We start from the raw sequence: 55,863 nt of genomic DNA, 5'->3' as shown, positions 1-55,863 counted from the left end.
GCGGCCGTAGAGCGTCGGGAGGACGACGGGCGCGCCGTCGCGGACGAAACCGAGGTGGCAGACGTACGCCTCGTCGAGTATCGAGTGGACCAGGGCCTTGTCGTACGAGGCACGCTCCCGGGAACGGGTGGGGACGGTCCGGTCGGTCGGCGCGTAGGTGTCGGTGTCGGCGGCGGTCATTGCGTACTCCATTGCACTAGTGCATAATGTTGTTTGTGCTAGGAGAGTATCGGATCGAAGGTCGCCGCGCATCGGACATCGCCGCCAGCGTCGAGCGAGGGGTCGGCACGGGCGCCCTGGAGCCCGGACAACTGCTCCCGCCCATGCGGGAATTGGCGCAGACGCTCGGCGTGAACGCGAACACGGTCGCCGCCGCCTACCGCACCCTGCGCGAGCGCGGGGTCATCGAGACGGACGGCCGGCGCGGCAGCCGGGTGCGGCCACGGCCCGCCACCACGGCGCGCGGCTCGATCCGGGTCGACGCCCCCGTCGGCGTCCGGGACGTGAGCAACGGAAGCCCCGACCCCGCACTGCTGCCCCCGCTCGGCGAGGCCTTCGCCGAGGTCGCGCGGCGGTACGCCGAGCGGCCCGGGATGTACGGGGAGGCCCCCGTCGACGAGGAGTTCGGGCGGCTCGCGCGGGCCGCCTTCGACGCGGACGGCGTGCCCGCCGGGCCCGTGGGCGTCGCCTCGGGCTCCCTCGACGCCGTCGAGCGGGTGCTCGCCGCACACCTCAGGCCCGGTGACGCCGTCGCCGTCGAGGACCCGGGCTGGGGCAGTCTGCTCGACCTCGTGCCGGCGGTCGGGCTGCGGCCGGTCCCCGTCGCCGTCGACGACGAGGGCCCGCTGCCCGAGGAGGTCGAGCGGGCGATCCGGCGGGACGGGGCGCGGGCCGTGATCGTGACCGACCGCGCGCAGAACCCGACCGGCGCGTGCGTGACCGGACGGCGGGCCGAGGAGCTGCGCCGCGTCCTCGCCGCACACCCCGACGTCCTGCTCGTGGAGGACGACCACGGGCACGGCATCGTCGCGCAGCCCCTCCACCCCCTCGCCGGGGTCACCGAACGCTGGGTGTTCGTGCGCTCGGTCGCGAAGGCGTACGGGCCGGATCTGCGGATCGCGGCCTTCACCGGGGACCCGGAGACCGTCGACCGGGTCCTCGGGCGCCAGCGGCTCGGCCCCGGCTGGGTCAGCAAGCTGCTCCAGCGGACGGTCGCCCACCTCTGGGCCGGCGAGGCGGTCGACCCGGTCCTCGTCGCCCGGTCGTACGGGAAACGCCGCGACGGGCTGGTGCGGGCGCTCGCCCGACGGGGCGTCGAGGCCCACGGGCGCAGCGGCATGAACGTCTGGGTGCCGGTCGCGGACGAGACGGGCGCCGTGGCGCGCCTCGTGGCCGAGGGCTGGGCCGTGGCGCCGGGCGCGCGCTTCCGGATGAGCGCGGGGCCCGCCGTCCGGGTCACCGTCTCCGGCCTCGCCGTCGGGGACGTCGAGGCCCTCGCGGAGGCCGTCGCCCGGGCGGCGGGGCCGGCGCCCGCGCGGAGTTACGGGTAGGCGGGGACTCGGGCGGGCCCGGGATGCGGGCCCTGCTCAGGAGTGGGTCACGGGTCGGCGTGGGGCGGCCGCCGGGGTCGGGCCCTGCGTCCGGGGTGTGGTGGTGGCGTCGGTCGCCTTCGCGGGTGCGGCCGTGGTCCCGGGCGGGGGCGTACGGCGGGAAGCCCGGGTCTGCGTGAGGGCGGCTCCCGCCAGGACGACGACCGCGCCGACCGGGGTGTTCCACGTGAGCTGCTCGCCCAGGACCGCCACGCCCGCCGCCGTCGCGATGACCGGGATGAAGTACGTGACCATCGAGGCCGTCGTCGGGCCGACCTCCGCCACCACGCCGTACTGCAGCAGCATCGCGTACCCCGTGCCGAGCGCGCCGAGCGCGATCACGGCGAGCAGCGGCACGACCTCCACCGACTCCGGCATCGACGTGAACAGCGGCGTGACAACGGCCAGTTGGAGGGTCGCCAGGCCCACCTGCGAACCGGCGAGCGAGAGGTTCGAGACACCGGTGCCGCTCAGCGTCCTGCGGACGTAGATCCAGCCCACCGCGTAACTGAAGGAGGCCAGCAGGGCCAGCGCCGTGCCCGTCACGTCGAGCCCGGAGAAGCCCTGCCAGGCGCCGAGGACGGTGAGCACTCCGATGAAGCCGATGCCCAGGCCGGCCGCGCGGACCCGGGTCGGGCGGTCCTCGGAGAGGGCGACGAGCGAGAGCAGCATGCCCCACAGCGGGGTCGTCGCGTTGCAGATGCCCGCCAGGGTCGACGGGATCGTCAGCTCCGCGTAGGCGAAGAGCGAGAACGGCAGAGCGTTGAGCAGGAACGCCGCCACCGTCAGATGGCCCCAGACGCGGGCGCCGCGCGGCAGCCGGTCGCGCTTCACGGCCATCGCGACGGCGAGCACCGCCGTACCGAACAGCAGCCGCCCGAACGTCACCTGGAAGGGGGCGAAGCCCTCCGTGCCGACCTTGATGAAGAGGAAGCTGAACCCCCAGATGAGGGCCAGGGCGCCGAAGCGGACGCGCCAGTCGAGGAGACGCGCGGTGCGGGCGGGGCGCGAGGGGGCGGAGGAGGCCGAAGGGGGCGGGGAAGGCGGGGCTGCGGGGCTCATGCACTCAGGGTGACGGGCCCGACCTCGTAGAACAAGCGAGAATTGGTCGACCCCTTCCCTTAGTATCGCTTACATGTTGAATCTGGAGCGCCTGCGCACCCTCGACGCCGTCGCCCGGCACGGCTCGGTCAGCGGCGCGGCCGACGGGCTGCACGTCACCACCTCGGCGGTCTCCCAGCAGCTCTCCAAGCTGGAGCGCGAGGTGGGGCAGCAGCTGCTCGCCAAGAACGGGCGGGGAGTGCGGCTCACCGACGCCGGGCTGCTCCTCGCCGAGCACGCCGCCCGCATCCTGTCCCAGGTCCAGATGGCCCAGGCCGACATCGAGGCCCAGCGCGGCCAGGTCGTGGGCGAGGTGCGGGTCGCCGCCTTCCCGACGGCCGCCCGGGGGCTCTTCCCGGCCGCACTCGCCGCCCTGCGGGACGGACACCCCGACCTGCGCGTCCGCACGACCGAGCTGGAGCCCGAGCAGGGCGTGCGCGCGGTGCTGCGCGGCGACGCCGACCTCGCGCTCGTCCTGGACTGGAGCAACAAGCGGGCGCCGGTGCCGGGCGGTCTGGAGCGGGCCCATCTCCTGGACGACTCGGCGGACGTGGCGCTGCCCGCCGGTCACCGCCTGGCCGGGCGGGAGGCGGCCGACCTGGAGGACTTCGCCGACGAGGAGTGGGTGTCCTGGCCGGAGGGCGAGTTCTGCCACGACTGGCTCATGTTCACGCTGCGCTCGCAGGGCATCGAGCCGCGCATCGGACACCTGGCGGGGGAGCACCACACACAGCTGGCGCTCGTCGCCGCCGGCCTCGGGGTGTGCGTCACGCCCCGGCTCGGCCGCCCCGTGCCGGACGGGGTCGTCTTCGTGCCCGTCCGGCAGCAGGTCCGCCGCCACATCTACGCCACGTGGCGCGCCGACGCGGGCCGCCGGCCGTCCGTCCGGGCGGTCGTCGCGGCACTGCGGGCGGCGGCCGAGCCGCTCGGGAGCTGACGGGCGCCATGCCGGGCGGGCGCCCGTCGCCGGGGTGTGCCGCGAACGTCCCGTGCGGCTCGCGACGCCTCGCAGGGCCCGGCCCCCGCGAGCCCGGCGTGATCCGAAGGGCAACACGCCCTAGATCTTGCGGAAGTCCCAGGAGGCGATGGCGTCCGGGGCGAGCTTCGCCCAGGCGTGGCGGCCGTCGTGCGGCATCGCGTCCAGGCCGAAGTTCTTGGCGGCGAAGAGCTGTTCGGGCGCTTCGAGCTCGGGGAGCGGTTCACCGGTACGGGGGGCCTCGCCGACGAACTCGACCGTGCCCGACAGCTCGACGCCCCGCAGCTCTCCGTACTCCTCGCCGTCGTCCACGACCACCGCGATCCTCGGATCGGCGCGCATCTCCGACCAGCGGCGGCTGCGCGTCAGCGAGTACAGCCACAGCGCCCGGCCGTCCCAGGCGAACCAGAGCGCGCTCACGTGCGGACGGCCGTCGGCGGACACCGTCGCCACCCGGCAGGTGCGCTGTTCGGCGAGGAAGGAGTCGAGCTCGGCCGGGGTCATCATGATCCGGCGTCCATGGCGCTGTGCGACGGTCATCGTCCGCACCCTTCTGGATTTCTGATGAGACGTCAGAAAGCATGGGGGGCCATCGGCGCGCAGGCAAGGGGAGACCATGAGCGAGAGTGCGAGAGAGCGGCTCGGGGAGTGGATCCGTCCGGACGGCGAGGTCGTGCTGCTCACCGTCGAGTGCCAGCGGGGGGTCGTCGGCGCGGAGAGCGCGCTGCCCGAACTCGCCGCCGTGGCGCGCGCGTCGGGCGCCCTGCGGAACGTGGCGCGGCTCGTGGCCGCCGCGCACGAGGCCGACGTGCAGGTGATCCACGCCGTCGCCGAACGGCGCCCCGACGGGCGGGGCGCCAACACGAACGCGCGGCTCTTCCGGGCCGCCGCCCGGCTGCCGGTGCAGCAGCACAGCGGCAGCACGGCCGTGCGGATCGCCGAACCGATCGAGGTCGCGGACGAGGACATCGTGGTCCGGCGCCTGCACGGGCTCTCGCCGCTCGCGGGCACGGACGTCGACGCGCTCCTACGCAACCTCGGCTGCCGGACGCTCATCGTGACCGGGGTGTCCGCGAACGTGGCCGTGCCCAACGCGGTCTTCGACGCCGTGAACCTCGGCTACACGGTCGTCGTGCCCGGGGACGCGATCGCGGGGGTGCCGGCCGACTACACCCCCGCGATGATCCGGAACACCCTCGCGCTCGTCGCCACGATCACGACGACGGACGAGGTGCTGGGCTGCTGGAAGGCCCCCAGGCGCGCCGGACGGGCCGACGGCACGTCCCGCGGGTCCGCCGGGGGCGCCGTCAGCCGAGGCTGATCTCGTCGCCCACCACCTGGATCGGTGTCGGCGGCAGCGGGGAGGGCGCCGGGCCGGACTTCACGCTGCCGTCCGACATGTCGAAGTGGCTCTGGTGGCACGGGCACACGATGACGCCGTCCTTGACCCCGCTCACGGCGCAGCCCGCGTGCGTGCACTTGGACGAGAAGGCCTTGAACTCGCCGGCCCGCGGCTGGGTGATCACCAGGCCCTGACCGGCGATGACCTTGCCGCCGCCGACCGGGATGTCCCCGGTCCGCGCGAGGGTGGCGCCCGCCTGCTCCTCCGTGCCCTTGTCCTCGGTGCCCCCGCCGCCGCAGGCCGCGAGCGCCGCCGCCAGGCCCGCCGCACCCGCCGCCGAGACCACGGTCCTGCGTGCCACTCCGCTCATGTGCTGCCCCTCTTTCCTTCACGCACTGGTGTGTTGGCACCCGACGGTACGGGTGTGACCTGTGCCCCGTTCACAGGTTGGCCCCTTCGGTAGCCTTACAGTTCTTAGTAGAGTGTCGGAACATGGACACCCTGCGGTGAAAGTGTCAACGGTCAGCGCCCACCACGTACGGGCCGTACTGCTGGGAGGCGAGCGGCGAGGGGTCGCCCCCGCGCCGCTCCTCGCCAGGGCCGGACTGCCCTCCGAACTGCTCGCGGACGCCCGGGCCAGGGTCCCGGCGGAACAGTTCGGGCACCTCGTGAGGATGCTGTGGGCCATCCTCGACGACGAGCTCATCGGCTTCGGCGACGCGCCCAGCAAGCTCGGGACCTTCGCGATGATGGGCCACGCCGTGGTCCACGGCAGCCGTGATCTGCGCGAGGCGCTCCGGCGCAGCCAGGACTTCTACGCCCTCTTCCCGTCCGGTCCGCGCTTCCGGCTCGTCGAGCCCGACGGACACGACGAGGCCCGGATGGAGTTCGACGTCGCCGCGTACGACGACCCCCTCCACTTCGGCGCGGAGTCCACGGTCCTCGTCGCCCACCGCTTCGCGAGCTGGCTCATCCGCCGCCGGATCGGCCTGCGGCGCGTCGAGTTCGCCTATCCCGAGCCCCGGCACGCCCAGGAGTACGCCCTCCTGTTCGGCGCGCCCTGCGTCTTCGGAGCCCGCCGGACGGCGGCAGTCTTCGACCGGGCGGACCTCGACGAGCCCGTCCTGCGGGACGCCGCCGCGCTGCGGGCCTTCCTCCGCCGGACCCCCGTCGAGGTGTTCGTCTGCGCCGAGTACGGCAGTACGGTGACCGGCCGCGTACGCCACCTGATGGGGAGGGCCCTGCCAGCGGGGCCGGTGCCGACGCCCGAGGAGCTCGCCGACCGCCTGTCCGTCAGTCCGCAGACCCTCCGCCGGCGACTGGCCGCCGAGGGGACCACGTACCAGCGGCTGCGCGACCAGGTGCGCCGCGACCACGCCATCGCCGAGCTCTCCGGGGGCCGGGTCTCCATCGAGCTGCTCTCACGGCGGCTCGGCTTCTCCGAACCCAGCGCGTTCCACCGGGCGTTCCGGCGCTGGACCGGCGAGACGCCCCGGGCCTACCGGGCCCGCGGTGGGTGAAGGCGGTCGGGTCTGCCGGCCCGCGGTGGGTGAAGACGGTCAACAACCGTGAGCGGTACGGTCACAGCCGCCGTCCGCCGTCGGGCCTACCGTCCCGCCATGACCGAAATCGACCGGTCCGGTGCCGCCCGGCCCCCGGACCCCACCGGCCACCGGTGAACGTGCGCCGGGCGGCCGGCGCCGTCCTCGGCACCGCCGTCCTCCTCTGTCTCCTCGCGGCACTGGCCGTCACGTCCCTGAGCGTCCGCGTCGACGGCACCAGCATGGCCCCCACGCTCAAGGAGGGGGACCGGGTGCTCGTCGCGCCGGGTTCGGCGGGCGAGGCCGGCCGCTTCGACGTCGTCCTGCTCCGGGCCACCGGCCGGGACGCGCTGCTCGTCAAACGGGTGATCGGGCTGCCGGGCGACCGGATCGCCATCGTCTCCACCCCGGACCGGCCCTTCGAGGTCCTCCTGCAGGAACGCGGCCGGGGTCCGGTCCACCGGGTGGTGGCCCCGCAGTGGACCACACAGGTCCACCGCACGGGCGCCTGCTGTGCGCCGGACGGCACGCGGTCGGCCCGGCCGGAGCTGCGGACCGTGCCCGAGGGCGCGTTCTTCTACCTGGGGGACAACCCCGACCTGTCGGACGACTCCCGGGCGTACGGCTGGGGGCGACTCGGCCGCGTCGAGGGGCGGGTGGGTCTGCGGGCCTTCCCCGTCTCGGCCTCGCCGGGCCTCGGCAACCGGCCCGTACTCGAACCGCGGCAGGAGGTGGGGCCGGGGCCGGGGTCGTGAGGTGCCGTACCGGGTGGTGGGTGCTGGGCCCTCCCGGGTGGTGGGTGGCGAGGTGCGCTACCGGGTGGTGGGCGCCAGGCTCTCCTGGCCGGTGCTCAGCGCCACCCGTACCACCGTGTCGGCCACGCGACGGGCCGACTCCTCGGGCGAGGCCGTCGACTGGACGATGTGGCTGGCCGTCAGCCGGACCGCCGCGTCCACGGCAAGCTCGCGCGCGACCGGGTCCACGCCGGGCCAGGCCTCCGCGACGTACGCGTCGGCCATCGTCGTCGCCGTCTCGAACGCGGCCGCCGAGCGCGTCGTGAGGTAGGGGAGGAGTCCGTCCTCGCCGGTGCTCGTCAGGACCGCCTTGACCAGGGGGTTCCGTCCGGCAAGCGTGAGCGTGAAGCCGACGGCCGCCTCGACGGCGGCGCGCAGGTCGTCCCGGTGCGCGTCCAGGCCCTGCTGGATGCCGAGGAGGCAGCGCTCCAGTTCGCGCTGGAACAGGGCCTCGCCGACCGCCTCCTTGGAGGGGAACTCCGAGTACAGCGTCTGTCGGCTGATGCCCACGGCCCCGGCGAGGTGTGCCATCCGGAGCTTGTCGAAACCGCGCTCCGCGACCGCCTCGTACGCGGCGTCCAGGAGGCGTTCGCGCAGCAGTGTCCGGACCGTCTCCCTGAACCGTGCCATCCGGTCAGCCTAGTCCAGACGGATTTCGCCCCGGGGTTGTCCAGACTGTTGACACTTCTTCTAAGACTGTCCAATCCTCGAACAGGTAGCCGCGAAATGTCAGGCGTCTTCGGTCTTCCGGCCGTGGGGCGCGCGGCTGCCGGGTTCACATCCCCCGCGCCGAACGCGCGGGACGACGGTGGGAGATCACATGAAGGAAGAGATCGGACGGGCCGAAAGCAGAGGCGTCACCCGTTGGCGCAGATCGGTGTTCCTGGCCCTGCCCGCGACCGCGGCCGTGGCGGCCATGGCCACGGCGATGGTGCAGGGCGCGCTCGCCGCGAACCTCTCGCTGACGAGCGTCCCCTTCACCCTCAGCTCGAAGACCGTCGCCGCTCCGCAGGGCATCGGCGCCGTCATGCACACCATCGACGCCGGCGGGGCCAAGGGCGCCGCCGAGGTCGGCATCGCCAAGGCGGGCCTCGACGGCATCTGCGTCCACGCCGTCCAGTCCGTCAACCTCCCGGTCATCGGCAGCCTCGGCACCTGGTCGCTCAACATCTCCTCACCGGCGGCGGCGACCCCGCTCACGAGCGACCAGCTCGTCGCCGGGGCCGGGCTCCAGGCGAACAAGCTGGTCCTCGACGCCCAGTCGCTCAAGGCGGCCACCGCCACGCTCAACGCGAGCGACGCCACCCCGAACGTGATCGGCGCCGCCGCCGACGGCGCCGGGATCAAGGGCACCGGCATCAACGACGGCACCCCGGGCCAGTTCGGCCTGGACGCCACCGGCGGCCGGACCGACATCAAGAACCTCAACGCCGACGCCAACGGCGCGACGATCTCCGGCGCGATCACCCTGCCGGACCTCGCCATCGCGGTCGCCCACGGCGACAAGCCCTGCTGAGCCAGGTCCGACACCGCCGGGGATCCGCGCTCCTCGCCGGCGCGGATCCCCGGCACCCTCCCCTTCCTCCCACCCGACCCGACTGCGAGGGCCCATGACCGCCGATCCACCGCCCGGGCCGACCGAAGCCCTGTCTCCCGTGCCCGTCCCCGCCGCCGGACCCGCACCGCGCGGCGCGCGCCCGGCCTTCCGCCGCTGGCGGCGGACCCGCCCCTTCTGGGCGGCCCTCTGGACCGGGGCCGGCGGCTTCGTCATCTTCTTCCTGCCGATGGCACCGCTCGGCAAGATCCTCCAGGTCGGGGTCGGCGGCATCGCGGGCATGGCCGGAGGCATCGTCCTCATGGCGATGGCCCTGCTGATCCTGCTGCTCCCCGGTCAGCGCCACACCGCCGGCGTCATCGCGGTGATCGCGGGAGTCGCCTCCTTCCCGCTGTCGAACCTCGGCGGGCTCTTCGTCGGCATGTTCCTGTCCGTCCTCGGCGGCTCCATGGCCTTCGCCTGGCTGCCCGAGAAGCCCGCCGGGAAGCGTGGCGGACTCCTCCGCCGTACGCGGCCGGGCACCGGGACGCCCGTACCCTCACCCGCCGAATCCGTTGGGAGCGGATCCGTATGAATCACCTGACGACCCGTCTCGGTCCGTCCGTCGGCCGGGCGCGCGCGAGAGGCACCCGCGCCGTCACGGAGTGGAACGCCCGGATGCTCGCCGAGGCCGCCGACGGCACCCGGCGCGGCACCCGCTGGGGCCGCGGCGCCCTCGCCCTCGTGCCCTCGGCGCTCGCCGTCGGAATCCTCGGCACGGCACTGGCGCAGGGCGCGCTCGCCGCCAACTTCAGCGTCACCGGGCAGCCCTTCACCCTGACCTCCAACGGGGTCGAGGGCTCCGGCTTCGGGGCCATCGTCAACACCCCCGCCGTCGGACGCCCGGACGGCAGCACGACCACCGACACGGCGATGGCACGCGTCGGTTTCGCCAGCGCCGGGCTCGCCGGACTGTGCGGCATCGTCCACCAGTCGATCGCGGGAGTCCCGTACTCGCTGCTGCTGACCGGCGGCCAGAAGGTGACGGCCGCACCGCCCGGCACGTTCACCACCGACATCGACGCGTCGAACCTCTACATCCAGGCCACCGAGCTCCAGGCGTACGGGCCGACCACCCTCCAGAACGCGGTGCTCGGCCAGTCCGCCGACCAGGTCACCGTGGCCGGGAAGCCGCTCACGGGCGCGCTGCCCGGCGGGTTCGGACTCGGTTCGGCGGGCGGCGAGGGAGGCAGCTCGATCACCCTGCACGGGCTGAACGCCACCGCGTACGACGCCGAGATGGCGGGGGCGCTCGTACTGCCGGACCTGAAGATCAGGGTCGTCACGGGATCGGCCACGTCGTGCTGAGCGGCAGGACGGAGGCGACCGGGGCGGATCGCGCGGGCCGCGAGCAGCGGGCGGTCCGGATGCCTCGGACGGCACGGATGCCTCGGACGGCACGGATGCCTCGGACGGCCCGGGTGGCCCGCGGGCTCCGGGAGCGGTGGCGCCACGGCGTCCGGTGGTTCCGGGCCTTTCGCCGGACCCGGCCCTTCTGGGGCGGGCTGTGGCTGATCGCCGGCGGGTGGACCGTCCTCAAGTTCTCCCTCAGCTCCCTCCAGCTGATCGTGAGCACGGGCTTCGGCGGAGTGGCCGGCTACCTCGTCGGCGGCGGCATGATCCTCTGCGGTCTGATCCCGATGGCCCTGCCCGCCCAGCGCTACACCTTCGGGCTCATCGGCGCGGTCCTCGCGGTCGTGTCCCTCGTCGTCTCCAACCTCGGAGGCTTCCTCCTCGGGACGGCCCTCGGTGTCCTCGGCGGTTCGATGACGGTCGGCTGGGGCGCCAAGCGCCCGCGTCGCGGGGCGGTGGAAGGATGACGCGCCGCGTTCCGTCCGGGCTCCTCGCCGTGACGACCGCCCTGCTCCTCGCCGTGGTGACGGCCCTCTGGTCCGGGCAGCCGAGCAGCGCCGCCGGCCGGACCGCCGCCGCGCCCGCACCGCTCGGCGTGCCCTTCCTGCCCGCGCCGGACCCGCTGCACGTCACCATCGCGAGCATGGTGGCGGTCTCGATGACCGTCGACAAGAACGTCACCATCCGGCTCTCCGACGGGACGACCAGGACGACGACCCAGTACACCTTCACCAAGCTCAAGATCCGCTCGCACATGAACGTGACCCAGCGGGCCGGCGGGCACACCGTCACCATCGACGTGCCGAACGAGGGCTCCCTCGGCGGTTACGACAGCGCCGGGAAGCCCGAGACGACCACGATGTGGGGCAACATCACCAACGTCTGCGTCCGGGTCCTCGTCAAGATCTGCGGAGTGCAGGGCCTGCTCGACTTCTTCGGCTCCCTCATCCCCCTGACCGCCGGGGCCGAGGACTTCGTCGGCGACATCTACGCCATCCGTACGGTCGACGACCACGCCGCCCTCGACTCCACCGACAACCCCGTCCACCTCCCCGGGACCATCACGGTGACCGTCCCGTGAGCTCCGACGACCGCCGTCGGCCCCTTCCGGAAGGGCGCACCCACTGGCGCCGCTCCCTCGCCGTCGCCGTGCCCGCGCTCCTGGCGGCGGCCGGACTCGGGTCCGCGATGGCGGGCGGCGCGCTCGCCGTCGGCCTGCGGATCCAGGACCGGCCCGTCGACTTCACGACCAGCAGCCTGTACGGGACGCAGTACGGGGCCGCGGTCGTCGACCAGGCCGTCGTCCGGCCCGACGGCACCACCGGCACGGTCCGCGTCCTCCGCATGGGCTTCGCGGACGGCGTGATCAACGGCCTGTGCATCAGCCAGCGCCGGCAGATCGCGGGAGCCACGTACACGCTGATGCTCAAGCTGGGCGACGACAACCCCGGCTCCTGGGAGATCCGGACCAAGAACACCGTCCTCGACCTGCGCGGCGCCACCGGCGTCCTCGACATGGACGGCATCGTCGACCTCAACGTCAACGGCGCCGACGTGAAGACGGTCAAGGACGCCACCGGGGCGTACGTCACCAACCCGCTCGACAGCCCGCAGCACCGCTTCGGCATCCAGGCCCGCTACGCCAAGTTCGACCGGATCGTCGGCACCGCCCAGGACTTCCAGATCCCGGGCCTCCTCACCACGCCGAAACTCACCCTCAGCGTCCGGCCGGGCACGGTCGCCTGCCCCGCCCCACCAGGGCCCGTCGGGACACCCGGGACGCCCTGATGGCAGACTGCGGCCCACGATCGACTCCTGGAGGTACCCCATGGCGTGGCGGCGGTCCGGACACGCGGCGCACTCGAACAGCGCGAGCGGTACGGTTTCCCGGTGACCCCGGGAACCGGCTGCCGCGCGAGGCCTTCCGAGCCCGGCACCCTGCTCGTCCGCAGTGCGCCGGCGGTGCCCGCCGCGGCGGTCCTGCTCCTCCACGGCGGCCGTGCCGACGGGCCGGAGCCGCCGCCCGCGCTCAACCTGCCCGCGCTGCGCATGCGGCCCTTCGTCGGCGCCGTGACCCGCGCGGTCCGGGGCCGGGACGTGCTGGTCGCCGAGGTGCGGTACCGCCACCGCGGCTGGAACGGCGAGCGGGCCGACGCCGCCCGGGACGCCGAGGCCGCCCTCGTCCGGCTCCGGGAGCGTGTCGGGTCCGTGCCCGTGGTGCTCCTGGGCCACTCCATGGGGGGCCGCGCCGCGCTCGCCGCCGCCGGCGACCCGGCCGTCCGGGGTGTCGTCGCCCTCGCGCCCTGGTGCCCCACCGGCGAACCCGTCGACCACCTCGGCGGCCGCCGGCTCTACCTCCTGCACGACGAGACCGACCGGGTCACCTCGGCCCGCGAGTCCTGGGACTTCGTCCGCAGGGCCCGCGCGGCGGGCGCGGACGCGGCGGGCATCCCGATGCCGACGGGCGGCCACTCCATGCTCCGGGGAGCCGGCTTCTGGCACCGCCGCGCGGCGGAACTCACGGCGGCTCTGCTCTCGCACGGCTGACACCGCCGTCCGGCGTTCCGTCTAAGGAACCAGCAGGCCCACGCAGGCGTCGTACGTCGCCCGGTGCACCGCCCGCGCCAGCCGCGCGCCCCAGAGCGAGCGCGGCCCCGCGAAGGCCTCGGCGGGCGCGTCAGGGCCGCTTCCGGCGGGCGAGGGCGCGGCCACGCAGACGGCGTCCGTCGGTGTGCCCGAGGCGTCCGCGCCGAGTTCGACGAGGGCCTGCACCTTCGCCTCGGTGGCGGTGGCGACCGCGTTGACCAGGGCGGCGTCCGTGAGCGGCACGGGCAGCGACACGATGATGTTGATCGTCCCCGGGCGCGGGGCAGCGACGCCGCCGGCCTCCGGTGCGGCCGCCCAGCCCCGTACCCCGATCCCGGCCGTCACCACGGCCTCGGCGCCGCCGTCCGCCGCGTACCGCCGGTCCTCGACCGAGGCCGCCGTCATGAGCCCCACCCCGGGCCCCGCGAGTCCGGCCCCCGCGGCCAGCGCGCGGAGGTGGTCGACGGGGTCGAGCCGGTCGTAGCCGGGCGGGACCTGTGCGTTCAGGACCCAGGCCCGCTCCCCGATGCCCCCGCCGAGGACGGCGCTCGACACCATCCGCACGCCGGGCCCCGGGGCCCACACGAGGAGGGGCCACGCGCGGCCCTGCTCGGTGTGGCCGAGCAGGGCGGCGTCGGTCAGTGACGGGCTCGCGAGCAGGGTTCGGGGAAGCACCCCCACACCCTAGGTCCTGTCGTCGAACTCCCGTCGTCCGCCCGAAGGGCGGGCCCTGCGGCGAGAGTGCGTGCATGTCGTCGCGGGGCAGGCGGGAGTTCGACGACAGGACCTAGGGGGCGCCCCGTGCGTCACTGCGACAGGGCCGCCAGCACCTCCCCGGCCAGGGCGACGGGGTCTCCGGTCGGTGTCGTCGGGTACTTCTCGTGGCCGCGGGCCCAGGCGTCGTCCCGTGCGAACCAGTCGATGGGCCGGGGATCCGTGCGGTTCGTCAGCGCCGTGTCGAGACTCGCGAAGTACGCGGCCCAGCGCGGCGCGTACACGTCCCGTACGAGACCGGCCCATTCACGGTTGGCGTAGTCGTGCAGTCCGCCCGACTCGCTCGGCACCCGGTCGCCCCAGGTCGTGAGGATCGAGCGCGCGTCGTACTCCAGGCGGTCGCGTTCGGCGGGGTCGGTGGACCAGGCGCGGGCGTCGGCGAGCCACGGACCGAGGAGGAACCGCCGGTCGGAGGCGACCAGCCGCCCGAGCAGCTCCAGTTGGGCGTTCCACTCGGCCACCAGCTCCCGGAACCGCTCCGTGTCCTTGGCCTCGTACGCGGTCCTGATGCGCGGCAGCAGGACGCGCCCGCGATTGCTGAGCGCCTGCCGGGCCACGTCCACGACGTCGAAGCGGTAGGCGTCCGTCGCCCGCAGCCGGGGCGCCACCCGGAGCAGTTCGGCGAGCGCGCGCTCCACGGTGGCGGCGTCGTACCGCATGGCGGTCGGGCTCCAGCGGGCCGCCCTGGCCGCCGTCAGGCTCGGCCGTGCGGCGAGGAGGCCGTCCTGCGGCTCGCTCCACGTCCCGGACGGCATGCTGTACGGGCCGAGGCGCAACTGCTCCCACGCGGCCGCGGCGTGCGGGTCGGCGCCGCCGTACCGCCGGGCGGCGTACGCCGCGAACCACTCCCGGTGGTCGACCGGTCCCGGCTCCCAGGCGAGTTCGGTGAACAGGTCGAACGCCGCCGGGTTCCCGCCGGTGCCCTCCGGGAGGTAGGCGATGCCGCGCAGCGCGCTGCCGGGCGCGGTCAGCCACGCGTGGAAACGACCCGCCCACACAGCGGTGTTGGCACCCAGGCTGGTGTGGCCGCCGAAGTTGCCGATCGAGCCGAAGGCGTACGGCGTACCGCCCCACTGGGCGTCCCGGTCGAGCCCCTCGTACCGGTCGGAGAGGCCGTCGACGACGAGCACCCGGCGGCGGTCCACGCCGCTCAGCAGCGTCTCGGAGGGGTTGCGCTGCCAGCCGAGCATGACCCAGGTGGCGCCGGGGTGCGCCGTCTCCAGGGCCTGCTGGACGGCCCCCGCCGCGCCCGCCACGTCGACGGGCCCCGGGGTGCCGCCCTCGTGCAGGAGGTCCATCTTGAACATGTCGGTGTCACCGAACCGCCGCTGCTGGACCCGGTAGTACGCCGCGGCCAGCTGCGCGAAGACGGGCCCGGTCGGGTCCAGCCAGTCCGGCCGCGCGAAACCCACCCACCTGCCCTGCGGGACCGTGACCGCGCCCGGGTTCCGGGCGGCGAAGTCCGGCGGGACCGTACCGAAGAAGCCCGGCAGCACCGGCGTCATCCCCAGCGAACGCAGGTGCCCCGCGATCCTGCTGCCCAGCGCCGCGCGGGCGTCGATCAGCTGCTCGGAGACCGGTCCCGCGAAGCCCGACATGTTCTGCAGCAGCCACCAGGCCTGGTGGGCCGGGGCCGGGATCCAGGCGCGCAGCTCGGCCGCGGTGTAGCCGAACCTCTGGAGGGCGTGGTGGTAGGCGTACTCGGCCCCCGTCGGCACGAAGACCTCGTTCACGCCGTGCAGCGCCATCAGGTCGATGTCGTGCCGGTACGAGGCGAAGCCGCGGTATGCGCCCGAGTACCCCTCGTCGGTGTCGTTGAGGGCGTAGCGGTGCGGCACGGCCGCGCTGCGGGTGACCGTGCCGGTGACCTTGGGGAGCCTGCCGGGCAGACGGCCGAGGCTGTCGCCGGGCCACCCGATGTCGACACCGGCGACCCGCTCCAGGTACCAGCCGACCCCGGTGAGGAGGGTGGCGGGCGAGGTGCCGCGGACCCGGATGGCGCCGGCCGTCCCGGAGAGGGAGAAGTAGTCGCCGGAGCCGGGCTCCTCGACGGCTTCCAGCTCGAACTGCCCGGCCACGGACGGCATCAGCCGCTCCAGCGCGGCCCGGGCGGGCTCGGTGTCGAAGGGGGGACCGGGCGGCGGACCGGCGGCCGGGGCGGGTACGGGGGCGGGGCCCGGCGCGGCTGTCGTGGCGGCGGGGGAGACCGCGGTCAGGAGGGCGAGCGCCGTGACGACGAGCGCAGGCCGGCATCGAAGGTACAGACGACTGGCCATCCGGCTCCTGATCGAGGAGGGCCTCCTGGAGACCGAGGAGGACGAAAGGGGCGAGGAGGAAGGAAACGTGGATCATTGTGGGGTGGTCCGTGCCCACCGGGAGGTAGGCGGAGCCGTGCACCGCAGGCCGGTCATCCTGCCGGGTGTGCGCCGAACGTATGTGCCGAACGTGGGGGCCGGACCACGTCCGGCGGTGTCACAGGGTTCGCGGCGGGATGCGCGGGGTGGCCCGTCGGGCGAGCCGATCCCGGACGGTCTCTCCCGCGGGGCCGCAAGGAAGGGATGCCCCGGGACGGCCGCCGGCACTCCGATGACGGGTGCGACTTCCCGGGCGGGACCTCGCGGTGGGTCCGGTGCCTCGGAGTGCCGGGGTGTGACGTGGCGGGCCCGGGCACTCGACGCCTGGGCCCGTCGGGGGTGAGGGTCAGTTGAGTTCGTCGGGGTGCGGGCCGGTGCGCAGGCCGCGGTCGAGCGTGGCCAGGGAGCCCATCTCGTCGTCCGTGAGGGCGAAGTCGAAGACCTCGAAGTTCTCGCGGATCCGGGACGGGGTCACCGACTTGGGGATGACGATGTTGCCCAGCTGGAGGTGCCAGCGCAGGACGACCTGGGCGGGTGACTTGCCGTACCGGGCGGCGAGCTCGCCGATGAGCTCGTCGTCGAGGACCGCGCCCTGGGCGAGCGGGCTCCACGCCTCCGTGGCGATCCCGTGCTCGGCGTGGAACGCGCGCAGCTCCGACTGCTGCAGACCCGGGTGCAGCTCGACCTGGTTGACGGCCGGGACCAGCTTCGAGCCCTCCGCCAGCCGCGAGAGGTGCCCGGGCTGGAAGTTGGAGACGCCGGCCGCGCGGATGCGGCCCTCCTCGGCGAGGCGCTCCAGGGCGCGCCAGGAGTCGCGGTACAGGTCCCGGGCCGGGGTCGGCCAGTGGATCAGGTAGAGGTCGACGTAATCGAGGCCGAGCTTGGCGAGGCCGGCGTCGAAGGCGCGCAGGGTGGCCTCGTACCCCTGGTCGGCGTTCCACAGCTTCGTGGTGACGAACAGCTCCTCGCGGGGCAGTCCGGAGGCGGCCAGCGCGCGGCCGACGCCGGTCTCGTTGCCGTAGATCGCGGCGGTGTCGATGCTGCGGTAGCCGGTCTCGAGCGCGGCGGTGACGGCGGCGGCGGTCTCGTCGTCGGGGACCTGGAAGACGCCGAAGCCGAGCTGGGGGATCTCGACGCCGTTGTTCAGGGTGACGGTGGCGACGGCGGGGGTGGCGGAGGGCGCCATGGTGCGGTTCTTCCTTCACTTGGTGGGGGTGGTGCGGGTGGTGCGGGGCCTCGTCAGCGGGTGAGCTCCGCGAGTGCGGCGGTGGCGATGCCGTGGTCCTGCTCGGGAGCACCGCCGCCGACACCGATCGCGCCGATCAGCCGGCCGTCGCGGTGGACGGGGAGGCCGCCGGCGATGAACAGCAGCGGACGGTCGAGCGCGGTGGGCAGCGAGTGGAACGGCCCGTCGGGCTTCACGAGCTCGACGAGGTCGGCGGTCGGGGCGTTCAGCTGGAGCGCGGTGTACGCCTTGCGGGTGCTGGTCTCGCCGGAGATCAGGACCGACCGGTCGTCCCGGCGGAACGCGAGCAGGTGTCCGCCGGCGTCCAGGACGGTGACGCTGACCTGGACCCCGGCCGCCTCGGCGGCGCGCGTCGCGGCGGTGATCAGGACCTCGGCGTCGGCAGTCGTCAGCGGGGTGACGGCGGTGGTGGTGCTCATGGTGCTGCTCCTGGGATCGGGTGGAAGGGGAGGGGCGGGGTGGTCAGTGGTGCACGGGGGTACGGGCGGTGTCGGCGAGGACGGCGGTGTCGGACCGTGACGGCGCCGTCACGGGGGCGCGGCGCTCCAGGGCGGCGGACCAGAAGGCGAGGCCGAGGGCCGCGGCGGCGAGGACGGCGCCGACCCAGTTCGGGGACGTGTAGCCGAAGCCGGAGGCGATGACGAGGCCGCCGAGCCACGCGGCGAGTGCGTTGCCGAGGTTGAAGGCGCCGATGTTCACGGCGGAGGCCAGCGTCGGCGCGCCGTGCGCCTGGTCCAGCACCCGCTTCTGCAGCGGCGGCACGGTGGCGAAGCCGAGCGCCCCGACGAGCAGGACGGCGATCGCGGCGAGGACCTTGTGGTGGGCGAAGACCGTGAACAGTGCGAGGACGACCGCGAGCCCGCCGAGCGTGGTGTACAGCAGGGGCATCAGGGCGCGGTCGGCGTACCGGCCGCCGACCAGGTTGCCGAGGAACATGCCGACGCCGAAGAGGACGAGCAGCCAGGTGACGGAGCCCTCGGCGAAGCCGGCGACGTGGGTCATCATCGGGGCGATGTAGGTGATCGCGGCGAAGACACCGCCGAAACCGAGCACCGTCATGGCCATGGCGAGCAGCACCTGCGGGTTGCGGAAGGCGGTCAGTTCCCCGCGCAGCCGGGCGCCCTCGGGGCGCGGGGTGGCCGGGACCAGCTTGGCGATGCCGAAGAGTCCGACGACGCCGAGCCCGGCGACGATCGCGAAGGTGGTGCGCCAGCCGACGGCCTGCCCGATGAAGGTGCCCAGGGGCACGCCCACGATGTTGGCGACGGTGAGACCGGTGAACATGGTGGCGATGGCGCCGGCCTTCTTGTCCGGGGCGACCAGCTCGGCCGCCACGACGGAGCCGATGCCGAAGAACGAGCCGTGGGCGAGCGAGGCGACGACCCGGCCGGTCAGCATCAGCCCGAAGCTCGGGGCGAGGGCGGACAGGATGTTGCCGATCACGAACAGGCCCATGAGCAGCAGGAGCATCCGCTTCCGGCTGACCTTGGTGCCGAACGCCGTGAGCAGGGGGGCACCGATGACGACGCCGAGCGCGTAACCGGTGACGAGGAGACCGGCCGTCGGGATGGTGACGCCGTAGTCGGCGGCGATCTCGGGCAGCAGCCCCATGATCACGAATTCGGTGGTGCCGATTCCGAAGGCCCCGATGGCCAGGGCGAGGAGTGCGAGCGGCATGGCTCAACCCTTCCACAATTGCTTGAGTGAGCGCTTTACGTGCCTTCACAATAGTTGCAGACGCGCCATAAGTGCAAGCGCGGATAGTCCGTGCGCTCGGGGTGGTGGTGGCCGCAGGCGAATCGAGCTTCCGTGCGTCGTCGGCGTTTCGTCTGTCCGGCTTCTGGCACTCTGTCCCTGGATGGGGGGTATGTCATGCGGAAAGTCGATAAGGGGTATGCGTGGATGCGGAGAACCGAAGCCGGACGTTGAGGGCCGCCGCCGGAGTCTCGGCCGTGGTGCTTCTGCTGCTCACGGGGTGTGACGTGCCCGGTGTCCACCGACCGGCCCGCCCCGCCACGGGCGGTCCGTTCACCTTCTACGTGAGCCGCGACGGGGACGACAGCAACGACGGAATGTCGCCGGCGGCGGCGTGGCGGACCCTCGACCACGCGAACACCGTGCGGTTCCGGCCGGGCGACCGCCTCCGGCTCAAGGGCGGCGAGCGGTTCGCCGGCAGCATCACCCTGGACGAGGACGAGGCGGGCAGCGCGACGAAGCCGGTCGTGATCGAGTCGTACGGCGCCGGGCGCGCGACGATCGCCCCACGCGGGACGTCGGGCATCACCGTGCGCGACACGGCCGGCGTGGAGGTGAGGGACATCGTCCTCGTCGGCGACCGGAAGTCACGGCGCGAGGGCGTCGGCATCGCGCTGCGCAACACCCTGCCGGACACCCGTCGGCTCAGCCACGTCAGGATCACGAACGTGGAGGCGAGCGGATTCCAGAACGGGATCAGCGTCGGCGCCGAGGGTGAGGCGCGCGCCGGCTTCGGGGACGTACGGATCGTCGACGTCTCCGTGCACGACAACCTCGAGACCGGACTCGTCGTCTACGGACCCGCGTTCCGGGCCGCGGACCCCGCGTACGCGCACTCCGGACTCCGGATCCAAGGCGTCACGGCGTACGCCAACACCGGCGATCCGGAGAGCGACCGGCGCAACACCGGCAGCGGCATCTCGCTCGGCAGCGTGCTGGACGCGAAGGTGGTGGGCTCGGTGGCCCACGACAACGGCTCGAAGTCCGCCGCCGACGCTCAGGAGGGCCCCGAGGGCATCTGGGTCTACGACTCCTCCCGCGTCGTCCTGGAGCACAACAAGTCGTACCGCAACCGCACCGGATCACGCGTCGACGGCGGCGGGTTCGGCCTCGACAACAACGTGTCCTTCGCCGTCGTGCAGTACAACCTCGCCTACGGCAACGACGGTCCCGGCTTCCTCGTCTACTCGGGCCAGCCGACCGGCGCCCACCACGACAACGTCGTCCGCTTCAACATGAGCTGGGACGACGCCAGGAAGCTGCCCGAGTACGGCGGCATCGTCGCCTACGGCACCCGCATGAAGAACCTCGACATCCACCACAACACGGTCGTGATGCGCACCGAGGGACTCCCGTCCGCGGCGGCCGCGGGCATCCGGCCCCCGGCCCTGCGGCTGCGCGACGGCATGGCCGGTGTGCGCGTCGCCAACAACGTCTTCGCGACCGACGGCGGCCCCCTGATCGACACCCAGTCGGCGTACGGCCGGAGCACCGTCAGGCTCGCGGGCAACGACTACTACAGCACCGGCGGCTGGGCCCTGGAGTGGGGCGCGCAACGCCACACGTCCCTGGACGGCTGGCGTGTCGCGTCCGGCCAGGAGACGCTGGACGGCGTTCCGACCGGCCTCAGCGAGGACCCGTGTCTGAGCGGCCTGACCGCGCCGGTCACGGACGGCTCCGCCGGTCCGGAGAGCCTGGTGCCCCGCTGCGAGGGCCTGGTGCCCCTCGGCGTGGATCCGTGGGCCCTCGGCATCGACCCGGGTCCCGTCGACTACTTCGGGCACCCGGTTCCGCGGACTCCGGTGGTCGGGGCCGTCCAGCCCGCCGCCACCGACTGAGCCGGCCCCGGGTGCCGTGCGGCGCTGCCCGGCCGGCCGAGCCGGTCCGGGCAGCGCGCCGCCGGGCACCACCGGCTCGCTACGTCCCGCTGACAGAGCCGACGCCGCCCACCGGGCTGACGGGTACCGCGGGGGACGGCACACCGGATGCCTGCGAACCGGACGCCGCCGGGGACGCGATGAGCGTGCGCAGGGCCTCCACCGACCGGTCGCCGGCCTGCCGCGGCTCCTCCGGCGGCGGCACCGGACGCCCCAGCGCCTTCACGGTCCAGCCGGCCGCGCGCCACGCGTCGTGCGGGAGCGCGTCGCGCCCGTCGATCAACAGCGGGATACGCACCACGCGGGCCAGCTTGACCGGATCCAGCTCGCGGTACTCGCTCCACTCGGTGAGGTGCAGCACGAGCTCGGCGCCCTGGCATGCCGTCAGCAGGTCTGCCCCGCAGGGCAGTTCCGGGTGTTCGAGCACGGCCTTCGCCGCGCCCTCGGGGTCGTGGACCCGGACCCGCGCGCCCTGCCGGTGCAGCTCCGCCGCGACGGCCAGCGCCGGCGAGTCCCGTACGTCGTCGCTGTTCGGCTTGAACGCGGCGCCCAGCACCGTGACCCGCCGGCCCGTGAGGTCGCCGCCGAGCAGCCGCCGGGCGAGCGCGACGGTCCGGCTCCGCTGCCGCTGGTTGATCTCGTCGACCTGGCCGAGGAAAGCCACCGCGGGCCCGACGCCGAGCTCCTGGGCGCGGGCCGAGAACGCCCGGATGTCCTTGGGCAGACAGCCGCCGCCGAAGCCGAGCCCCGCGTTCAGGAACTGCCGGCCGATCCGGGTGTCGTGGCCGAGCGCGTCGGCGAGGGTGGCGACGTCCGCGCCGGTGGCGTCGCAGATCTCGGCCATCGCGTTGATAAAGGAGATCTTCGTGGCCAGGAAGGAGTTGGCCGCGGACTTGACCAGCTCCGCCGTGTTCGGGTCGGTGACGAGGTACGGGACGCCCGCCGCCAGCATCGGGGCGTACACGCGGCGCAGCGTCTCGTCCGCCGCCTCGCCGGTCACACCGGTGACGATCCGGTCCGGCCGCAGCGTGTCGTCGACGGCGAAGCCCTCGCGCAGGAACTCCGGGTTCCAGGCGAGGTCCACGCGCGTGCCCGGAGGCGCGAGCCGGGCGACACGGGCGGCCAGCCGGGCGGTCGTGCCCACGGGGACCGTGGACTTGCCGACGAGCAGACAGGGCGCGGACAGGTGCGGGACCAGTCCGTCGACGACGGCGTCCACGTACCGCAGGTCGGCGGCCTGGGAGCCGGCCTGCTGCGGGGTGCCGACGCAGATGAAGTGGACCTCGCCGTGCGCCGCCGCCTCTCGTAGATCGGTGGTGAAGCGCAGCCGGCCGGAGTCGAGCGCCCGGGTCAGGACGTCCTCGAATCCCGGCTCGTAGAAGGGGGGTCGGCCTTCGGCGAGGCCGGCCACCTTCTCGGGGTCGACGTCCACACCGAGGACGTCGTGTCCGATCTCGGCCATGCAAGCGGCGTGCACGGCTCCCAGATATCCCGTACCGATGACGGTCAACCGCATGCGTTGTGCTCCTGTCTGCGCGGGGGAGGGGAAGGCGGGAGTGGGGGGGGAGGGGAGGCTCAGGGGGCGTAGCCGTACGGGTTCTGCTGCTGGAAGCGCCAGGCGTCGCGGCACATCGCGGCCAGGTCGTGGCGCGCCTTCCAGCCCCAGGCCGCGGCGACCTTCGACGGATCGGCGACGAGTTCCGCGACGTCGCCGGGGCGGCGCCCGGTGACGCGGTACGGGATCGGGCGGCCGGAAACCTCCTGGAAGGTGCGCACGAGGTCCAGGACCGACGCGCCGCGTCCGGTGCCGAGGTTGAGGATCGTCATGCCGGGCTCGTCGTCGAGGTGGTCGAGGGCCGCGCGGTGCCCCTCGGCGACGTCCACGACATGGATGTAGTCGCGGATGCCGGTGCCGTCGGGCGTCGGGTAGTCGTCGCCGAAGACGCTCAGCTCCTCGCGGCGGCCCACGGCGATCTGGGTGAGGTACGGCATGATGTTGCCGGGCACGCCGTGCGGGTCCTCGCCGAGCAGCCCGGTGGGGTGGGCGCCGGCCGGGTTGAAGTAGCGCAGGGCCAGTACCCGCAGCTCGGGCACGTGCCGGCAGGCGTCCGCCAGGATCCGCTCGCAGGTCCACTTGCTGGTGGCGTACGGGTTCGTCGGCGCGGCCGGGGACGCCTCGGTCAGGGGGACGGTCGTCGTGTCGCCGTAGACCGAGCACGACGACGAGAACACCAGCCGGTGCACCCCGTGGTCGTGCATGGCCGAGATCAGGGCCGTGGTGCCGCCGACGTTGATGTCGTAGTACGTGAGCGGGATCTGCACCGACTCGCCGACGGCCTTCTTCGCGGCGAAGTGGATCACCGCGTCGATCGGGTGGGCGGTGAAGACGGCGTCCAGGGCCCGGCGGTCACGTACGTCCCCGACATGGGCCGCCGCGATCGGACGGCCGGCGATCTTGGCGACGCGTTCGAGGGCCTCGGGGGAGCTGTTGGAGTGGTCGTCGAGGACGACGACCTCGTGGCCGGACGCGAGCAGCTCGACGCAGGTGTGGCTGCCGATGAAACCGGCGCCGCCGGTGACAAGGACCGTACGGGGCATGGGGAACCCTCATTTCTCGGCCGGCCGCGCGGGCCGGCCGGGCCGTCACCAGGCGTAGTAGCCGGTGAGATAGGTGGGGAAGACGTACACGGCGAGCGCCAGGGGAACCGCGCACACCAGCCCGCAGCAGAGCGGGAGCGCGGCCGTGCGCAGGGCTCGGACCATGGGGACACCGGTGGCGCGCGCGGTCTCCTTGACGTGCAGTACGCCGATCGCGAGCGTCACGGCGGCGTACGAGGCGGCGCCGAGCAGACAGAGGAAGACATAGCCCACGGCGGGTCCGGTGAACTGGCCGACGAGCGCCGAGCCCGACAGGACCGTGGTGATCAGCAGGTACGGGGCGACGGTGCGCAGCGGGAGCGGCTCCAGGCCGTCGCGCTTCTTCGGTGTGACCTTGAAGGTGATCTGACGGGGCCGCAGCTTCTGCAGCACCGCGGCGAGCACGCCCCAGGCGACGTACGGCCAACGGGACAGGCCGAACAGCCAGATCTCCCAGCTGAGGACGGCGGAGTCCCGGGGGCGCAGCAGTCCGCGGCGGCGGCAGAGCAGTGTCAGCAGGATCAGCCAGACGGACATGCTCCAGAAGTGCGCCAGGAACTCCCCGTAGTTGACGTTGATCCAGGGCGCGCCGGTGATCGCGGCGATCGGCGGCAGCGCGATGCCCACGACGGTGGCCGCGGCGAGCAGCGGGTAGAACATCAGCGCCGTGGCGAAGCGCACACGCAGCTTGAGCGGCATCCGGCCGAGGTGGCGGGGCAGCATCCCCAGAAGCATCACCGCGAGGCTGCGGGACCACTGGAACTCCTGCGTGATCATCGCGCCGAAGGTGAGCGGTCCTTCGCCGTGCGCCTCCGCGTCGATCGCGAACGCGCCGTGCCATCCGGCCGAGTTGAGCAGGAACGTGGTCGAGAAGTCCTCGGCGAGCTCGGGTCCGAGGCCGCCGATGTCCCGCAGGGCCCGGGTGCGGACGGCGTAGTGGGAGCCGATGCACACGGGCGCCAGGCCGGCCGAGTGGCCCAGCTGCACGGGTCCGTGGAACATGGCCTCGCGCTGCAGCCGGCCGCGGGCGGCCCAGGACTCGGCGGCGTTGGAGTCGCAGACGCTGGGAGCCGCGACGTAACCGATGGCCGGGTCGGCGAAGGGGCGCACGACCTCGGTGAGGTACCGGGGGCCGGGCACGTGGTCGCAGTCGAGCTGGGCGACCACGTCGTAGTGGGCGTATCCCCAGTGGTCGTAGAAGAAGGCGAGGTTGCCCTCCTTGCAGCGCGTGCGCCGTGGCCACTCGGCCCGGTGGTAGTCGGCGCGGCCGCGCCGGCAGGAGACGTGGACGCCGTGGTTCCCGCACCAGTCCAGGATCTCTTCGGTCGGGTCCTCGTCGCACAGCCACACGTCGTAGGCGTACGGGAAGTCCTGGGTGAGCATCGCCTCCAGGGTGGTGCGGGCGATGTCCCAGCTCTCGGAAGGGGCACGGGTGACCACGAACGCGGTGTGGAGCGCCGGCACGCCGACGGCCGGATCGAAGCGGCGCATCCGGATCAGCGCGACGAGGAAGTGCACCGGCAGGTAGGTCAGATAGAGCAGCAGGGCGCTGTTGACGACGAGACCGAGCCAGCCGATGCGGTGCGCGGGCTGGAGCCACCAGGCCCAGAACCAGACGAGGCAGGCCACCCAGCCGAGGGACAGCAGGACGACGAGGACGCGGTCGACGCGCGAGAAGGCGCGTACGAAGCTCGACGGGCGCGTGTCGCGCCGGCGCGGCGGCCCGGCGAGGACCGGGCCGTCCGGGCCGATGGAGGCCACGGATCCGCCGGACAGGGTACGGATCTCCGCGCCCAGCGCCTCCCATTCCTCCGGGGAGCCGGGTGCGGGGGAGAGGAGGAGGGGATCCTGGACGGTCCCGGTGGGACCTTGCTCCAACGACGTCATGGCAGCGAGTTCTCCGGGCGGTGCGTGAGCGGGCCGTGGGATACGGAGGAGGCGGGGGAGCCGGGGGGAAGCGCCGGCGGCGGAAGGGCGGGAAGCCCCCGGACGGTGCGGCGGGGGAGGAGCGGGCCTCGCGCGGATCAGCCGCCCGAGCCGGACGGACCGGCGGTCGTGGGCGTCGCACCGGCGGTCTCGGCGGCCGGGCCGGGGATCGTCTGCGCCGCCGTGGTGGCGCCGGTCACCGCGGTGAGGGGCACCGTCTCGTCCTGGCCGCCGCGGATCGCCGCGGCCGAGGCGCCGAGCCGGTCCGGCCGGGCGGCGAAGTACGCGACGGTCCTGCGCAGGCCCTCGGTGATGTCGATCTCCGGCTGCCAGCCGAGGATCTCCTGGGCCCGGGTGATCACCGGGCGGCGGCGGACCGGATCGTCGGCGGGCAGCGGGTGGTGCTGCACCTCGGAGGGCGACCCGGTCATGGCCAGGACCGCCTCGGCGAGCTCGGTGACGGTCCGTTCGACCGGGTTGCCCAGGTTGAACGGACCCATCTCGGAGGAGTCGAGGAGCGCCAGGAGACCGCGGACCAGGTCGTCGACGTAGCAGAAGCTGCGGGTCTGCTTGCCGTCGCCGTAGATCGTCAGGGGCTCGCCGGTGAGGGCCTGGGTGATGAAGCTGGACACCACCCGCCCGTCGTGCGGGCGCATCCGCGGCCCGTAGGTGTTGAAGATGCGCGCGATGCCGACGTCGAGGCCGTGGGTACGGGCGTACGCCGCGGAGACCGCCTCGGCGTATCGTTTCGCCTCGTCGTAGACGCTGCGCGGGCCGATGGAGTTCACATTGCCCCAGTACGCCTCCTCCTGCGGATGGACCAGCGGATCGCCGTAGATCTCACTGGTCGACGCGAGGACGAAACGCGCGTCGTGGCGCAGGGCGAGGCGCAGGGCGTTCTCCGTGCCGCGGCTGCCGGCCCTGAGGGTCTCCAGCGGCCGGCGCAGGTAGTCGGGCGGCGAGGCGGGGGAGGCGAGATGGGCCACGGCGTCGACGCGGCCGACACCCTCCGTCGACACGCTCACGTCGGCGTGCTGGAACGCGAAGCCCGGGTGGGCGAGGAGCGGAGCGATGTTCTCGGGATCACCCGTCGAGAAGTCGTCCAGGCACACCACCGAGTCACCGCGCCGCAAGAGCGCTTCGCAGAGATGTGACCCAAGGAAACCACCGCCACCGGTCACGGCTACGCGCATGTGTTTCTCCAGGTGTGAGAAGCGGAAACGGCGTCACGCCCCACTGGCGCGACGGCCGGAGAAATGCTGATCGGGCGAGCTGATAAGCGCAGCATTCTCGGGAAAATCAAGCAAAAGGGTATGGCCGTACATACGCGTTGTTCTGGAGGCGATTCCGGCTGTTCGGCTGTTCGGCCGATCCCTTCGGCGACCGTCTCCCCGGGAAGTTCCCCAGTTGCCGGGCCGCCGCCGCCGTACGGCCCGCGGGTCACCGTCACGCGCACGTGTGAGTGCGGGGTGCGCGCGCCCGGAGGCCGGCCGCGCGCGGCCGTCGGCTCACTCCCGCACGTACAACTGCACCAGGCCGCTCTTGAGCTGCGTGCTGCGGGCGAGCTCGAATCCCTTGCGCAGGGCGATGACCTTCGGGTCCTCGTCGAACCACTGCTCGCTCCAGGCGCTCGGCCAGGCCACCACCCAGACCCGCCGTTCCGCGCCGATCCGCGCTCCGAGCCCTGCCGCGTCGAACTCCTGGCCGTAGAACGTGCCCGACGCGGCCGCGTCCGCCTTGAGGGCGATGTCGCGGCGGCCGGCGAACTCCCGGTCGTAGGTGAGGAAGATGTGCCGCTGGTACGAGGGGACGAACAGCACCGCGTCGTTCGGGCGCGACTGCGCGGCCACGTACGCGGCGACCTCCCGGAGATCGTCGAGGCGGCCGTCCTTGCCGCGCTGCTGCTCCTGGAAAGGGAGCTGGCACCAGAAGGCGGCCGCGACCGCCACGACGCCGGCCGCCGTCACCACCGGCCGCCAGGGCGCGGAGCGCAGCGCGCCCAGGAAGCGTTCCAGGCCCGCGGCGACCAGCAGCGGGAATCCGGCGAACGCGAACAGCAGGTAGCGGTCGACGAACAGCGGCTTCACGAGCGAGACCGCGAACAGCACCGCCACCGGCAGGACGACGAGCGGCAGCGCCACCGCGGTCAGGCCGACACGGCCGGTGCGCCGCAGAGGCGACAGCACCGCGAGCCCGGCGAGCAGCGCCGCGACCGTCAGCACCCGGACGTCCGGGCCGGCGAACTGCAACGCGAGCAGCCTCAGTTCCTCCACCCCCGGCTGCTGGATCCACGAGGTCTGACCGCCCTGGCGGGAGGAGACCACCGCGAGCGGCACCAGAGGCACGACCGCCGCGCCCGCGGCCGCCGCCCACCGCCGCCAGGCCCCGGGACGGGACCTGGCCGCCAGCACCGTGGCCCCATGGGCGACCAGCATCAGCACGGCGAACTCGTGCAGCAGGGCCGTGCCGGCGACGGCGGCCGCGTACCCGGCCCAGCGTCCGGCCGAGTCGCGCTCGACGGCGCTCACCAGGCACCAGGTGGCGAGCGCGGCACCGGCCGCCACGAGGGCGTACGAGCGGCCCTCCTGCGCGTAGAAGGAGGTGAACGGGGTGGCCGCGTACAGCAGCCCGGCCCACAGGCCCACCCGGGGGCGGGCCAGCCGGCAGCCGATCGCGGCGACCAGTCCTGCGGAGCACGCCGCGCCGAGCACCGACGGGAGCCGCAGCATCACCTCGTCGGCCCGGACGGCGAGGGTGGCGTGCATCAGGAGGTAGTAGAGGCCGTGGACGGCGTCGAGCTCGCCGAGGAGACGCCAGATGTCCGGTACCGAGCGCCGGGCGATCTGGAACGTCGCGGACTCGTCGCGCCACATCGTGCCGCGGTTCAGGCCCCACAGCGCGACGCCGAGCATGACGGCGGTGGGCACGAGGACCGCGCCCGCGGTGGCGAGGCGGCTCGGCGGCTCGGCGGGCGGAGGTGTGCGGTCACCGTCCGGGACGTACCGGGGCGGGGCGCTGCTGACGGGAGAGTTCGCCGTGTGCATGCTCGGACCCTAGGCGTTTCAGGCGTATTCGCCCCGTTTCAACCCTGTCGGGTGAACGCTCTGTCACCTCAACGGAGCTGGAGCGGGCGGCGGCGTCGCCGCTGATGCCCGGGGTGGCGCTGCACGTCTGCGGCGCTACGTGCCCCAGGCCTCGAACTCGTAGACGCGTGCGGCCGGGTCGGTGGTCTGGGTCGGTCTGGTGATCGTCAGGCGGACATAGCGGGCGGTCAGGCCGACCGGGTGGGTCGTGGTACCCGCGGTGTTGCCGGTGACGGTGACGGCGGTCGTCCACGGGCCGCTCGTCGTGTCGCGCACCTGGACGGTGAAGTCGCGGGTGTTCCAGTTCGCGCTCTCACCGCCCGCCTGGGCGTGCTTGACCACGAAGCCCGTCAGGGCACGGGTCGAGCCGAGGTCCACCTCCAGCCACTTGTCGGTGGTCAGCGTGCACCACTTGTCGCTGTTGCCGCCGGAGACCGAGCCGTTGACGGCCTTGGCAGCGGTCTCGGTGCCGCTGCACCGGCCGGAGGTGCTCGCGGGACGGTTCAGCGCCAGGTTGGTCGAGGCGGTGCCGGACCAGCTCACCGTGGTGGTGGCGGGCGCCGAGCGGCCGTACTCGGTGGAGACCGCCTCCACGTCGAGCGTGGTGGAGGTCTCGGTGCCGACCCGGTCGAGCTGGGGGACGAAGTACGCGTCGTTCGGCGTGGCACCGAGGAAGGTGCGGCTGCCGTCCGGGTTGCGCCGGTACACCTCGTAGTGGTGCACCGAGCCGGCGGCCGAGGCGGTCCAGGACATCCGCAGCGACTTGCGGGTGGGGCTGACGTCGGTGGTGCCCAGCACGGTCGGCCCGGTCGGCGGGGCGGCGCTGTCCACCGTCCCGTCGTAGACGGCGAGCTGGCCGAGCTTCACCTCGTACGTCGAGGCGGTGCCGGTGGTCCGCAGGCCGATCTGGGCGATCGTGCGTCCGGCGTACGCCGACAGGTCGAAGGTCCGGCGCTCCCAGCCGGCGGTGGTGGTGGAGCCGAGGTCGAGGGTGGTGAAGGTGGTGGGCGAGTCGGTGAAGGAGATGGCGGCCTTCAGCCGGGTCGGCCCGGCGGCCGGGGTCTTCACGACGGCCGACAGCCGCGTGTCGGCGGCGACCGGGAGCCGGGTCTGGAAGAGCCGGACGGTGTTCTCCGCGTCGAGGGTTCCGGTGAGGCGCAGCGAGGAGCCGCCCTCGTAGGCGTCGCTGAAGTCGATCGACGGGGTGAGTTCGGAGCCGGCGGAACCGACCAGCCAGCGATAGGTGGGCGGGACGTCCTGGAGCGAGAGGTTGTTCCAGCCGGCAGAACTCACCCGGACGCCGCCGGAGTTGTGGAAGTCGCCCTGACCGCTGTTGAAGGAGGTGACGAAGGGCTTGGCGGTCACCGGGGAGGATTCGGGGATGTAGTGCGCCAGGCCCTTCCAGCCGGAGCTGGTGGTGGTGTCGCTCGGGTCGCCGTTGGCTCCGTCCCAGTACCGGGCCTCGCGGGTGTACGAGTCGGCCCGGGAGCTCGCGGAGTTGTACGTCCACTCGGGGCGGTACAGGCCGAGCGAGGTGACGTGCGGCCGGCCCGCCGGGAAGACCGACGCCCAGCTGACCGAGGTGTTGTAGCCGTTGGCCTCGGTGTCGACGCCGGAGAAGAGCTCGTACGCGTCACGGCCCAGCGAACCGGCCAGGGTCCGCGAGGAGTCGAGGCCCGGGGCGCTCCAGTCGAAGTTCAGGAACATCGAGTCCGTGGTGCGTTGCGTACCTTCCTGGAGGAAGGCGTCGTTGGCCGGGGTGAGCGCGTTCTGCCAGCTCACCGGGCCGGACTCGGTCATCGCGTCGTACCACATGAACTCGACCGGGCCCAGGGAGCGGGCGTAGCGCATAGTGTTGCGGACCTCGGTCGCCAGGGCCGAATCCCCGCCACCGGTCTCCTGGTTGACGAACCATCCGTCGAATCCGTAGTGCTGGGCGACCTGCGCGAGCTTGTCGGCCACCGGGTAGCGGCTGCCGGACTTCTGGGTGAAGTCCTTCACCCACTGCAACTGGCCGCCGTAGGCGGCGGGCGGGAAGAACACCGTGCCGTAGACCTTGACGCCGTTGCGGTGGGCGGCGTCGATCACGGTGGAGTTGGGCGCCAGGATCAGGCCCTCGCCGGCCGAGCCGCCCCAGAACACCAGGGTGTCCACGTACTGCCAGTGCCCGAAGGCGTAGTAGTTCGGACTGACGGAGCCCTGGGAGGGGTTGTTCGAGGTGGGCCCGAAGGAGACCAGCGAGACCACCTTGCCCTCCCCGGCGCGGGCGTTGGCGTTGGCCTTGAGCGCCGGGTCCGAGGTGCGTGGCCGGAGCGGGACGCGTGAGCGGTTGAAAGCGGCGTCGGGGTCGGTGCTCGGGTCCCAGCCGAGGAGGGTGTTCGGGTGCCAGTACGACGCGTACGGCTGGTTGCCGGCGGTGGTGACGGCAGAGCCGGTGGCGGCGACAGCGGTGGTCGGGGTGGCTGCGGTGGTCGGGGCGGGGGAGAGGGCCATGGCGACGGCGGTCAGCACGGCGCTCATGATCACGGGCAGCAGGCGTCGGTTCATCCGGGGCTCCGGTCCAGCAGGAGGAGTGGGCGCTGGTGCTCTGGTGGTACGGATGACGCGAAGCAGCGACGGTCGACGACGCGGGACGGGAGGTCCTCCGCGGCGACCCCGCAGGCTCAGTCCGGCAGGCTAAATCCGTTTAGTGGACACGGTCAAGGATCGATGCGGCGGAAATCGCCGTGCCGATCGAGATCGATCGAGAGGGGAGTGGGGCGGCCGACTGCGGCGGCCCCTCCGCGCCCGGCCCTCGCGCCCGGAACCCGCGCCCGGCGGAGCGGTGCGCGGCGCCGATCCTCACCGCGGGCGGGCCGTGGACTCGCGGACCGTCAGCCGTGGCGTGGGGTTCCGCACGTCGCGCGCCGAGGACGGGTCGGCGATCACGGCGAGCAGCTCTCGGGCGACCTGCTCGCCGAGGGCGAACGTGTCGCGGGAGAGCGCGGTGAGCGAGGGGTGGACGATCCGGGCGAGGGCCGAGTCGTCGAAGGAGACGAGCGACAGCTCGCCGGGTACCGCGACGCCCATCTCGGCGGCCACTCCCAGGCCTGCCACCGCCATGACGTCGCTGTCGTAGATGATCGCGGTGGGCCGGTCGGGCCGGGCCAGCAGCATGCGGGTGGCGGCGGCGCCCTCGGCGTCGCTGAAGTCGGTCGGCAGGGAGACGGCCTCGGTCAGGCCGAGCCGACGGGCGCAGTCGCGCACCGCGCGGATCCGGCGCTGGGTGTGCTGGAAGGCGGGCAGGCCGGCCAGATGGGCGATCCGGCGGTGGCCGAGGGCGGCCAGGTAGTCGACGATCGACACCATGGCCTCCCGGTCGTCCGCCCAGACGCTGGGCAGGCTGCCGTGCCGGCCGGGGCCGCCGATCACGAGCGCGGGGATGCCGAGCTCCTCCAGTACGGGGATCCGGGGGTCGCGGACCTGGAGGTCGACGACGACGAAACCGTCCACGCGGTGCTCGGACGTCCAGCGCCGGTAGACCTCGATCTCGGCGGCCGTGTCCTCGAGCACCAGCAGTTGCAGCGCGGTGCCGGAGGCGGACAGTCCTGCCTGCAGGCCGGAGAGCAACTGCCCGAAGAAGGGCTCCAGGCCGATCGTGCGGGCCGGTCGCGCGAGCACCAGGCCGACGGCTCCGGCCCTGGCTCCGCCGAGGGCGCGCGCCGCGCTGTGAGGGCGCCAGTTCATCTTCTCGGCGACGCGCAGGATGCGCTCCCGGGTGGCCTCGCTGACGCCCGCGCGGCCGTTCAGCGCGAACGACACGGCGCCCTTGGAGACCCCGGCCTCACGGGCGATGTCGGCGATCGTCGGTCTGGCCATAAAGCTCCCCCGCCTGCCCCGTGCCGCGCGCACTCCCTTGACAGCGATTGTAGCCCGGTGGATGCTGCGGCAGCACTGAAGCGGTTTAGTAGATGCTCGTCAGACAGGGAGACCTCACTGATGCGAAGCACCCACTGGGCACGGTTGGCACTGGCCGCGATCACGGCCGCGACGCTCGCAGGCTGCGGCCTCGGCGACCCGAACAGCTCGGACGGCCCGGTGGCCGCCGCCACCGGTGAGGTGAAGGGCAAGGTGTCGCTCCAGACCTGGGCCCTGAAGCCCAAGTTCACCGACTACATGGAAGGCGTCATCGACGCCTTCGAGACGAAGCACCCCGGAGTCCAGGTCGAGTGGCTCGACCAGCCGGGCGAGGGCTACTCCGAGAAGGTCCTGAGCCAGGCGTCCGGCGGCACCCTGCCCGACGTGGTCAACCTCCCGCCGGACTTCGCGCTGCCGCTCGCCAGGCAGGGCATGCTGCTGGACGTCGCCAAGGCAGACCCGAAGCTGTCCGGCGACTACGTCGAGGGCGGCATCGACGCCTACCGCTTCGCCGGCCAGGAGGGGGCCTACGGTTTCCCCTGGTACCTCAACACCGACGTCAACTACTGGAACTCCGAACTGCTCTCCAAGTACGGCCTGGACGCCCGGAAGCCGCCGAGCGACCTGGACGAGCTGATCGCCCAGGCGCGGACGGTCAAGGAGAAGTCGGGCGGCTCCACGTACCTGATGAGCCGCAAGCCCGGTCTCGGCGATCTCGCCGACGCGGGGGTGAAGATCATGGCCGACGACGGCAAGAGCTTCACCTTCAACACCCCCGAGGCCGTCGCCGTGCTCGACAAGTACCGCAGCGCCTTCAAGGACGGTCTGCTGCCCAAGGACGTACTCACCGAGACCTACGCCGGAAACGCCAAGCTGTTCAACGCCGGTACGGTCGCGTGGACCACCGGCGGCGGCAACTACATCACCAGCCTCGCCACGGACAACCCCACCCTCGCCCCCAAGGTCCTCCCCTCCGCGGCGATGGGCACCCCGCCGCTCTACGTGCAGGGACTCTCGGTCGCGCGGAGCACGAAGAACCAGGCCGCCGCCGTCGCCTTGGCCCGCTGGGTGACCAACGCCGAGAACCAGGCCGCCTTCGCCCGCCTGACCAGCATCTTCCCCTCCACCAAGGCCTCCGCCGCGGACCCGTTCTTCAGCCGGAGCGACGGCGGTAACGCCGGGAACGCCAAGGTGATCGCGTTCACCTCGCTGGCCGAGGCGCGGATCCTGCAGCCCGTCGAGGTCAACGACGCGATGAAGACGGTGGTCAACCAGCAGATCGCCCTCGCGATCAGCGGCGAGACCGGCTCCAAGGAGGCGCTGGACACCGCGGTCAGCCGCTGCAACCGACTCCTGAAGGGCTGACCCGCCGGAGCCGCGGCGCGGCGGCCTCCCGCCCCCGATCCGGCCACCGCGCCGCCCGGCGCGCACCGCTCCCGCTGCCCCCGTCGGCCATCACCTTCCGGGAAGGCACCTCCATGACCCACCGACGCTGGTTCACCCCCTGGCTGCTCGCCGGGCCCGCCGTGCTCTGGCTGGCGGTCTTCAACCTGTGGCCCGCCGTCAACACGGTGGTCCTGTCCTTCACCGACGCCAAGCCGCTCGGCGGCGGGCACTTCACCGGCCTCGACAACTACGAACGCGCGCTCGACGACGACCAGCTGGCCGACGCCCTGCTCAACAGCATCGTCTACCTGGCCGTCTGCCTGCCGCTCCTCACACTGCTGCCGCTGCTGCTGGCCCTGCTGGTGGAGCGGAAACTGCCGGGCATCACCTTCTTCCGCACCGCCTTCTACACCCCGGTCGTCGCGTCCGCCGTCGTCGTCGCGCTCATCTGGGGCTGGGTCCTCGACGACCGAGGCCTGCTCAACGGCCTGCTCGGACAGCTCGGGCTGACGGACCGGCCCGTCTCGTTCCTCACCGACCGCTGGCTGCTGCTGTTCAGCGCCATCGCCCTGACGACCTGGAAGGGCCTCGGCTACTACATGGTCATCTACCTGTCGGCGCTGGGGAACGTCGGCAGGGAGCTCCACGAGGCCGCAGCCGTCGACGGGGCCTCCGCCCTCCGGCGCTTCTGGCACGTCACGGTCCCCGGGGTGCGGCCCACCATGCTGCTGGTCTCGGTGCTGATCTCGGTGTCCGCCCTCCGGGTCTTCTCCGAGCTGTACGTGCTCTCCAACGGCACCGGCGGACCCGGCGGCCGTGACATGTCGGTGGTGATGCTCATCCAGATGTACAGCCGCGGCTTCAGCGGCCACATCGGGTACGCCTCGGCGCTCAGCCTGCTGCTCTTCGTGATCACCATCGGGCCGATGCTGCTCCTTGCGCGGCTCGGCAGGAAGGCGGCCTGAGCGATGGCCCGAGGCTTCGGAACCCCGTCGGCCGGCGAGAAGACGGTCCGCTACCTGCTCCTCGTCCTCGTCCTGCTGCTCACCGTCGGCCCGTTCCTCTGGCAGCTGTCCACCTCGCTCAAGGGCCCCGGCGAGGACATCTACTCCCGCACCCCCGGCTTCCTGCCGAACGACCTGACGTTCGCCAACTACGCGAAGGTCGCCGACACCGTCCCGGTCTGGACCTACGCCGCGAACTCGCTGGTGGTGGCTGCCATCGCGGTGGTCGGCAACGCCGTCGGGGCGACCCTCGCGGGCTTCGCGCTGGCCCGGCTCCGCTTCCGCGGCGTACGGCTGGTGCTCGGCCTGTTCCTGGCCACGCTCGTCCTGCCCGGCGAGGTCACCATCGTCTCCCAGTACGTGACCGTGCGGAGCCTCGGCCTGACCGACACCCTGACCGGTGTCGCCCTCCCGGGTGCGATCGCGATGCTGAACGTGCTGCTGATGCGCACCGCCTTCGCGGCCGTCCCGCCGGAGCTGGACGCCGCCGCGCTGGTCGACGGCGCCGACGTCTGGCAGCGGCTGGTCCACGTCGGCCTGCCGAACGTGCGCGGCATGCTCAGCGTGGTGGTCATCTTCACCTTCATCGGCGCCTGGGACGACTTCCTGTGGCCGCTGATCGTCCTCAACGACCCCGGCAAGTACACGCTCACCGTCGGCCTGCAGTACCTGAACGGCACGTTCAGCGCCAACCCGCGCGTGATCGCCGCCGGCACCATGATCGCCTTCCTGCCGATCGTCGCCGTGTTCGCCACCCTCCAGCGCTTCTTCTTCCGAGGCGTCGAGGAAGGCGCGGTCAAGGGATGACCGTGCCGGAGAACGTACTCACAAAGGAATCCGCCCGAGCATGACCATCTCCCAGGACAGCCCCCGAGTTCCGCGCTTCGGCGTCAACTACACGCCGAGCGAAGGCTGGTTCCACCACTGGCTCGACTTCGACCTCGACGCCGTCCGCGCCGACCTCGACTCCGTCGCGGCCCTCGGCCTCGACCACCTGCGAGTCTTCCCGGTCTGGCCGCTCTTCCAGCCCAACCGCACCCTGATCCGCCCCCGGGCCGTCGAACAGCTGGTCCAGCTCGCCGACGCCGCCGCCGAGCGCGGTCTGGACGTCGCCGTCGACGGCCTGCAGGGCCACCTCTCCAGCTTCGACTTCCTGCCCTCCTGGACCGCCACCTGGCACCGGCGCAACCTCTTCACCGACCCCGAGGTCCTCGACGGGCAGGCCGTCTACCTGCGCACCCTCGCCGCCGCCCTCTCCGACCGGCCCAACTTCATCGGCATGACCGTCGGCAACGAGATCAACCAGTTCTCCGGCGAGGCGCACCCCGACCCCGACCCGATCACCCCCGGCCAGGCCGGGACCTGGCTGCACCGGATGCTCGCCGCCTGCGAGGAGGGTGCCCCCGGCCGTCTGCACCTGCACGCCGAGTACGACGCCGCCTGGTACGAGGACGATCACCCCTTCACCCCCGCGCACTGCACCCGGATCGGCGCGGCCACCGCGGTGCACTCCTGGGTCTTCAACGGCACCGCGCAGCGACACGGCCCCACCGCCGTCGCCACCGAGCACCACGCCGCCTACCTGGTCGAGCTCTCCAAGGCCTGGGCCCACGACCCCGGGCGCCCGGTCTGGCTCCAGGAGGTCGGCGCGCCCGCCCCGCACATCCCCGCGGAGGGAGCCGACCGGTTCGCCCGCGCGACCGTCGCCGCGGCGCTGGACTGCCCCGGCCTCTGGGGCGTCACCTGGTGGTGCTCCCACGACGTCGACCGGTCGCTCGCCGACTTCCCCGAACTCGAGTACAGCCTCGGCCTCTTGACCAACGACCGGCAGGTCAAGCCGGCCGGTGCGGCCATCGCCTCGCTGGTGGCGGACGTCCGCGCGCACTGGTCGCCGCCGCCGGTCCGCTCGACCGCGCTGGTCCTCGACCTGCCGGACGAGGCGCCGAAGCGGTCGCTCTGCGCGCCCGGTGGAGCGTACTTCGAGGCGTTCATGCGACTCGCCGCCGACGGAGTCCGGCCGACCGCCGTCCTCGCTGGACACTCCGAGGACGCGGAACACCTGGCCGCCCGGGGTATCACCGAACTCGTCACCGTCGACAGGACCAGCTGACCAACCGTCACCCATAGGGAGTCACATTCCATGCACGACGACCGCAGCCTCGTCGAGTCCCGCCTCAAGCGCGTCCTGGAGGAGCGCATCCGCCCGGCCGTGTACCCCGAGTCCGTCCCGCTGGCGGTCGCCGTCTGGACCGCCCCCGACGAACCCGTGCCCGTCGCGGAGGGACTGGCCGCGCCCCGCACCCCGATCGCCGTCGGCACGGAGTGGGGCGCGCCCTGGGGGACCAGCTGGCTGACCGTCTCCGGCACCGTCCCGCAGGAGTGGGCGGGGCGTACCGTCGAAGCGCTGATCGACCTCGGGTTCGACGCCAACATGCCCGGCTTCCAGTGCGAAGGCCTGGTCTACCGGCCCGACGGCACACCGGTGAAGGGCCTCAATCCGCGCAACCAGTGGGTGCGGATCGCCGCCCCGGCGGTCGGCGGAGAGCAGGTGCTGCTCCACGTCGAGGCCGCGTCCAACCCCGTCGTCCTGGACTACCACCCCTTCGTGCCGACCGAGCTGGGCGAGAAGGAGACGGCCGGGGACAAGCCGCAGTACCGGCTGGAACGGATGGATCTCGCCGTCTTCGACGAGACGGTGTGGCAGCTCGTCATCGACCTCGAGGTGCTCGGTGAGCTGATGGCCGAGCTTCCGGTGGAGGGCGCGCGCCGGTGGGAGATCCTGCGTGCCGTCGAGCGGGCCCTGGACACGATCGACCTCCAGGACGTCAACGGGACCGCGGCGGCGGCCCGCGCGGAGCTGGTCGAGGTGCTGTCCTCGCCGGCCGAGCCGTCCGCGCACCTGATCAGCGCCGTCGGCCACGCCCACATCGACTCGGCCTGGCTCTGGCCGCTGCGCGAGACCGTCCGCAAGGTCGCCCGGACCACCGCCAACATGACCGCCCTCCTGGAGGACGAACCCGAGTTCGTCTACACCATGTCCCAGGCGCAGCAGTACGCCTGGATCAAGGAGCACCGGCCGGAGGTGTACGCACGGGTCAAGAAGGCGGTCGCCGAGGGCCGCTTCGTCCCGGCCGGAGGCATGTGGGTGGAGTCCGACACCAACATGCCCTCCTCCGAGGCGATGGCCCGTCAGTTCGTGCACGGCAAGCGGTTCTTCCTGGACGAGTTCGGCGTCGAGAACGAGGAGGCCTGGCTGCCGGACACCTTCGGCTTCGCCGGAGGTCTGCCGCAGATCATCAAGGCGGCCGGCTCCAAGTGGCTGCTGACCCAGAAGATCTCCTGGAGCCAGATCAACTCCTTCCCCCACCACACCTTCCTCTGGGAGGGCATCGACGGCACCCGGATCTTCACCCACTTCCCGCCCGTCGACACCTACAACTGCTCCATGCGGGGCCAGGAGATCGCCCACGCCGCACGGAACTTCAAGGACAAGGGCCGCGCCAGGCACTCGATCGCCCCGACCGGCTGGGGCGACGGGGGCGGCGGGACGACCCGCGAGATGGTCGCCAAGGCCGCGCGGCTGCGCGACCTGGAGGGCTCGGCGCGGGTGAGGTGGGAGCGGCCCGCCGAGTTCTTCGCCAAGGCCGAGGCCGAGTACCCCGAACCGCCGGTGTGGGTAGGCGAGCTGTACCTCGAACTCCACCGGGCCACCCTCACCAGCCAGGCGCGGACCAAGCAGGGCAACCGGGCGAGCGAGAACCTGCTCCGGGAGGCCGAACTCTGGTCCGCCGCCGCAGCCGTCCGCGCCGGAACGCCCTACCCGTACGAGGAGTTGGACCGGATCTGGAAGACCGTCCTGCTGCACCAGTTCCACGACATCCTGCCCGGTTCCTCGATCGCCTGGGTGCACCGGGAGGCGGAACGCACCTACGCCGCCGTGGCGGACGAGCTGAACGGCATCGTCGACCGGGCGCAGCGGGCGCTGGCGGGCCCCGGGGAGGGCACCGTCGTCTTCAACGCCGCTCCGCACGCGCGGGGCGGGGTCCCCGCCGGTGGCGCGGCGCCGGAGACCGGCGCGGGTTCGGGCTGCACGGTGACCGACCGGCCGGGCGGCGGATACGTCCTCGACAACGGGCTGCTGCGGGTCGCCGTGGACGGGTGCGGGCTGGCGGTGTCGGTGCTCGATCTCCGTTCCGGGCGGGAGACCCTCGCCCCCGGAGCGGCCGCCAACCTGCTGCAGATCCACCCCGACTTCCCCAACATGTGGGACGCCTGGGACGTCGACTCCTTCTACCGCAACACCGTCACCGACCTGACGGACGCCGACGCGGTCGAGATCACCGCCGACACCCCGCACCTCGTGACCGTACGGGTCACCCGCACCTTCGGCTCCTCGCGCGCCGTCCAGACGCTCACCCTCGCCGCCGGGGAGCCACGGCTCGACCTCGCCACCGAGGTCGACTGGCACGAGACCGAGAAGTTCCTCAAGGCCTCCTACCCGCTCGACCTGCGGACCGACAGCTACGCCGCCGAGACCCAGTTCGGCCACCTCAACCGCCCCACCCACACCAACACCAGCTGGGATGCCGCCAAGTTCGAGGCCTGCAACCACCGCTTCGTCCACCTGGAGGAACCCGGCTGGGGCGTCACCCTGGTCACCGCCTCCACCTACGGCCACGACGTCACGCGCGCCGTGCGCCCCGAGGACGGCGGCACCACGACCACCGTCCGGGTCTCCCTGCTGCGCGCCCCCCGGTTCCCCGACCCCCACACCGACCAGGGGCTGCACCGCTTCCGGCACGCGCTCGTCCCCGGCGCGGACATCGGCGACGCCGTACGGGAGGGCTACCGCATCAACCTGCCCGAGCGACGGGTCACCGGCGCCGCGGAGGTCACCCCGCTCGTCGCACTCGACAACGACGCGGTCGTGGTGAGCGCGGTGAAGCTCGCGGACGACGGGAGCGGCGACGTGGTGGTGCGCCTGTACGAGGCCCACGGCGGCCGTGCCCGTACCCGGCTCACCCCGGCGTTCGCGCACGGGCCGGTCCGGACGTGCGACCTGCTCGAACGGCCCCTCGGCGACGTCGAGCCGACGGACGACCGCGTCGAACTCCACCTGCGGCCCTTCCAACTGCTCACCCTCCGCTTCACCCGCACCTGACCATCCGGCGCCGGCCGCCCGAAGGGCCGGCGCGTGTAAGGAACGCGTGAAGGGAGCGCACCCGGGCGCAAAGGACCCGTCAGGAACGCCGGAAGTCGACCCGACGGGGGCTCACGCTGGGCAGACAAGCACCGTGAACCGAGGGAGCTCGCCCGCAAGACCGCCCCGACCGCCGGCAGGGACACCGTCTCCGGCGCCGAAGAGCCCCCCGGTGCCGATCCGGTCACCGACTCCGGTGCCCGCCGCAAGCTGACGGCGGTCACCGGACTCGCCGCCGTCTCGCTCGACGCCATGGCCTCCGTCGCGTACGGCCCCGAGGCGATCGTCCTCGTCCTCGCGGCAGCGGGCGGTCACGGGCTCGGCTTCACGCTTCCGGTCACGTCGGCCATCGCGGGTCTGCCGGCCGTCCTCGTGGCCTCCTACCGGCAGGTGATCGCCGCGTTCCCGGACGGCGGAGTCCCCTCCGAGCGGCGCACGCTGGGCCGGCCCATCAGCGCGTACGTACGCGGCCTGCGGGCCTCCGAGCCCGCCACGCGGGTCACCGTGCTCGTCCCGGAGGCCGAGCCGGAGCACCTGTGGCAGCGGCTCCTGCAGAACCAGCGGGCGCGGTCGTCGCCCACGCCGTACGACGGGACACGGACGCCGTGGTCTGCCGACTGAGGTTCCGGCTCGGGTCCCGGCGACCGTGATCCGGGGCATGACCCCCACGCGGCACCGGGAGGCGGTCCTGCGCGGCCGTGGGCGGCGCGCGCGGCGATAGCCTGGGCGGATGCTTACAGAAGTGACAGCGACCCGCTACGTCACGCCCCTGCGTGAGGGCGGCTCGCTCCCCGGGATCGTCGAGGCCGACGATCTCGGCACGTACGTCATGAAGTTCACCGGCGCGGGACAGGGGCGCAAGACGCTCGTCGCCGAGGTCGTCTGCGGGGAGCTCGCGCGCAGGCTCGGGCTGCGCGTGCCCGAGCTCGTCACCATTCAGCTCGACCCGGTCATCGGCCTCTCCGAGCCCGACCAGGAGGTCCAGGAGCTGCTCAAGGCGAGCGGCGGGCTCAACCTGGGCATGGACTTCCTCCCCGGCTCGCTCGGCTTCGACCCGCTCGCGTACGAGGTCGACCCCAAGGAGGCCGGCAAGGTCGTCTGGTTCGACGCCGTGATCAACAACGTCGACCGGTCCTGGCGGAACCCGAACATGCTGGTGTGGCACGGCGACCTGTGGCTCATCGACCACGGCGCCACCATGATCTGGCACCACAACTGGCCCGGCGCGCAGGCCTCCGCCGCCAAGCCGTACGACGCCTCCGACCACGCGCTCGCGCCCTTCGCGCCGGACGTCGCCGCCGCGGCCGCCGAGCTCGCCCCGCTCGTCACCCGCGAGCTGCTCGAAGCGGTCGCCGCCGACGTGCCCGACGAGTGGCTCGTCGACGAGCCCGGGTTCTCCGGCACCGACGAGGTGCGCGCGGCCTACGTCGAGGCGCTCCTGCCCCGCGCCGCCACCATCCACGAGCGGATCACGCTCGGCCCCCGTACCGAGAACCGGCCCCAGCAGCCGCCCGGCTGGCTGGCCGAGCGACTCGCACCCCGGACGCACCCCACCGAGAAGGACAGCACCACGTGACCCAGCGGGACGTCTTCGAGTACGCGCTCCTGCGCGTGGTGCCGCGGGTCGAGCGCGGCGAGTGCTTCAACGCGGGCGTGGTCGTCTACTGCCGCGCCCGGTCCTACGTGGCCGCCCGCACCCATCTGGACGAGGCCAAGCTGGCGGTCCTCGACCCGGCGGCGGACGTCACCGGCGTCCGGGCGGCGCTGCGCGCCGTCGAGGGGGTCTGCCTGGGCGGCGAGGACGCCGGGCAGGCCGCGCGCGACGACGCGGGCCGGCGCTTCCGCTGGCTGATCGCGCCGCGCTCCACGGTCGTGCAGCCGGGCCCCGTCCACACGGGGCTCACCGCCGACCCGGAGGCCGAGGTGGAGCGCCTCCTCGACCTGCTGGTGCGCTGAGACCGGCGGCGGGGTCCGTCGCCGGTCCGCCACGGGGAGTGACCCGGGGCACCCGGTGTGCCGTTGACACCGGGTGCCATCGCTTCTAGCGTCTCGTCCTGCGGACGATACTAAGCGGTCGCTCATGTGCGGGACGCGTGAGCGGCACGCTCGGTCCGTCCGCGTTCACGGTCGATCCAAGGGCGAGGAGAACCCAGCATGTCCACCACCGAGCAGCGCGTAGCCGTCGTCACGGGCGCCGCACGAGGCATCGGCGCCGCCACCGCGCTCCGCCTGGCGGCCGAGGGCCGCGCCGTCGCCGTACTCGACCTCGACGAGGCGGCCTGCAAGGACACCGTCGAGAAGATCACCGCCGCGGGCGGCACCGCCCTGGCGGTCGGCTGCGACGTCTCCGACGGCGCCCAGGTGGAGGCCGCCGTCGCGCGGATCGCCGCCGAGCTCGGCGCGCCGACGATCCTCGTCAACAACGCCGGCGTGCTCCGCGACAACCTGCTGTTCAAGATGTCCGAGTCCGACTGGGACCTCGTCATGAACGTGCACCTGAAGGGTGCGTTCCTGATGTCGAAGGCCTGTCAGAAGCACATGGTGGACGCGGGCTTCGGCCGGATCGTCTCCCTCTCCTCCTCCTCGGCGCTCGGCAACCGGGGCCAGGCCAACTACTCGGCCGTCAAGGCCGGTCTGCAGGGCCTCACCAAGACTCTCGCCAAGGAGCTCGGCAAGTTCGGCGTCACCGCCAACGCCGTCGCCCCCGGCTTCATCGTCACCGAGATGACCGCGCAGACCGCCGAGCGCGTCGGCATGGGCTTCGAGGACTTCCAGGCCGCCGCCGCCTCCATGATCCCGGTCCAGCGGGTCGGCCGCCCCGAGGACGTCGCGAACGCGATCGCCTTCTTCACGGGCGACGACGCGGGCTTTGTCTCCGGCCAGGTGATGTACGTGGCCGGCGGCCCCCTCAACTGACGACCGGACCAATCGAGAGGAGGCGGTCATGACCGCGAACGAACGGCCGGAGCTCTCCGGCAAGGTCGCCCTCGTCACCGGCGCGAGCCGGGGCATCGGCTACGGAATCGCCGAGGCGCTCGTCGCCCGCGGCGACCGGGTCGTCATCACCGGGCGCGGCGAGGAGGCCCTCAAGGAGGCCGTCGAGCGGCTCGGCGCCGACCGGGTGATCGGCGTCCCCGGCAAGGCCCACGACCTGGCCCACCAGGCCGCGGCCGTCGAGGCGGCCATGGACGGCTTCGGCCGGCTGGACTTCCTGGTGAACAACGCCGGCACGAACCCGGTCTTCGGCCCGCTCGCCGATCTGGACCTGGGGGTGGCCCGCAAGGTCTTCGAGACCAATGTGATCTCCGCGCTCGGATTCGCCCAGCGGAGCTGGCACGCCTGGCAGAAGGAGAACGGCGGTGCGATCGTGAACATCGCCTCGATCGCCGGTGTGTCCGCCTCCCCCTTCATCGGCGCGTACGGCATGAGCAAAGCCGCGATGGTGAATCTGACCCTCCAGCTCGCGCACGAGTACGCGCCGCTGGTGCGGGTCAACGCCATCGCCCCCGCCGTCGTGAAGACGAAGTTCGCGCAGGCGCTGTACGAGGGCCGTGAGGCCGAGGCGGCGGCCTCCTACCCGCTCGGCCGGCTGGGCGTCCCGGCGGACATCGGAGGGGCCGCGGCCTTCCTGACCTCCTCGCAGTCGGAGTGGATCACCGGCCAGACCCTCGTCGTCGACGGCGGGATTTTCCTGAACGCCGGAGTCGGCTGACCGATATCCGGACACTTTCCGAATTTCGTGTCCGGATTGGCCCCGGTTATACGTCGAATGAGTCAAGTGCCCCGTCAGACTCGAACATTGACCTGACGGGGTGCTGCGGTATCGTCGGCCGACCCGTGGCTGAACGAGGAGCGTGCACGTGTTCAACCGGACCAGTCTGCAGGCCGCTGCAGCCCTTGCGTCCATATCCCTGGTGTCCGGATGCGGTGTATTTTCGGACAGTGAATCCGCTGGGGACCAGAGAATCGTCATCGGTACGACGAGTTCTCCCACCACGCTTGATCCGGCCGCGGCCTGGGACAATTCCTGGGAGCTCTTCCGGAACGTCTTCCAGACCCTGGTGAGCTTCCCGACCGGCAGTACGGCCCCGCAGTCGGACGCCGCCGACTGCAAGTTCACCGACACGTCGAGCCGCGTCTTCGAGTGCAAGCTCCAGGACGGCCTGAAGTTCTCGAACGGTCACAAACTGGACGCCGAGGCCGTGCGGCACTCGATCGAGCGCATCCGCACGATCAACCACAAGGGCGGCCCGAACGGGATGCTCGGCTCGCTCGGCAAGATCGAGACCGTCGGCGACCGCACGGTCGTCTTCCGCCTGAACAAGCCGGACGCCACCTTCCCCTTCGTCCTCGCGACCCCCGCGATGTCGATCGTGGACCCGGCCGAGTACCCGGCGGACAAGCTCCGCACGGACGGCAAGCTGGTGGGCTCCGGGCCGTACGTCCTCGACTCGTACGAGGAGCGCAAGACGGCCGAGCTGACCAGGAACCAGACCTACAAGGGCTTCGCCGCCCGCAAGAACGGCGGCGTAACCATCAAGTACTTCGACGACTCCGAGGTGATGGTCGACGCGCTCCGCAAGGACGAGATCGACGCCACCTACCGCGGCCTCACGGCCGAGGAGGTCGTCGCGCTCCAGGAGGACAAGCCCGAGAACAAGGGCCTCCAGCTCGTCGAGTCCACCGGCGCCGACATCCGCTACCTGGTCTTCAACACCCAGGACGACTCGGTCGCCGACCCGGCCGTCCGCAAGGCCATCGCCCAGCTCGTCGACCGCGACGAACTGGTCAACAAGGTCTACCAGGGCACCGCCGAGCCCCTGTACTCGATGGTTCCCAAGGGCATCGCCGCCCACACCACCAAGTTCTTCGACCGCTTCGGCATGCCGAGCGTCTCCAAGGCCAAGAAGATCCTCAAGGACGCGGACGTCGAGACGCCCGTCAAGCTGAACTTCTGGTACACGACCGACCGGTACGGCTCCTCCACGGCCGCCGAGTTCACCGAGCTGAAGCGCCAGCTGGAGGAGTCCAAGCTCTTCAAGGTCGAGGTGCAGGGGAAGCCCTGGAAGGACTTCCAGGCCGGCTACCAGGCGGGCGAGTACCCGGTCTTCGGGCGCGGCTGGTTCCCCGACTTCCCGGACCCGGACAACTTCGTCGCCCCCTTCCTGGGCAAGGAGAACGTCCTCGGCACGCCGTACGTGAGCGAGCGGATCACCGGAGAGCTGCTTCCGAAGTCCCGCCGCGAGAGCGACCGCGGGACCGTCACGGACGAGTTCGTCGAGGCCCAGGAGATCATGGTCCAGGACGTCCGTCTGCTGCCGCTGTGGCAGGGCAAGCTGTACATCGCGGCCGGCGAGGACATCGGCGGCGGCGAGCGCGCGCTCGACCCGCAGACGGTCATGCAGCTGTGGGAGCTGCACCGCCGCGCCAGCTGGTAGAACTCCCTGGGTTCGAGCCGTTCAACACACCTGCCGGGGGCCACTGTCAGTGGCCCCCGGTAGGTTTTCGGGCGTAGACAGGAACGTCCACCGGAGGTTGTTGACCGTGACCGACACCAGCATGCTGCCCGAGTCCTGGCGGGGAGTCCTCGGCGAGGAGCTGCAGAAGCCGTACTTCGCCCAGCTCACCGAGTTCGTCGAGGAGGAGCGCGCCAAGGGACCGGTCTTCCCGCCGAAGGACGAGGTCTTCGCGGCGCTGGACGCCACCCCGTACGACAAGGTGAAGGTCCTGATCCTCGGCCAGGACCCCTACCACGGCGAGGGGCAGGGGCACGGCCTCTGCTTCTCCGTCCGCCCCGGCGTGAAGACCCCGCCCTCCCTGCGGAACATCTACAAGGAGATGCAGGCCGAGCTCGGTCACCCCGTTCCGGACAACGGCTACCTGATGCCGTGGGCCGAGCAGGGCGTCCTCCTGCTCAACGCCGTGCTGACCGTCCGGTCCGGCGAGGCGAACTCGCACAAGGGCAAGGGCTGGGAGAAGTTCACCGACGCCGTGATCACGGCCGTCGCCTCGCGCCCCGACCCCGCGGTCTTCGTCCTGTGGGGCAACTACGCGCAGAAGAAGCTGCCCCTCATCGACGAGGAGCGGCACGTGGTGGTGAAGGGCGCCCACCCCTCGCCGCTGTCCGCGAAGAAGTTCTTCGGATCGCAGCCCTTCACCCAGATCGACGCGGCCGTCGCGGCCCAGGGACACGAGCCGATCGACTGGCGCGTCCCGGACCTCGGCTGAGCCTCGGCCGGATCGGGGCCGGGTGCGGCTAGCGTCGGCTCTCCCATTGGGTGATCGGGCGGAGGTCGGCGTGACCGAGCAGCAGCAGGCGGACGACGGGGTCATGACCAGGATCGGGCAGGCCATGATGCTGCTGCACGGCGGCGACCGCGAGGAGGCGCGCAACCGCTTCGGGGTGCTGTGGCAGCAGATCGGCCCCGACGGGGACCCGCTGCACCGCTGCACCCTCGCCCACTACATGGCCGACGCCCAGGACGATCCCGACACCGAGCTGGCCTGGGACCTGCGGGCGCTGAGCGCGGCCGAGGGGCTCGCGGAGGAGCGGCTCGCCGCGCACGGTTCGGCGGTGGCGCTGCGCGCCCTGTACCCCTCGCTCCACCTCAACCTCGCCGCCGACTACGTCAAGCTCCAGCGGCCGGACGCCGCGCGGGTCCATCTGGACCGGGCCCGCGCGGCGTCCGACACGCTCGACGACGACGGCTACGGGAACGGGGTCCGGGCCGCGATCGAGCGCCTGGAGGTGCGGCTCAGGGCCATGTGACGGGGCGGGGGCGTCCGGCCGGCCGGTGCGCGCGGGGGTTCGCCGCGCCCGGCGGCTCGGCTGCGGCAGGCGCGGGGCGAGGCGTTCGGCACGCCGTCGCGCCCGGGGGTTCGGTCGCGCCGGGCCCGGGGCGCCGGCTCACCGGCCGTAGGTGTCGTGGCAGATCCTGGCCTGGTCGCTGCCGGGCCCCCAGCCCCCGTACCGCTCACCCAGGTCGCAGACCTTTGCCCGGGACCGCGGTGGTTCCTTCGGCAGGTCCGCGAGCCCCGGCAGGTCCGGTACGGCGGGCCGGGGCACCGGGACCGGGACCTCGCGGTGCCGGGGGGTGGCGGCCGGGCGCGGCTCCGCCGGCCGCGGCGTGGCCACCGTCCGCCGGTGCTGCTCGGGTACGGCGGCGGGAGCGGGCGCCGGTCGGGGCGTGGTGGACGGCGGGGGCGCCGCGGAGGGCGGGGGAGCGGGGAGCGCCGCTTCGAGGGCCTCGCGGGCCGGGCCCTCGACGATCTGCGGCGCCACCTCCTGCTCGGGCAGGACGGAGCTCTCCGCGGCGGGCGCGGGGGTGGACGCCGGCGGCGACGCGTCCACCGGGGCGCAGCCCGCCAGGGCGGCGACCGCCGCCCCGAGCAGGATCTTCGCTGTGGTTCGGGTTCCATGCACCGCGCCACTCTGCTGGTCCGGCGGTGATCTTCGCGCCCCTACCGGCGGGGAATGCCCCGCACGGGTGAGGCGCCGCGGGACCCTTGACCCGCGTGCCGGACCTCAGTCGCCGGTGGCGCCGTCGATCCGCTCCCGGAGCAGGTCCGCGTGGCCGTTGTGGCGCGCGTACTCCTCGATCATGTGGAGGTAGATCCAGCGGAGGTTGAAGGTCCTCCCGGTGCGGTGCCTGCCCACGCCGAGGTCGTCGAGGCCGTGCGGGGCGGCCACCGTGCGCGCGTGGTCGATCTCGGCCTGCCAGGTCGCGTAGGCCTCCTCGTAGGTGTCCTCGTCCGTGACGTGGATGTCCCGGTCCGGGTCCGCCTCGGTGGAGTAGATCCAGCCCAGGTCCTCGCCGGTCAGCACCCGGCGGAACCAGCCGCGCTCCACCTCGGCCATGTGCCGGACGAGGCCCAGCAGGTTGAGGTCGGACGGCGGGGCGGAGAGGGTGCGCAGCTGGGCGTCGTCGAGCCCCTCGCACTTCCTCGCGAGGGTCGCGCGGTGGAAGTCGAGCCATTCCTCCAGCGCCTCACGCTCGCCCGAGGTGGTGGACGGGTCGACGCGGGGGACGGATGCGATGCGTTCGATGGTCATGCGCGGCATCGTCCCGCAAGATCACCGGGCCACGCCAGTGCTTTCGGCGCGTGCGCCGCGCCCGCGGGGCCTGCCGTCCCGGGCTCGCTCAGGTGGTGCCGAGCATGCCCCTCAGCAGTTCCTCGAAGCCGGTGCGCAGTTCCGCGAGGCCGGGCACGGCGGCGTGGAAGGAGCCAGCGGCGCAGGAGAACATCAGGCCCTCGCACCAGGCGACGAGGGAGAGCGCGTGCCGCTCGGGCGCGGGTGAGCCGACCGCCGTCATCATCGCGACCAGCGGGCCGCGGAAGGCGGAGCCCGCGGAGTCGAAGAAGGTGCGGAGCTCGGGGCGGCGGGTGGCCTCGAGGGCCAGTTCGTAGCGGGAGACCAGCAGTGCGCGGTGGTCCGTCAGATAGCGGTGCAGGGCGAGGGCGAGCGCGTCCACGAGGGCCTCGGGGCTCGGGGGCGCACCCCCGCCGGGACCGGCGTCCGGGCCGCCGCCCGGCAGCTCGTCCGGGGCGAGCACGCGCGCCTCCCAGTGGACCTGGCGGCGGACGGCCGTCTCCAGGAGCGCCTGACGGGTGCGGGCGTGGTTCGAGGTCGACCCCTGCGGCAGCCCGGCCCGTTCGTCCACGGCGCGGTGCGTCAGTCCCCGCATGCCGCGCTCGACGAGGAGGTCGAGGGCGGCGTCGCCGATCCGCTCGGCGCGGGAGGCGGCGGAGGCGGCGGAGGCGGCGGAGACGGGGGAGCCGGGGGACTCCCCGGCCGGGGCGGTCGATGCGCGCATGGGGACAACCTACTACCCGCCCCTGTCCCGGTGACTACACCTGTAGTACGGTTCTGGTGTCGGAGTTACTACACCTGTAGTTGCATCCAGGGGAGCAGTCATGGAACAGCACCGTGCCGTCGTCGTCGGAGCCGGAATCGGCGGACTCACCGCCGCCGTCGCCCTCCACCGCGACGGCTGGCAGGTCACCGTCCTGGAACGCGCCGCCGACCTCGCCCCCGTCGGCGCGGGCATCGGACTCGCCCCCAACTCCCAGCGCGCCCTGGACGTCATCGGCCTCGGCGAACGCGTCCGCGAACTCGCCGCCTGGCAGGGCGACGGCGGCATGCGCACCCCCGACGGCCGCTGGCTCGCCCGGACGAACGCCCAGGCCGCCGCCGCGCGCTTCGGCGGACCGCTGGTCCTCCTCCACCGCGCCACCCTCGTCGAGATCCTCACTTCGGCCCTCCCCGAGGGCACGGTCCGCACCGGCACGGCCGCGACCCTCGCCGACCCCGGCGACGAGCACCGCCCCGCCCGGATCACCACCCCGGAGGGCGGGACCGAGGCCGAACTCGTCGTCGCCGCCGACGGCATCCGGTCCGCGATCCGCCACCGGCTCTTCCCCGGACACCCCGGAACCCGGTACGCCGGCTGCACCACCTGGCGGGTCGTCGTCCCCGCCCCCGCACGGCCCTTCGCCCCGCACGAGACCTGGGGCCCCGGACGCCTCTGGGGCACCCAGCCCCTCAAGGACGGCCGGATCTACGCGTACGCCATGGCCGCCGCCCCCGCCGGCGGCCGCGCGCCCGACGACGAGAAGGCCGAACTCCTGCGCCTCTTCGGCGACTGGCACCACCCCGTCCCCGAGATCCTCGCCGCCGTCGACCCCGCCCAGGTCCTGCGCCACGACGTCCACCACCTGCCCGACCCGCTGCCCGCCTTCCACCAGGGCCGCGTCGCCCTCCTCGGCGACGCCGCGCACGCGATGATGCCGAGCCTCGGCCAGGGCGGGAACCAGGCCATCGAGGACGCCGTCGTCCTCGCCCACCACGCCCGCTCCGGGCCCGGCTTCGACCCCGGCAGCGCGCTCGCCGCCTACACCGCCGACCGCCTGCCCCGCACCACCGCCGTGGTCCGCAGGGCCGCCCGCACCGGAGCGCTCACCCTGCTCTCCGCCCGGCCCGCCGTCGCCCTGCGCTCCGCGCTCGTCGGAGCGGTCTCCCGCTTCGGCCCGGGCCTCGTCCTGCGCGGCTTCGACGGCATCGCCGACTGGCGACCGCCGGTGGCCCCGGCCCGTCCCGCGTAAGCTGACCGGCGCGAACGGCCCACGCGAGCACAGCCCGTGGGCACGTGCGAGCACGGCCCGAGGCCGTGTGACACGACGAACGACACCCCAAGGGAGACCCCGTGAAGGTTGGCTGCATCGGACTCGGCGACATCGCACAGAAGGCGTACCTCCCCGTCCTCGCCGCCCTCCCCGGGGTCGAGCTGCACCTCCAGACCCGCACCGCCGCGACCCTGGACCGGGTCGCCGACTCCCTCCGCCTGCCCGCCGGACAGCGCCACCGCGACCTCGACTCGCTGCTCGCCGCCGGACTCGACGCGGCCTTCGTCCACGCGCCGACCGCCGTCCACGCCGAGATCGTCGGCCGCCTCCTCGAAGCGGGCGTCCCCACGTACGTCGACAAGCCCCTCGCCTACGAGTACGCGGAGTCCGAGCGGCTCGTGGAGCTGGCCGAGAAGCGCGCGGTCAGCCTCTTCGTCGGCTTCAACCGGCGCCTCGCGCCCTCCTACGCGCAGTGCGCCGACCACCCGCGCGAGCTGATCCTGATGCAGAAGAACCGGATCGGCCTGCCCGAGGACCCCCGCACCTTCGTCCTCGACGACTTCGTCCACGTCGTCGACACCCTGCGCTTCCTCGTCCCCGGCGAGATCGAGCACGTCGACGTGCGCGCCCGGATCCGCGAGGGACTCATGCACCACGTCGTGCTCCAGCTCTCCGGCGACGGCTTCACGGCCATCGGCATGATGAACCGGCTGAACGGCTCGACCGAGGAGATCCTGGAGGTCTCGGGCCAGGACACCAAGCGCCAGGTCCTCAACCTCGCCGACGTCGTCGACCACAAGGGCCAGCCGACCGTGCGCCGGCGCGGCGACTGGGTGCCGGTGGCCCGCCAGCGCGGCATCGAGCAGGCCGTGCTCGTCTTCCTCGACGCCGTACGAGAGGGCCGTACGCTCAGTGCCCGTGACGCCCTGCTGACCCACGAGCTCTGCGAGCGCGTGGTCCGCGAGGCGCTGGTCCAGGCCTCCTGAGGGCCCCCGCGCCCTCGGCGGCGCACACGGCGCCCACCACGGCGAGCGCCCCGTACAACGGCCAGTCGCCCCAGCGGACATAGCCCGTCGTCGCCGTCGAGAGCGGCAGCTCGCGCACGGCGACGGCGCTCGCGTCCGTGCCGAGGACGGGCCCGACGCGACGGCCGTCGGGACCGTACGCGGCGCTCACCCCGGTGAGCGTCGCGTGGACGACGGGCCGGCCCGTCTCCGCCGCCCGCAGCGCCGCGAGCGAGGCGTGCTGGGCGGGCGCCCAGCTGTCCTGGAAGGTGCTGGTCGCGGACTGGACGACCAGCAGCCCGGCACTGTCCAGGACGAGGTGCCGGCTCATGTCGGGGAACGCCGACTCGAAGCAGATGAGCGGCCCGATCCGCAGCCCCTCGGCCCCGGTGCCGGCCGGCAGCGTCATCACCACCGGCGCGCCGCCCCGCCGCCGGTCCTCCTCGGCCGCCTTCCCGAACGAGGTCACCCAGCCCAGGGCCCCGCGCGCCGGCACGTACTCGCCGAACGGCACGAGCCGCATCTTGTCGTACCGCTCGCCCGTGAGCCCCGCCGGACCGACGAGGACGGCGCTCTTGAAGATGCCCGGGCGATCGGCGGCCCGCGCGTCCACGTTCACCAGGAGCGGCGCGTCGACGGTCCGCGCCAGCGCGGTGAGCCGGGCCGCGAGATCGGGCCGCCCGGCCGGATCGGCGCCGATGCCGCTCTCGCCCCAGACGACCAGGTCGACCCGCTGCCCCGCGAGCGAGCGCGTCAGCTCCTCCGCGCGGTCGAACCGCCGCTCCGCCCCCTCCGCACCGACGAAGACACCCGGCTGTACGAGTGCCACTCGCACCGTCCCGTGCCCGCGCGGCGCCCCGACGCCCCAGGCCGCCGAGCCCGCCACCAGCGCGCAGGCGACGAGCCCCGCGACCCCGACGGCACGCGGCCCCGGCACCGCGACGAGCAGGGTCACGGCCGTGTTCACCGCGACCACGAGCAGGCTCACCAGCCACACCCCGCCGACCGAGGCGATCCGCAGCGCCGCCGGCACCTCCCACTGGCTCGCGCCGAGCAGCCCCCACGGCCCGCCGAGCCCCTCCCAGGAACGCACCAGCTCGATCAGCAGCCAGCCGGAGGGCACCGCGAACAGGGCGGCGACGGCACGGGCCGGTGACGGCGAACCGCCGAGCAGGGAGCGCACGAGCCACCCCCACGGCAGCCACAGCAGGCCGAGCAGCGCGGCGAGCGGCAGGAGGAAGACGTGCAGGCTGGGCAGCAGCCAGTGGTGGACGGCGAGGACGAAGCCGGCCCCGCCGAGCCAGCCGTCCAGGGCCGCGCGGCGCGCCCCCGGGGCCGTACGGATCAGGAGCAGCCACGGCACGAGCGCCACGTACGCCCACCACCAGAGCCCGGGCGCGGGGAACGCGAGCGCGGGGAGCGCACCGCAGCCGGCGGCGAGCAGGGAGCGCACGATCCCGCGCCGACGGGCGGGCCGGTCCTCCCGGTCCCTCTTCACGAACGGCATGCGCATGGCGGCCTCCCGCCCTTGCCTCAAGTGTGGGACGTGTCGGGTCCCGGCGCGGCACGGCGGACCGACCGACCGGTGCCCCCTACGGCCGTCGGGTCAGAGCCGGCGCCACCGCTCGTCGACGACGACCGAGGTGAGCCGCCAGCCGTCGCCGGTGCGCAGTGCCCCGAAGGCGTAGCGGCCGCCGCAGACGAAGTCCTCGCCGGTGGCGAAGCGCATCGGGTTCACGTAGTCGGCGCGGACGTCCGCGCCGTCCCCGGACTCCCGGTAGCCGCCCGCCTCACGGAAGAGGACCCGCCGGTTCACGATGAGGTGCTGGCGTACGGGGAACAGGGTCAGGGTCTCGGCGAGCCAGTCGGCGACCTCGGCCGCCGGGCCCTCGATCCCGCCGGAGCCGCGGTAGTCCGCCCGGCCGTCGGGGGTGAACAGGGCCCGGTAGGCGGTCCAGTCGGAGTCGTCCACGGCCGCCGCGTAGCCGGTGATGAGGTCGTCGATGGCGAGCCGGTCCATCACGGTCGCGAGGTCCACGCGCTGCGTCATCGGTTCAGTGTCGGGCAGCGGGGTCCCGAGGCCAAGGGTCGTGCGGGCGGTGAGTTCCGTGGTGCCCTCACGGCGCCGTCATACTGTCCGGATGCGCGTGAACATAGATCCCGAACTGACCGACCGGACGTCCTTCTACCGGTTGCTCACCGCCACCGTCGTGCCCCGGCCGATCGCCTGGGTCTCCACGTCCTCGGCGGACGGGACGGACAACCTCGCCCCGCACTCCTTCTTCACGATCGCCTCGGTCACGCCGCCGGTCGTGCAGTTCACGTCGGTGGGCCGCAAGGACTCGCTGCGGAACGTGGAGGAGACGGGGGAGTTCGTGGTCAACCTCGCTCCCGAGGGGCTCTTCGAGCAGATCAACGCCACGGCGACCGATTTCCCCCGCGGCACGAGCGAGTTCGACGCCTGCGGGGTCGAGCGGGAGCCGAGCCTGCGGGTGGGGCCGCCGCGCGTGGCCCGCTCGGCGGTGGCCCTGGAGTGCCGGCTGCACAGCACGGTGCGGATCGGTGACTCGACGGTGGTGTTCGGGCAGGTCGTGCACGCGGCGGTCGACGAGTCGGTCATGGTCGACGGCCACCCCGAGATGTCGCTGATGCGGCCGCTCACCCGGCTCGGCAAGAACGAGTGGGGCACCCTGGGCGGCATCAAGGAGATCGCCAGGGTGCCCTACCAGGGCTGAGACAGGCCGGGCCGGGCCGGGCCGAGCCGGGCCGGGCCGGGCCGAGCCGGGCCGGGCCGAGGGCGGGCTGAGACGGGCCGGGATCAGCCCGCGGACCCGCACGCGCGGCCAGGGACTCGACCGGCCTCGGTGACGTAGCGGTAGGCGTTGTGGTGCCGACGCGACTCCGGCAGCGCCTCCACGCACCGTGCGAACACAGAGCGTCACGGCGTCAGGTGCGGTCGGCGACCAGGGCGGCCAGGCGGGCGATGCCCTCGGCTATGCGGTCCGGCGACAGCACGCTGAACGAGAGGCGGATCTGATGGAAGCCGCCGTCGCCCGCGTAGAAGTGGTGCATCGGCGTCCACAGCACGCCGAAGCGGTCGGCGGAGTACTCGAGCATGGCGTCGTCCGCGGGGAACGGCAGGGTGATGACGGCGAACATGCCGCCCGCCGGGGTGTTCCAGGAGACGCCGGAGTCGCGTAGCGGGCCGCCGCTGCCAAAGTGTTCTTCGAGGGCCGCGAGGACGGCCTTCAGGTTACGCCGGTAGACCTCGGCCTCGCGGGTGGTCGCGCGTTCCACGCTGCAGCCGTTCTCCAGCAGGAACCCACCGATGACAGCCTGGGCGACCGTGGAGGTGTTGAGCGTGAGCATGCTCTTGAGCTTGGCGAGCTCGTCGGCGAACAGCCCTCCGTTCAGGACGGGTTGGTCCGCGATGACGTAGCCCACCCGCGCCCCGGCGAAGGCCGTCTTCGCGAAGGAACCGAAGTAGACCACCCGCTTGGCCGCGTCCCTCGACTTGAGCGTGGGCAGGCGTCCGCCACCCGTGTGGAACATCGAGTAGGGGTTGTCCTCGAGGAGGAGGAGGTCCTCCCGTTCGGCGAGGGCGAGCAGCTCGCGACGGTCGGCCTCGGACATGCTGGCCCCGCTGGGGTTGGCGAAGTCGGGAACCACGTAGCAGGCGCGGGGCCGCAGACCCTCGGCACGGGCGCGGCGGACCTGTTCCGCGAGGTCCGCGAGATCGATGCCGCCCGCCCCTTCGCGCACCGGCCGTACGGGCATGTCGACGAGGCGGGTGGCACCGAGGAAGCCGACGTAGGAGGGGTAGGCCGCGAAGATCACGTCGAGCGGGTCGCTGCGCAGCGCCCGCAGGACCAGGACCATCGCCTCCTGGCAGCCGGTGGTCACGAGGACGGACTCGGGGTCGACGGTCAGGCCCTCGTCGTTCTCCAGGTGACGGGCGATCAGGTGATGGATGAACCCCTTGGTGCGGCCGTACTGGAAGAAGGTCCGCCGCACGGCCTCGGGGGCGAGGCCGAGGTCGTCGGTGAGGTGCTGCTCGAAGGTCCGCAGGTGGGCGCCGAGCGAGGCCACGTCGTAGAAGCCCTCGTAGGGGCGCCCGGCGGCGAAGGAGACGGCCTGCGGGTAGCGGCCGGCGATGTCGTTGAGCAGCGTCATGGAGGTGAGCGCGGGGTCGCGCAGTGACGCGTGCAGGTCGGCGGTGTCGAGCCGCGGTCCGGAGGGCGGCGTCCCGGCGCGGTCCACCGCGAGGACGCCGGCGAGTTCCTCGGAAACACTGGTCATGCGGGTTCCTGTTCTCGTCGCACGGTCGGTCGCGGGTCAGTCGGACAGGGGGCGGGCGCGCAGCTCGACGAGGTGCTCGGGTTCCCGGAGGTCGGCCATGACCTGCTCCCGGTCGTCGCCTACGGCGATGACGTGGCCGTAGCGGGTGGTGAACTCGGCGGGCGGCAGCGCCAGCCGGTCGCCGGGGACGGTGGTCACGTCCGTGGCGTGGATCGTGGGGCCGAAGCGGTCCTTGTGGACGACGACGTCGATCGTCTCGCAGGCGCCCGTGGGCAGCAGGAACCGGATGGCGGCGGCCTTGCGGTGGACGGGGGCGGTGTCAGGGCGGATGCCGGCGGCGACGTGGGCGGCGGCGACGACGGGGCTGGTGCCCGTGGCCAGCCAGCCGAGGTAGGGGATGAGGTCTCCGCCGAGCCGGGC

General features: G+C 72.9%; 52 protein-coding genes and 1 pseudogene (2 of these 53 running past the window's edge). 29 read left to right on the top strand and 24 right to left on the bottom strand.

The features are described 5' to 3' along the window. Positions 1-180: the start of a pyridoxamine 5'-phosphate oxidase family protein gene (locus ACF08F_RS22790; protein WP_392300360.1), read on the bottom strand. It extends 495 nt beyond the left edge of the window; 180 of the gene's 675 nt are visible here — the first part of the coding sequence; it begins with the start codon at positions 178-180; the stop codon falls past the left edge of the window. A 35-nt stretch (positions 181-215) separates the two neighbouring features. On the opposite strand from ACF08F_RS22790, the gene ACF08F_RS22785 reads away from it, so the two are divergent. Then, positions 216-1,550 (top strand): aminotransferase class I/II-fold pyridoxal phosphate-dependent enzyme, encoded by a 1,335-nt coding sequence (locus tag ACF08F_RS22785; RefSeq protein WP_392300359.1) that lies wholly within the window; start codon positions 216-218, stop codon positions 1,548-1,550. Positions 1,551-1,586: 36 nt separating this feature from the next. Here ACF08F_RS22785 and ACF08F_RS22780 read toward each other — a convergent pair whose 3' ends face one another. Further along, the gene (locus tag ACF08F_RS22780) at positions 1,587-2,651 is read right to left on the bottom strand and encodes a DMT family transporter (protein ID WP_392300358.1); all 1,065 of its coding nucleotides are present in this window, start codon (positions 2,649-2,651) and stop codon (positions 1,587-1,589) included. Positions 2,652-2,724: 73 nt separating this feature from the next. Here ACF08F_RS22780 and ACF08F_RS22775 point away from each other — a divergent pair, with 73 nt between their 5' ends. Beyond that, positions 2,725-3,627: a LysR substrate-binding domain-containing protein gene (locus ACF08F_RS22775; RefSeq protein ID WP_392300357.1), complete on the top strand. Its 903-nt coding sequence runs from the start codon at positions 2,725-2,727 to the stop codon at positions 3,625-3,627. A 120-nt stretch (positions 3,628-3,747) separates the two neighbouring features. Here the strand turns inward: ACF08F_RS22775 and ACF08F_RS22770 are convergent, their stop codons facing one another. Continuing rightward, positions 3,748-4,206 carry a pyridoxamine 5'-phosphate oxidase family protein gene (locus ACF08F_RS22770; RefSeq protein ID WP_392300356.1) on the bottom strand — a complete coding sequence of 153 codons (459 nt, stop codon included), beginning with the start codon at positions 4,204-4,206 and terminating at the stop codon, positions 3,748-3,750. A 76-nt stretch (positions 4,207-4,282) separates the two neighbouring features. Here ACF08F_RS22770 and ACF08F_RS22765 point away from each other — a divergent pair, with 76 nt between their 5' ends. Further along, entirely contained in the window at positions 4,283-4,987 is a 705-nt protein-coding gene (locus tag ACF08F_RS22765; protein ID WP_392300355.1) for a cysteine hydrolase, read from the top strand. Here the strand turns inward: ACF08F_RS22765 and ACF08F_RS22760 are convergent. After that, positions 4,974-5,378 (bottom strand): Rieske (2Fe-2S) protein, encoded by a 405-nt coding sequence (locus ACF08F_RS22760; protein WP_392300354.1) that lies wholly within the window; start codon positions 5,376-5,378, stop codon positions 4,974-4,976. The genes ACF08F_RS22765 and ACF08F_RS22760 overlap by 14 nt on opposite strands. A 142-nt stretch (positions 5,379-5,520) precedes the next feature. Here ACF08F_RS22760 and ACF08F_RS22755 point away from each other — a divergent pair, with 142 nt between their 5' ends. Together ACF08F_RS22755 and lepB are read left to right on the top strand one after the other, a co-directional pair. Beyond that, positions 5,521-6,528 carry an AraC family transcriptional regulator gene (locus tag ACF08F_RS22755; RefSeq protein ID WP_392300353.1) on the top strand — a complete coding sequence of 336 codons (1,008 nt, stop codon included), beginning with the start codon at positions 5,521-5,523 and terminating at the stop codon, positions 6,526-6,528. 155 nt (positions 6,529-6,683) lie between these two features. Beyond that, positions 6,684-7,304, top strand: coding sequence for a signal peptidase I (lepB, locus tag ACF08F_RS22750; protein WP_392300352.1), 621 nt, complete (start codon positions 6,684-6,686; stop codon positions 7,302-7,304). 57 nt (positions 7,305-7,361) lie between these two features. On the opposite strand, the gene ACF08F_RS22745 is transcribed toward lepB, so the two are convergent. Beyond that, positions 7,362-7,973: a TetR family transcriptional regulator gene (locus ACF08F_RS22745; protein ID WP_392300351.1), complete on the bottom strand. Its 612-nt coding sequence runs from the start codon at positions 7,971-7,973 to the stop codon at positions 7,362-7,364. A gap of 190 nt (positions 7,974-8,163) precedes the next feature. Between ACF08F_RS22745 and ACF08F_RS22740 the strand changes: the two genes are divergently transcribed. The 7 genes from ACF08F_RS22740 to ACF08F_RS22710 all read left to right on the top strand — a co-directional run bounded on the left by ACF08F_RS22740 (position 8,164) and on the right by ACF08F_RS22710 (position 12,837). Further along, positions 8,164-8,859, top strand: coding sequence for a DUF6230 family protein (locus ACF08F_RS22740; RefSeq protein WP_392300350.1), 696 nt, complete (start codon positions 8,164-8,166; stop codon positions 8,857-8,859). Between the two features lie 94 nt (positions 8,860-8,953). Next, positions 8,954-9,472, top strand: a complete 519-nt coding sequence (locus ACF08F_RS22735) for a DUF6114 domain-containing protein (RefSeq protein WP_392300349.1) — start codon at positions 8,954-8,956, stop codon at positions 9,470-9,472. Next, positions 9,469-10,245, top strand: coding sequence for a DUF6230 family protein (locus tag ACF08F_RS22730; RefSeq protein ID WP_392300348.1), 777 nt, complete (start codon positions 9,469-9,471; stop codon positions 10,243-10,245). Before ACF08F_RS22735 ends, ACF08F_RS22730 begins: the two co-directional genes overlap by 4 nt. A gap of 95 nt (positions 10,246-10,340) precedes the next feature. After that, a complete protein-coding gene (locus tag ACF08F_RS22725; RefSeq protein WP_392300347.1) occupies positions 10,341-10,757 on the top strand; it encodes a DUF6114 domain-containing protein in 417 nt (138 codons plus the stop codon). After that, positions 10,754-11,371 (top strand): hypothetical protein, encoded by a 618-nt coding sequence (locus tag ACF08F_RS22720; RefSeq protein WP_392300346.1) that lies wholly within the window; start codon positions 10,754-10,756, stop codon positions 11,369-11,371. The genes ACF08F_RS22725 and ACF08F_RS22720 overlap by 4 nt, the downstream gene beginning before the upstream one ends. Further along, positions 11,368-12,078 (top strand): DUF6230 family protein, encoded by a 711-nt coding sequence (locus tag ACF08F_RS22715; RefSeq protein ID WP_392300345.1) that lies wholly within the window; start codon positions 11,368-11,370, stop codon positions 12,076-12,078. Before ACF08F_RS22720 ends, ACF08F_RS22715 begins: the two co-directional genes overlap by 4 nt. Before the next feature lie 102 nt (positions 12,079-12,180). Next, entirely contained in the window at positions 12,181-12,837 is a 657-nt protein-coding gene (locus tag ACF08F_RS22710; RefSeq protein WP_392300344.1) for an alpha/beta fold hydrolase, read from the top strand. A gap of 21 nt (positions 12,838-12,858) precedes the next feature. Here the strand turns inward: ACF08F_RS22710 and ACF08F_RS22705 are convergent, their stop codons facing one another. The 5 genes from ACF08F_RS22705 to ACF08F_RS22685 form a co-directional block, all read right to left on the bottom strand. Beyond that, positions 12,859-13,551: an adenosylcobinamide amidohydrolase gene (locus ACF08F_RS22705; protein WP_392300343.1), complete on the bottom strand. Its 693-nt coding sequence runs from the start codon at positions 13,549-13,551 to the stop codon at positions 12,859-12,861. 131 nt (positions 13,552-13,682) lie between these two features. Continuing rightward, a complete protein-coding gene (locus ACF08F_RS22700) occupies positions 13,683-15,926 on the bottom strand; it encodes an alpha-N-acetylglucosaminidase (protein ID WP_392300342.1) in 2,244 nt (747 codons plus the stop codon). A 424-nt stretch (positions 15,927-16,350) separates the two neighbouring features. After that, positions 16,351-17,190 carry an aldo/keto reductase gene (locus ACF08F_RS22695; RefSeq protein WP_392300341.1) on the bottom strand — a complete coding sequence of 280 codons (840 nt, stop codon included), beginning with the start codon at positions 17,188-17,190 and terminating at the stop codon, positions 16,351-16,353. Positions 17,191-17,243: 53 nt separating this feature from the next. After that, positions 17,244-17,669 (bottom strand): heme-binding protein, encoded by a 426-nt coding sequence (locus ACF08F_RS22690; protein WP_392300340.1) that lies wholly within the window; start codon positions 17,667-17,669, stop codon positions 17,244-17,246. Positions 17,670-17,712: 43 nt separating this feature from the next. After that, complete coding sequence (locus ACF08F_RS22685; RefSeq protein ID WP_392300339.1) at positions 17,713-18,927, bottom strand: MFS transporter; 1,215 nt, start codon at positions 18,925-18,927, stop codon at positions 17,713-17,715. Positions 18,928-19,202: 275 nt separating this feature from the next. Between ACF08F_RS22685 and ACF08F_RS22680 the strand changes: the two genes are divergently transcribed. Then, positions 19,203-20,843, top strand: coding sequence for a right-handed parallel beta-helix repeat-containing protein (locus ACF08F_RS22680; RefSeq protein WP_392300338.1), 1,641 nt, complete (start codon positions 19,203-19,205; stop codon positions 20,841-20,843). Positions 20,844-20,922: 79 nt separating this feature from the next. On the opposite strand, the gene ACF08F_RS22675 is transcribed toward ACF08F_RS22680, so the two are convergent. From ACF08F_RS22675 to ACF08F_RS22645, 7 genes are all read right to left on the bottom strand, one after another. Further along, the gene (locus ACF08F_RS22675) at positions 20,923-22,398 is read right to left on the bottom strand and encodes a UDP-glucose dehydrogenase family protein (protein ID WP_392300337.1); all 1,476 of its coding nucleotides are present in this window, start codon (positions 22,396-22,398) and stop codon (positions 20,923-20,925) included. A 59-nt stretch (positions 22,399-22,457) separates the two neighbouring features. Beyond that, positions 22,458-23,480: a UDP-glucose 4-epimerase GalE gene (gene galE / locus ACF08F_RS22670; RefSeq protein WP_392300336.1), complete on the bottom strand. Its 1,023-nt coding sequence runs from the start codon at positions 23,478-23,480 to the stop codon at positions 22,458-22,460. Positions 23,481-23,525: 45 nt separating this feature from the next. Next, positions 23,526-25,406, bottom strand: a complete 1,881-nt coding sequence (locus tag ACF08F_RS22665; protein ID WP_392300335.1) for a glycosyltransferase family 2 protein — start codon at positions 25,404-25,406, stop codon at positions 23,526-23,528. Positions 25,407-25,543: 137 nt separating this feature from the next. Next, positions 25,544-26,638: a UDP-glucuronic acid decarboxylase family protein gene (locus ACF08F_RS22660; RefSeq protein ID WP_392300334.1), complete on the bottom strand. Its 1,095-nt coding sequence runs from the start codon at positions 26,636-26,638 to the stop codon at positions 25,544-25,546. Positions 26,639-26,953: 315 nt separating this feature from the next. Continuing rightward, complete coding sequence (locus ACF08F_RS22655) at positions 26,954-28,489, bottom strand: glycosyltransferase family 39 protein (RefSeq protein ID WP_392300333.1); 1,536 nt, start codon at positions 28,487-28,489, stop codon at positions 26,954-26,956. A 135-nt stretch (positions 28,490-28,624) separates the two neighbouring features. Next, positions 28,625-31,075, bottom strand: coding sequence for a discoidin domain-containing protein (locus tag ACF08F_RS22650; RefSeq protein WP_392300332.1), 2,451 nt, complete (start codon positions 31,073-31,075; stop codon positions 28,625-28,627). 294 nt (positions 31,076-31,369) lie between these two features. Then, on the bottom strand, positions 31,370-32,386 hold the full coding sequence (locus ACF08F_RS22645; protein ID WP_392300331.1) for a LacI family DNA-binding transcriptional regulator: 1,017 nt from the start codon (positions 32,384-32,386) through the stop codon (positions 31,370-31,372). A gap of 120 nt (positions 32,387-32,506) precedes the next feature. Between ACF08F_RS22645 and ACF08F_RS22640 the strand changes: the two genes are divergently transcribed. The 13 genes and pseudogenes from ACF08F_RS22640 to ACF08F_RS22580 all read left to right on the top strand — a co-directional run bounded on the left by ACF08F_RS22640 (position 32,507) and on the right by ACF08F_RS22580 (position 46,784). After that, complete coding sequence (locus ACF08F_RS22640; protein ID WP_392300330.1) at positions 32,507-33,790, top strand: ABC transporter substrate-binding protein; 1,284 nt, start codon at positions 32,507-32,509, stop codon at positions 33,788-33,790. Positions 33,791-33,903: 113 nt separating this feature from the next. Beyond that, positions 33,904-34,776: a carbohydrate ABC transporter permease gene (locus ACF08F_RS22635; protein WP_392300329.1), complete on the top strand. Its 873-nt coding sequence runs from the start codon at positions 33,904-33,906 to the stop codon at positions 34,774-34,776. A gap of 3 nt (positions 34,777-34,779) precedes the next feature. Beyond that, positions 34,780-35,622 (top strand): carbohydrate ABC transporter permease, encoded by an 843-nt coding sequence (locus ACF08F_RS22630; protein ID WP_392300328.1) that lies wholly within the window; start codon positions 34,780-34,782, stop codon positions 35,620-35,622. Positions 35,623-35,662: 40 nt separating this feature from the next. Continuing rightward, positions 35,663-36,925, top strand: a complete 1,263-nt coding sequence (locus ACF08F_RS22625) for a glycosyl hydrolase (RefSeq protein WP_392300327.1) — start codon at positions 35,663-35,665, stop codon at positions 36,923-36,925. Between the two features lie 30 nt (positions 36,926-36,955). Continuing rightward, positions 36,956-39,976, top strand: coding sequence for an alpha-mannosidase (locus ACF08F_RS22620; protein ID WP_392300326.1), 3,021 nt, complete (start codon positions 36,956-36,958; stop codon positions 39,974-39,976). Positions 39,977-40,225: 249 nt separating this feature from the next. Further along, positions 40,226-40,432, top strand: a pseudogene (locus tag ACF08F_RS22615) (amino acid permease); the annotation flags it as partial. 313 nt (positions 40,433-40,745) lie between these two features. Then, entirely contained in the window at positions 40,746-41,591 is an 846-nt protein-coding gene (locus ACF08F_RS22610; protein ID WP_392300325.1) for a HipA family kinase, read from the top strand. Continuing rightward, a complete protein-coding gene (locus tag ACF08F_RS22605; protein ID WP_392300324.1) occupies positions 41,588-41,971 on the top strand; it encodes a DUF3037 domain-containing protein in 384 nt (127 codons plus the stop codon). The genes ACF08F_RS22610 and ACF08F_RS22605 overlap by 4 nt, the downstream gene beginning before the upstream one ends. A 198-nt stretch (positions 41,972-42,169) precedes the next feature. Then, positions 42,170-42,931, top strand: coding sequence for a 3-oxoacyl-ACP reductase FabG (gene fabG / locus ACF08F_RS22600; protein ID WP_392300323.1), 762 nt, complete (start codon positions 42,170-42,172; stop codon positions 42,929-42,931). A 28-nt stretch (positions 42,932-42,959) separates the two neighbouring features. Beyond that, complete coding sequence (locus ACF08F_RS22595; RefSeq protein ID WP_392300322.1) at positions 42,960-43,727, top strand: SDR family oxidoreductase; 768 nt, start codon at positions 42,960-42,962, stop codon at positions 43,725-43,727. Between the two features lie 148 nt (positions 43,728-43,875). Continuing rightward, a complete protein-coding gene (locus ACF08F_RS22590; RefSeq protein WP_392300321.1) occupies positions 43,876-45,453 on the top strand; it encodes an ABC transporter substrate-binding protein in 1,578 nt (525 codons plus the stop codon). Between the two features lie 106 nt (positions 45,454-45,559). Further along, entirely contained in the window at positions 45,560-46,243 is a 684-nt protein-coding gene (ung, locus tag ACF08F_RS22585) for a uracil-DNA glycosylase (protein ID WP_392300320.1), read from the top strand. Positions 46,244-46,313: 70 nt separating this feature from the next. Further along, positions 46,314-46,784, top strand: a complete 471-nt coding sequence (locus ACF08F_RS22580; protein WP_392300319.1) for a hypothetical protein — start codon at positions 46,314-46,316, stop codon at positions 46,782-46,784. A gap of 138 nt (positions 46,785-46,922) precedes the next feature. Here the strand turns inward: ACF08F_RS22580 and ACF08F_RS22575 are convergent, their stop codons facing one another. The 3 genes from ACF08F_RS22575 to ACF08F_RS22565 form a co-directional block, all read right to left on the bottom strand. Then, positions 46,923-47,438 carry a hypothetical protein gene (locus ACF08F_RS22575; protein ID WP_392300318.1) on the bottom strand — a complete coding sequence of 172 codons (516 nt, stop codon included), beginning with the start codon at positions 47,436-47,438 and terminating at the stop codon, positions 46,923-46,925. Positions 47,439-47,540: 102 nt separating this feature from the next. Beyond that, the gene (locus tag ACF08F_RS22570; protein ID WP_392300317.1) at positions 47,541-48,077 is read right to left on the bottom strand and encodes a DinB family protein; all 537 of its coding nucleotides are present in this window, start codon (positions 48,075-48,077) and stop codon (positions 47,541-47,543) included. A 79-nt stretch (positions 48,078-48,156) separates the two neighbouring features. Next, positions 48,157-48,831, bottom strand: a complete 675-nt coding sequence (locus ACF08F_RS22565) for a TetR/AcrR family transcriptional regulator (RefSeq protein WP_392300316.1) — start codon at positions 48,829-48,831, stop codon at positions 48,157-48,159. Positions 48,832-48,931: 100 nt separating this feature from the next. Between ACF08F_RS22565 and ACF08F_RS22560 the strand changes: the two genes are divergently transcribed. Both ACF08F_RS22560 and ACF08F_RS22555 read left to right on the top strand, forming a co-directional pair. Then, on the top strand, positions 48,932-50,119 hold the full coding sequence (locus tag ACF08F_RS22560) for an FAD-dependent monooxygenase (protein WP_392300315.1): 1,188 nt from the start codon (positions 48,932-48,934) through the stop codon (positions 50,117-50,119). 101 nt (positions 50,120-50,220) lie between these two features. Continuing rightward, a complete protein-coding gene (locus tag ACF08F_RS22555; protein WP_392300314.1) occupies positions 50,221-51,126 on the top strand; it encodes a Gfo/Idh/MocA family protein in 906 nt (301 codons plus the stop codon). Here ACF08F_RS22555 and lnt read toward each other — a convergent pair. After that, on the bottom strand, positions 51,050-52,657 hold the full coding sequence (gene lnt, locus ACF08F_RS22550; protein ID WP_392300313.1) for an apolipoprotein N-acyltransferase: 1,608 nt from the start codon (positions 52,655-52,657) through the stop codon (positions 51,050-51,052). The genes ACF08F_RS22555 and lnt overlap by 77 nt on opposite strands. 93 nt (positions 52,658-52,750) lie before the next feature. Then, positions 52,751-53,194: a nuclear transport factor 2 family protein gene (locus ACF08F_RS22545; RefSeq protein WP_392300312.1), complete on the bottom strand. Its 444-nt coding sequence runs from the start codon at positions 53,192-53,194 to the stop codon at positions 52,751-52,753. A 91-nt stretch (positions 53,195-53,285) separates the two neighbouring features. Here ACF08F_RS22545 and ACF08F_RS22540 point away from each other — a divergent pair, with 91 nt between their 5' ends. Further along, positions 53,286-53,879, top strand: coding sequence for a flavin reductase family protein (locus ACF08F_RS22540; protein ID WP_392300311.1), 594 nt, complete (start codon positions 53,286-53,288; stop codon positions 53,877-53,879). 211 nt (positions 53,880-54,090) lie between these two features. On the opposite strand, the gene ACF08F_RS22535 is transcribed toward ACF08F_RS22540, so the two are convergent. Both ACF08F_RS22535 and ACF08F_RS22530 read right to left on the bottom strand, forming a co-directional pair. Beyond that, positions 54,091-55,443, bottom strand: coding sequence for a PLP-dependent aminotransferase family protein (locus tag ACF08F_RS22535; RefSeq protein ID WP_392300310.1), 1,353 nt, complete (start codon positions 55,441-55,443; stop codon positions 54,091-54,093). A gap of 36 nt (positions 55,444-55,479) precedes the next feature. Then, a protein-coding gene (locus ACF08F_RS22530; RefSeq protein ID WP_392300309.1) for an ATP-grasp domain-containing protein crosses the window boundary here: on the bottom strand, positions 55,480-55,863 show its 3' end. The gene runs 870 nt beyond the window's last position; 384 of the gene's 1,254 nt are visible here — the last part of the coding sequence; the start codon falls outside the window, past its right edge; its stop codon occupies positions 55,480-55,482.

This window comes from Streptomyces sp. NPDC015130, assembly GCF_043080005.1.
Classification (GTDB): domain Bacteria; phylum Actinomycetota; class Actinomycetes; order Streptomycetales; family Streptomycetaceae; genus Streptomyces.
The sequence above is the reverse complement of the archived record's forward strand: the minus strand, read 5'-3'. Positions and strand labels throughout refer to the sequence as shown.

Bases quoted from the DNA above. Each gene is read 5' to 3' on its own strand.
- ACF08F_RS22650 (WP_392300332.1), bottom strand. From the start codon at position 31,075: ATGAACCGACGCCTGCTGCCCGTGATCATGAGCGCCGTGCTGACCGCC.
- ACF08F_RS22620 (WP_392300326.1), top strand. From the start codon at position 36,956: ATGCACGACGACCGCAGCCTCGTCGAGTCCCGCCTCAAGCGCGTCCTG.
- ACF08F_RS22675 (WP_392300337.1), bottom strand. From the start codon at position 22,398: ATGCGGTTGACCGTCATCGGTACGGGATATCTGGGAGCCGTGCACGCC.
- ACF08F_RS22645 (WP_392300331.1), bottom strand. From the start codon at position 32,386: ATGGCCAGACCGACGATCGCCGACATCGCCCGTGAGGCCGGGGTCTCC.
- ACF08F_RS22570 (WP_392300317.1), bottom strand. From the start codon at position 48,077: ATGCCGCGCATGACCATCGAACGCATCGCATCCGTCCCCCGCGTCGAC.
- ACF08F_RS22740 (WP_392300350.1), top strand. From the start codon at position 8,164: ATGAAGGAAGAGATCGGACGGGCCGAAAGCAGAGGCGTCACCCGTTGG.
- ACF08F_RS22770 (WP_392300356.1), bottom strand. From the start codon at position 4,206: ATGACCGTCGCACAGCGCCATGGACGCCGGATCATGATGACCCCGGCC.
- fabG (WP_392300323.1), top strand. From the start codon at position 42,170: ATGTCCACCACCGAGCAGCGCGTAGCCGTCGTCACGGGCGCCGCACGA.
- ACF08F_RS22655 (WP_392300333.1), bottom strand. From the start codon at position 28,489: ATGCACACGGCGAACTCTCCCGTCAGCAGCGCCCCGCCCCGGTACGTC.
- ACF08F_RS22535 (WP_392300310.1), bottom strand. From the start codon at position 55,443: ATGACCAGTGTTTCCGAGGAACTCGCCGGCGTCCTCGCGGTGGACCGC.
- ACF08F_RS22595 (WP_392300322.1), top strand. From the start codon at position 42,960: ATGACCGCGAACGAACGGCCGGAGCTCTCCGGCAAGGTCGCCCTCGTC.
- ACF08F_RS22635 (WP_392300329.1), top strand. From the start codon at position 33,904: ATGACCCACCGACGCTGGTTCACCCCCTGGCTGCTCGCCGGGCCCGCC.
- ACF08F_RS22725 (WP_392300347.1), top strand. From the start codon at position 10,341: ATGCCTCGGACGGCCCGGGTGGCCCGCGGGCTCCGGGAGCGGTGGCGC.
- ACF08F_RS22630 (WP_392300328.1), top strand. From the start codon at position 34,780: ATGGCCCGAGGCTTCGGAACCCCGTCGGCCGGCGAGAAGACGGTCCGC.
- ACF08F_RS22695 (WP_392300341.1), bottom strand. From the start codon at position 17,190: ATGGCGCCCTCCGCCACCCCCGCCGTCGCCACCGTCACCCTGAACAAC.
- ACF08F_RS22730 (WP_392300348.1), top strand. From the start codon at position 9,469: ATGAATCACCTGACGACCCGTCTCGGTCCGTCCGTCGGCCGGGCGCGC.
- ACF08F_RS22540 (WP_392300311.1), top strand. From the start codon at position 53,286: ATGCGCGTGAACATAGATCCCGAACTGACCGACCGGACGTCCTTCTAC.
- ACF08F_RS22610 (WP_392300325.1), top strand. From the start codon at position 40,746: ATGCTTACAGAAGTGACAGCGACCCGCTACGTCACGCCCCTGCGTGAG.
- ACF08F_RS22545 (WP_392300312.1), bottom strand. From the start codon at position 53,194: ATGACGCAGCGCGTGGACCTCGCGACCGTGATGGACCGGCTCGCCATC.
- ACF08F_RS22765 (WP_392300355.1), top strand. From the start codon at position 4,283: ATGAGCGAGAGTGCGAGAGAGCGGCTCGGGGAGTGGATCCGTCCGGAC.
- ACF08F_RS22565 (WP_392300316.1), bottom strand. From the start codon at position 48,831: ATGCGCGCATCGACCGCCCCGGCCGGGGAGTCCCCCGGCTCCCCCGTC.
- ACF08F_RS22560 (WP_392300315.1), top strand. From the start codon at position 48,932: ATGGAACAGCACCGTGCCGTCGTCGTCGGAGCCGGAATCGGCGGACTC.
- galE (WP_392300336.1), bottom strand. From the start codon at position 23,480: ATGCCCCGTACGGTCCTTGTCACCGGCGGCGCCGGTTTCATCGGCAGC.
- ACF08F_RS22640 (WP_392300330.1), top strand. From the start codon at position 32,507: ATGCGAAGCACCCACTGGGCACGGTTGGCACTGGCCGCGATCACGGCC.
- ACF08F_RS22760 (WP_392300354.1), bottom strand. From the start codon at position 5,378: ATGAGCGGAGTGGCACGCAGGACCGTGGTCTCGGCGGCGGGTGCGGCG.
- ACF08F_RS22780 (WP_392300358.1), bottom strand. From the start codon at position 2,651: ATGAGCCCCGCAGCCCCGCCTTCCCCGCCCCCTTCGGCCTCCTCCGCC.
- ACF08F_RS22665 (WP_392300335.1), bottom strand. From the start codon at position 25,406: ATGACGTCGTTGGAGCAAGGTCCCACCGGGACCGTCCAGGATCCCCTC.
- ACF08F_RS22735 (WP_392300349.1), top strand. From the start codon at position 8,954: ATGACCGCCGATCCACCGCCCGGGCCGACCGAAGCCCTGTCTCCCGTG.
- ACF08F_RS22625 (WP_392300327.1), top strand. From the start codon at position 35,663: ATGACCATCTCCCAGGACAGCCCCCGAGTTCCGCGCTTCGGCGTCAAC.
- ACF08F_RS22685 (WP_392300339.1), bottom strand. From the start codon at position 18,927: ATGCCGCTCGCACTCCTCGCCCTGGCCATCGGGGCCTTCGGAATCGGC.
- lnt (WP_392300313.1), bottom strand. From the start codon at position 52,657: ATGCGCATGCCGTTCGTGAAGAGGGACCGGGAGGACCGGCCCGCCCGT.
- ACF08F_RS22775 (WP_392300357.1), top strand. From the start codon at position 2,725: ATGTTGAATCTGGAGCGCCTGCGCACCCTCGACGCCGTCGCCCGGCAC.
- ACF08F_RS22720 (WP_392300346.1), top strand. From the start codon at position 10,754: ATGACGCGCCGCGTTCCGTCCGGGCTCCTCGCCGTGACGACCGCCCTG.
- ACF08F_RS22700 (WP_392300342.1), bottom strand. From the start codon at position 15,926: ATGGCCAGTCGTCTGTACCTTCGATGCCGGCCTGCGCTCGTCGTCACG.
- ACF08F_RS22690 (WP_392300340.1), bottom strand. From the start codon at position 17,669: ATGAGCACCACCACCGCCGTCACCCCGCTGACGACTGCCGACGCCGAG.
- ACF08F_RS22745 (WP_392300351.1), bottom strand. From the start codon at position 7,973: ATGGCACGGTTCAGGGAGACGGTCCGGACACTGCTGCGCGAACGCCTC.
- ACF08F_RS22660 (WP_392300334.1), bottom strand. From the start codon at position 26,638: ATGCGCGTAGCCGTGACCGGTGGCGGTGGTTTCCTTGGGTCACATCTC.